At 69.7% G+C, this 57,671-nt stretch carries 42 protein-coding genes and 2 pseudogenes (1 of these 44 running past the window's edge); 18 read left to right on the plus strand and 26 right to left on the minus strand.

The annotated features are described in order from the left end of the window. Positions 1-379 precede the first annotated feature (379 nt). Genes ACFYM6_RS28575 through ACFYM6_RS28590 form a run of 4 tightly spaced genes read left to right on the plus strand, consistent with a single transcriptional unit; the run spans position 380 to position 3,128 of the window. Complete coding sequence (locus ACFYM6_RS28575) at positions 380-709, plus strand: PadR family transcriptional regulator (protein ID WP_387280462.1); 330 nt, start codon at positions 380-382, stop codon at positions 707-709. A 15-nt stretch (positions 710-724) separates the two neighbouring features. Beyond that, the gene (locus ACFYM6_RS28580) at positions 725-1,585 is read left to right on the plus strand and encodes a pentapeptide repeat-containing protein (protein WP_387280464.1); all 861 of its coding nucleotides are present in this window, start codon (positions 725-727) and stop codon (positions 1,583-1,585) included. A 14-nt stretch (positions 1,586-1,599) separates the two neighbouring features. Next, positions 1,600-2,370 (plus strand): ABC transporter ATP-binding protein, encoded by a 771-nt coding sequence (locus ACFYM6_RS28585; protein ID WP_387280466.1) that lies wholly within the window; start codon positions 1,600-1,602, stop codon positions 2,368-2,370. After that, on the plus strand, positions 2,367-3,128 hold the full coding sequence (locus ACFYM6_RS28590; protein WP_387280468.1) for an ABC transporter permease: 762 nt from the start codon (positions 2,367-2,369) through the stop codon (positions 3,126-3,128). Before ACFYM6_RS28585 ends, ACFYM6_RS28590 begins: the two co-directional genes overlap by 4 nt. 414 nt (positions 3,129-3,542) lie before the next feature. Here the strand turns inward: ACFYM6_RS28590 and ACFYM6_RS28595 are convergent, their stop codons facing one another. Further along, entirely contained in the window at positions 3,543-5,675 is a 2,133-nt protein-coding gene (locus ACFYM6_RS28595) for an MMPL family transporter (protein ID WP_387280470.1), read from the minus strand. A gap of 78 nt (positions 5,676-5,753) precedes the next feature. Continuing rightward, entirely contained in the window at positions 5,754-6,158 is a 405-nt protein-coding gene (locus ACFYM6_RS28600) for a hypothetical protein (protein WP_387280472.1), read from the minus strand. Between the two features lie 300 nt (positions 6,159-6,458). Here ACFYM6_RS28600 and ACFYM6_RS28605 point away from each other — a divergent pair, with 300 nt between their 5' ends. Next, entirely contained in the window at positions 6,459-9,716 is a 3,258-nt protein-coding gene (locus ACFYM6_RS28605) for a ThuA domain-containing protein (RefSeq protein ID WP_387280474.1), read from the plus strand. A gap of 181 nt (positions 9,717-9,897) precedes the next feature. Here the strand turns inward: ACFYM6_RS28605 and ACFYM6_RS28610 are convergent, their stop codons facing one another. Beyond that, the gene (locus ACFYM6_RS28610; protein ID WP_387280476.1) at positions 9,898-10,506 is read right to left on the minus strand and encodes a hypothetical protein; all 609 of its coding nucleotides are present in this window, start codon (positions 10,504-10,506) and stop codon (positions 9,898-9,900) included. Positions 10,507-11,136: 630 nt separating this feature from the next. On the opposite strand from ACFYM6_RS28610, the gene ACFYM6_RS28615 reads away from it, so the two are divergent. Next, positions 11,137-11,508: an ArsR/SmtB family transcription factor gene (locus tag ACFYM6_RS28615; RefSeq protein WP_387280478.1), complete on the plus strand. Its 372-nt coding sequence runs from the start codon at positions 11,137-11,139 to the stop codon at positions 11,506-11,508. On the opposite strand, the gene ACFYM6_RS28620 is transcribed toward ACFYM6_RS28615, so the two are convergent. From ACFYM6_RS28620 to ACFYM6_RS28655, 8 genes are all read right to left on the minus strand, one after another. Next, positions 11,447-11,863 (minus strand): PfkB family carbohydrate kinase, encoded by a 417-nt coding sequence (locus tag ACFYM6_RS28620; protein WP_387280480.1) that lies wholly within the window; start codon positions 11,861-11,863, stop codon positions 11,447-11,449. The two genes, ACFYM6_RS28615 and ACFYM6_RS28620, sit on opposite strands and share 62 nt — an antisense overlap. A 26-nt stretch (positions 11,864-11,889) precedes the next feature. Next, positions 11,890-12,675, minus strand: coding sequence for an NAD-dependent epimerase/dehydratase family protein (locus tag ACFYM6_RS28625; RefSeq protein ID WP_387280482.1), 786 nt, complete (start codon positions 12,673-12,675; stop codon positions 11,890-11,892). Positions 12,676-12,680: 5 nt separating this feature from the next. Beyond that, positions 12,681-13,817, minus strand: a complete 1,137-nt coding sequence (locus ACFYM6_RS28630) for a mandelate racemase/muconate lactonizing enzyme family protein (RefSeq protein ID WP_387280484.1) — start codon at positions 13,815-13,817, stop codon at positions 12,681-12,683. Further along, positions 13,804-14,706, minus strand: coding sequence for an SMP-30/gluconolactonase/LRE family protein (locus ACFYM6_RS28635; RefSeq protein ID WP_387280486.1), 903 nt, complete (start codon positions 14,704-14,706; stop codon positions 13,804-13,806). Before ACFYM6_RS28635 ends, ACFYM6_RS28630 begins: the two co-directional genes overlap by 14 nt. After that, positions 14,690-15,508, minus strand: coding sequence for a carbohydrate ABC transporter permease (locus ACFYM6_RS28640; RefSeq protein WP_387280487.1), 819 nt, complete (start codon positions 15,506-15,508; stop codon positions 14,690-14,692). The genes ACFYM6_RS28635 and ACFYM6_RS28640 overlap by 17 nt, the downstream gene beginning before the upstream one ends. Next, the gene (locus ACFYM6_RS28645) at positions 15,508-16,494 is read right to left on the minus strand and encodes a carbohydrate ABC transporter permease (protein WP_387280489.1); all 987 of its coding nucleotides are present in this window, start codon (positions 16,492-16,494) and stop codon (positions 15,508-15,510) included. Before ACFYM6_RS28645 ends, ACFYM6_RS28640 begins: the two co-directional genes overlap by 1 nt. Continuing rightward, positions 16,491-17,969 (minus strand): ABC transporter substrate-binding protein, encoded by a 1,479-nt coding sequence (locus tag ACFYM6_RS28650; RefSeq protein ID WP_387280491.1) that lies wholly within the window; start codon positions 17,967-17,969, stop codon positions 16,491-16,493. Before ACFYM6_RS28650 ends, ACFYM6_RS28645 begins: the two co-directional genes overlap by 4 nt. Positions 17,970-18,163: 194 nt before the next feature. Beyond that, positions 18,164-19,135, minus strand: a complete 972-nt coding sequence (locus ACFYM6_RS28655) for an acetylxylan esterase (protein ID WP_387280493.1) — start codon at positions 19,133-19,135, stop codon at positions 18,164-18,166. Positions 19,136-19,194: 59 nt separating this feature from the next. On the opposite strand from ACFYM6_RS28655, the gene ACFYM6_RS28660 reads away from it, so the two are divergent. Together ACFYM6_RS28660 and ACFYM6_RS28665 are read left to right on the plus strand one after the other, a co-directional pair. Next, positions 19,195-23,886 carry an NEW3 domain-containing protein gene (locus tag ACFYM6_RS28660; protein ID WP_387280495.1) on the plus strand — a complete coding sequence of 1,564 codons (4,692 nt, stop codon included), beginning with the start codon at positions 19,195-19,197 and terminating at the stop codon, positions 23,884-23,886. A 134-nt stretch (positions 23,887-24,020) separates the two neighbouring features. Beyond that, the gene (locus tag ACFYM6_RS28665; protein ID WP_387280496.1) at positions 24,021-24,836 is read left to right on the plus strand and encodes an IclR family transcriptional regulator; all 816 of its coding nucleotides are present in this window, start codon (positions 24,021-24,023) and stop codon (positions 24,834-24,836) included. A 41-nt stretch (positions 24,837-24,877) separates the two neighbouring features. On the opposite strand, the gene ACFYM6_RS28670 is transcribed toward ACFYM6_RS28665, so the two are convergent. From ACFYM6_RS28670 to ACFYM6_RS28695, 6 genes are all read right to left on the minus strand, one after another. Further along, on the minus strand, positions 24,878-25,477 hold the full coding sequence (locus tag ACFYM6_RS28670) for a YesL family protein (protein WP_387280498.1): 600 nt from the start codon (positions 25,475-25,477) through the stop codon (positions 24,878-24,880). Beyond that, positions 25,474-26,256 (minus strand): SDR family NAD(P)-dependent oxidoreductase, encoded by a 783-nt coding sequence (locus ACFYM6_RS28675; protein WP_387280500.1) that lies wholly within the window; start codon positions 26,254-26,256, stop codon positions 25,474-25,476. The genes ACFYM6_RS28670 and ACFYM6_RS28675 overlap by 4 nt, the downstream gene beginning before the upstream one ends. Positions 26,257-26,261: 5 nt before the next feature. Next, positions 26,262-27,401: a mandelate racemase/muconate lactonizing enzyme family protein gene (locus ACFYM6_RS28680; protein WP_387280502.1), complete on the minus strand. Its 1,140-nt coding sequence runs from the start codon at positions 27,399-27,401 to the stop codon at positions 26,262-26,264. 13 nt (positions 27,402-27,414) lie between these two features. After that, on the minus strand, positions 27,415-28,332 hold the full coding sequence (locus ACFYM6_RS28685) for a dihydrodipicolinate synthase family protein (RefSeq protein WP_387280504.1): 918 nt from the start codon (positions 28,330-28,332) through the stop codon (positions 27,415-27,417). Continuing rightward, the gene (locus ACFYM6_RS28690) at positions 28,329-29,507 is read right to left on the minus strand and encodes a mandelate racemase/muconate lactonizing enzyme family protein (protein ID WP_387280506.1); all 1,179 of its coding nucleotides are present in this window, start codon (positions 29,505-29,507) and stop codon (positions 28,329-28,331) included. Before ACFYM6_RS28690 ends, ACFYM6_RS28685 begins: the two co-directional genes overlap by 4 nt. 657 nt (positions 29,508-30,164) lie before the next feature. Further along, complete coding sequence (locus ACFYM6_RS28695; protein ID WP_387280508.1) at positions 30,165-30,323, minus strand: hypothetical protein; 159 nt, start codon at positions 30,321-30,323, stop codon at positions 30,165-30,167. Between the two features lie 806 nt (positions 30,324-31,129). Between ACFYM6_RS28695 and ACFYM6_RS28700 the strand changes: the two genes are divergently transcribed. From ACFYM6_RS28700 to ACFYM6_RS28710, 3 genes are all read left to right on the plus strand, one after another. Then, positions 31,130-31,258, plus strand: a complete 129-nt coding sequence (locus ACFYM6_RS28700; RefSeq protein WP_387280509.1) for a hypothetical protein — start codon at positions 31,130-31,132, stop codon at positions 31,256-31,258. 128 nt (positions 31,259-31,386) lie between these two features. Continuing rightward, complete coding sequence (locus ACFYM6_RS28705) at positions 31,387-33,039, plus strand: ATP-binding protein (RefSeq protein ID WP_387280511.1); 1,653 nt, start codon at positions 31,387-31,389, stop codon at positions 33,037-33,039. 757 nt (positions 33,040-33,796) lie between these two features. Beyond that, the gene (locus ACFYM6_RS28710; protein WP_387280513.1) at positions 33,797-34,672 is read left to right on the plus strand and encodes a sulfotransferase domain-containing protein; all 876 of its coding nucleotides are present in this window, start codon (positions 33,797-33,799) and stop codon (positions 34,670-34,672) included. 43 nt (positions 34,673-34,715) lie between these two features. Here ACFYM6_RS28710 and ACFYM6_RS28715 read toward each other — a convergent pair whose 3' ends face one another. Continuing rightward, positions 34,716-36,146: an NF041680 family putative transposase gene (locus ACFYM6_RS28715; protein ID WP_387280605.1), complete on the minus strand. Its 1,431-nt coding sequence runs from the start codon at positions 36,144-36,146 to the stop codon at positions 34,716-34,718. A gap of 227 nt (positions 36,147-36,373) precedes the next feature. Between ACFYM6_RS28715 and ACFYM6_RS28720 the strand changes: the two genes are divergently transcribed. Together ACFYM6_RS28720 and ACFYM6_RS28725 are read left to right on the plus strand one after the other, a co-directional pair. Next, entirely contained in the window at positions 36,374-36,892 is a 519-nt protein-coding gene (locus tag ACFYM6_RS28720; RefSeq protein WP_387280515.1) for a hypothetical protein, read from the plus strand. Next, entirely contained in the window at positions 36,889-37,557 is a 669-nt protein-coding gene (locus ACFYM6_RS28725) for a 2'-5' RNA ligase family protein (protein WP_387280517.1), read from the plus strand. Before ACFYM6_RS28720 ends, ACFYM6_RS28725 begins: the two co-directional genes overlap by 4 nt. A 361-nt stretch (positions 37,558-37,918) precedes the next feature. On the opposite strand, the gene ACFYM6_RS28730 is transcribed toward ACFYM6_RS28725, so the two are convergent. Further along, positions 37,919-38,950 carry an NADP-dependent oxidoreductase gene (locus ACFYM6_RS28730; protein ID WP_387280519.1) on the minus strand — a complete coding sequence of 344 codons (1,032 nt, stop codon included), beginning with the start codon at positions 38,948-38,950 and terminating at the stop codon, positions 37,919-37,921. Between the two features lie 92 nt (positions 38,951-39,042). On the opposite strand from ACFYM6_RS28730, the gene ACFYM6_RS28735 reads away from it, so the two are divergent. Next, on the plus strand, positions 39,043-39,492 hold the full coding sequence (locus ACFYM6_RS28735; protein WP_387280521.1) for a MarR family winged helix-turn-helix transcriptional regulator: 450 nt from the start codon (positions 39,043-39,045) through the stop codon (positions 39,490-39,492). A gap of 164 nt (positions 39,493-39,656) precedes the next feature. Further along, positions 39,657-40,459, plus strand: a protein-coding gene (locus tag ACFYM6_RS28740) for an IS5 family transposase (RefSeq protein ID WP_387280607.1) whose coding sequence is annotated in 2 segments (ribosomal slippage) — positions 39,657-39,993 and positions 39,993-40,459 — 804 coding nt in all. Because the reading frame shifts where the segments join, the coding sequence is not laid out codon by codon here. A gap of 68 nt (positions 40,460-40,527) precedes the next feature. On the opposite strand, the gene ACFYM6_RS28745 is transcribed toward ACFYM6_RS28740, so the two are convergent. Beyond that, positions 40,528-41,826 carry a hypothetical protein gene (locus tag ACFYM6_RS28745; RefSeq protein ID WP_387280523.1) on the minus strand — a complete coding sequence of 433 codons (1,299 nt, stop codon included), beginning with the start codon at positions 41,824-41,826 and terminating at the stop codon, positions 40,528-40,530. After that, positions 41,823-42,179: a sigma-70 family RNA polymerase sigma factor gene (locus ACFYM6_RS28750; protein ID WP_387280608.1), complete on the minus strand. Its 357-nt coding sequence runs from the start codon at positions 42,177-42,179 to the stop codon at positions 41,823-41,825. Before ACFYM6_RS28750 ends, ACFYM6_RS28745 begins: the two co-directional genes overlap by 4 nt. A 132-nt stretch (positions 42,180-42,311) precedes the next feature. On the opposite strand from ACFYM6_RS28750, the gene ACFYM6_RS28755 reads away from it, so the two are divergent. Next, positions 42,312-43,133, plus strand: coding sequence for a transposase family protein (locus ACFYM6_RS28755; RefSeq protein WP_387280525.1), 822 nt, complete (start codon positions 42,312-42,314; stop codon positions 43,131-43,133). 13 nt (positions 43,134-43,146) lie between these two features. Here the strand turns inward: ACFYM6_RS28755 and ACFYM6_RS28760 are convergent, their stop codons facing one another. Next, the gene (locus ACFYM6_RS28760) at positions 43,147-43,368 is read right to left on the minus strand and encodes a sigma factor (RefSeq protein ID WP_387280527.1); all 222 of its coding nucleotides are present in this window, start codon (positions 43,366-43,368) and stop codon (positions 43,147-43,149) included. 461 nt (positions 43,369-43,829) lie between these two features. Here ACFYM6_RS28760 and ACFYM6_RS28765 point away from each other — a divergent pair. After that, positions 43,830-44,282: pseudogene (locus ACFYM6_RS28765) on the plus strand (transposase); the annotation flags it as partial. A gap of 202 nt (positions 44,283-44,484) precedes the next feature. Here ACFYM6_RS28765 and ACFYM6_RS28770 read toward each other — a convergent pair. The 4 genes and pseudogenes from ACFYM6_RS28770 to ACFYM6_RS28785 all read right to left on the minus strand — a co-directional run. Continuing rightward, positions 44,485-44,898: pseudogene (locus ACFYM6_RS28770) on the minus strand (hypothetical protein); the annotation flags it as partial. 47 nt (positions 44,899-44,945) lie between these two features. Then, the gene (locus tag ACFYM6_RS28775; RefSeq protein ID WP_387280529.1) at positions 44,946-46,433 is read right to left on the minus strand and encodes a hypothetical protein; all 1,488 of its coding nucleotides are present in this window, start codon (positions 46,431-46,433) and stop codon (positions 44,946-44,948) included. A gap of 3 nt (positions 46,434-46,436) precedes the next feature. Next, the gene (locus tag ACFYM6_RS28780; protein ID WP_387280531.1) at positions 46,437-46,880 is read right to left on the minus strand and encodes a hypothetical protein; all 444 of its coding nucleotides are present in this window, start codon (positions 46,878-46,880) and stop codon (positions 46,437-46,439) included. A 56-nt stretch (positions 46,881-46,936) separates the two neighbouring features. Further along, positions 46,937-56,659, minus strand: coding sequence for an RHS repeat-associated core domain-containing protein (locus ACFYM6_RS28785; protein ID WP_387280533.1), 9,723 nt, complete (start codon positions 56,657-56,659; stop codon positions 46,937-46,939). A gap of 449 nt (positions 56,660-57,108) precedes the next feature. On the opposite strand from ACFYM6_RS28785, the gene ACFYM6_RS28790 reads away from it, so the two are divergent. Further along, positions 57,109-57,671, plus strand: the beginning of a protein-coding gene (locus ACFYM6_RS28790) for a S8 family peptidase (RefSeq protein ID WP_357437061.1). Its footprint extends 1,501 nt past the window's final position; the window shows 563 of its 2,064 coding nt (coding positions 1-563); the start codon lies at positions 57,109-57,111; its stop codon lies off the right edge, out of view.

A 57,671-nucleotide genomic window follows, 5' to 3' on the forward strand; every position in this document is an offset into this window, starting at 1 on the left:
CCCGGTGCCCTGCAAGGGGCACGCCGGGTTCGGGAGGCGGCTCGGGGAAACCCACCAACGGAAACGTAGGCAGGGCGCCCCGAGCCGACCTCACCTACACGGCGAACTCGGCCACGTCCCACCCGCCGAACACGAGGCACTACACGCGATGACCCACCCGGTCACCGCACCCCTGAAAACCAGCTAACCAACTCTCCATCAAACCCGGGGCTTGACAGTCGTCATGGCCAAGCGGCTGGTTCATTTCGGTGTCCTCTTCCGCGGCGGTTGCGGCGGAGCTGGCGTCGAGGCAGTGCCTCGGTCGCCGACATACCGCGATCCACCAACTACCTTGACAGTCACAGTACCCCGACCTACGGTGTAACCCGGGAGGTGAGGTATGAGCACCAACAAGATCACATCCGATCTGCTACGCGGGAACACCGACACGATGATCTTGCGGCTGCTGATGGAGTCCGACCGCTACGGCTACGAGATCGTCAAGCTGATCGCCGAACGCTCGCAGGGCGAATACGAACTCAAGGAAGCCACTATGTACTCCAGCGTCCGGCGCTTGGAGGCCGAGGGCGACATCACCTGGTACTGGGGCGACGAGTCTCAGGGCGGACGGCGCAAATACTTCCGGATCACCGACAAGGGCCGCGCGACCTACGCGCACAACAAGACCACCTGGGACTACGCCAAGCGCGTACTGGACACGCTGCTGTAAAGGGGACGAACACCAATGAACGACAGACTCAACGAGTACGTGGACGGCGTCTTCGCCCCTTACGAGGGCACCAAAAGCGTCGGCGAGCTGAAGACGGACCTGCTCGCCGATCTGCAGGAGCGATATCGCGAGCTGCTCGCCGAGGGCAAAGACGAGGCGGCGGCGTTCGAGCTGACCGTCGACAGCATCGGCGACATCGAGGAGACGGTGCGGGAGGTGTCGAATCTCTCGCGGGTTCTCGAGCGGCAGGTGGTCACGCGATTCGACGCGAGCGCCCTGGAGGGCAGCGACTTCGCCGGCGTCGCGGCGCGACAGGGAAGGTTCGGAGCGAGCGCGCTGCGCGGCTCCGACTTCTCCAACGCCGACCTCACCGGCAGCAAGTTCAAGAGCAGCGACATGAGAGACGTCAACTTCGACGGTGCCAACCTGACCGACGCGAACTTCACGACGTCCGACCTGTCGAACGCCAGCTTTCGCCGCGCAATGCTGGTCCGTACCGACTTCAGCATGTCCGGGCTCAACGGCGTCCGGTTCGCCGACGCCGCGCTCACCGACGTCGCGTTCCGCAAGACCGACCTGCGGAAGACCGTCTTCGAACGCTGCACGTTCACCGGCGTGGACTTCTCCGCGTCCGATCTGCGCGGCCTCAACTTCGACGGGGCGGCCTTCACCGGTGTGAAGTTCGACCGGGCAGGGCTTGAGGGCCTGTCGATGCGCGGGGCGATCCTGCGCGACTGCTCCTTCCGCGGCGGCTGGAGCAAGAGGTACTACAAGGCCCTACGCACCGTGAACTTCGACGGGGCGCGCATGGACAAGCTCACCTTCGCCGCGCTCAAGGGCTTCGGCGTCGAACCGGCCAACGTGACCGTCGAATAAGGAGACTTCACCATATGCAAACCCCACCCCTCGCGATCCAGGTTATGGGATTGCACAAGTCCTACGGCAAGCTCGAGGTCCTCAAGGGCGTGGACTTCGCCGTGGCCAGCGGCAGCATCTTCGCACTGCTCGGCTCCAACGGCGCCGGCAAGACCACCGTCGTGCGCATCCTGTCCACGCTACTCAAACCCGACGGCGGCAGCGCAAGCGTCAACGGATTCGACGCCGTTTCCCAGCCCGAAAAGATCCGGGAATCGATCAGCCTGACCGGGCAGTTCGCCGCAGTCGACCAGATCCTCACCGGCCGCGAAAACCTGATCATGGTCGCCAAGTTGCGACAGGTGAAGAACCCCGGCCAGGTCGCCGACGGCCTGCTCGAACGATTCGGCCTCACCGACGCGGGCGGGCGCCGGGTGGCGACCTACTCCGGCGGCATGCGCCGGCGCCTGGACATCGCCATGAGCCTCATCGGCGACCCGCCAGTCATCTTCCTCGACGAGCCGACCACCGGCCTCGACCCGGAAGCCCGCATCGAAGTATGGAAGGAGATCAAGAGCCTTGCCGGCAAGGGCACGACGGTCCTTCTGACCACCCAGTACCTGGAAGAAGCGGAGAAGCTGGCCGACCGGATCGCGATCCTGCACCAAGGCACGATCATCGTGTCGGGCACCCTGGCGGACCTACGCCAGCTGCTGCCGCCCGCGAAAGCGGAACTCGTGGAACGCCAGCCCACCCTGGAGGAGATCTTCCTGTCGATCGTCGGCACCAAGGAGATACAGCGATGAGCTCACATGTCGTCAGCAACACCAACGTCATGCTCGGACGGTCCATCCGCCACGTCACCCGCAGCATGGACACCATCATCACCGTCACGATCATGCCGATCGCGTTCATGCTGCTGTTCCGCTACGTATTCGGCGGCGCCATCCAGGCCGGCACCGACAACTACACCAACTACCTGATGCCCGGCATCCTGCTCATCGCCATCGCCAGCGGCATCTCCTACACCGGCTTCCGGCTGTTCAACGACATGCAGAGCGGCATATTCGAACGGTTCCACTCGATGCCGATCGCACGGTCGTCCGTCCTTTGGGGACACGTGCTGACCTCGATGGTGTCCAACGCCATCTCCGTCGTGGTCATCATCGGGGTCGGGCTCATCATGGGCTTTCGCACCTCGGCCGGTGTGCTGGCCTGGCTCGCCGTCGTCGGAATCCTAGCGCTGTTCACCCTCGCGCTAACGTGGGTCGCGATGATCGCCGGCCTGGCGGCGTCCTCGCCAGACGGAGCGTCCGCCTTCTCCTACCCTCTTGTCTTCCTACCGTTCATCAGCTCGGCGTTCGTCCCCACCGACACCATGCCCGGGCCGGTGAAGGCCTTCGCCGAACACCAACCGGTCACCTCCATCGTCAACACCATCAGGGCGATGTTCGAGCAGCAGCCGGTCGGCAACGACATCTGGATCGCCCTCGGCTGGTGCGCCGGCATCCTCATCGTCGCCTACGCCTTCGCCATGCGGGCCTACCACCGCAAAATCGCCTGACACCACAGGAAAGATGTCGCCCGCGGCGACCGCCAAGCGGCCGCCGCGGGCCCGGCAACGAGGAGGGGAAGCCGACCATCCAGGCATAAGGCACACGGGCCACAACGTCGCCCCCGGCGGGCCGCCAGTTCACCAACTAAAGGTAAGCCGTAGCCGAGGCGCTCGGTCCTGTGTGGATGATTGAACAGAACCTCGAAGGTGTCGGTGATCGTGACAAGGTCGACGAAGCCGTCAGTCGGCGACGTGTTCAAACCCTGGAGCTTCGCGCCCGCGATCCGGGCCGCGTTCGTGCTCGAGCGGTCAACTCCTTGGCCAGCTTGGCTTGCGGGTCGACGTGCACGGGTGTGTGCGCCATGACCGCATTGGGGAACGCCGTGGAGCGAGATGAAGACCGGGAAGCAGCGGCCGGCGACGTCAGCCCGGGGTAGCGGTCTGCCTGGATGGCCACCAGTTTCGCTCGCCGAGCAGCACCGCGAGAGCGGGGACGAGCAGGGCCCGGACGAGGAACGTGTCGGCGAGCAGGCCCAGGGTGATCACGAAGCCGATCTGAAACAGCGCCTCCATCGGAACCGCCATCAAGGTCGCGAAGGTGGCGGCCAGCACGAGGCCAGCGGAGGTGATCACGCCGCCGGTTCGCTCAAGGGCCTCCCTCACTGCGCGGCGGGTTTCGTGCTGCCGACGCTGTTCGCTGATCCGGCTGAGGAGAAACACGTTGTAGTCGACGCCCAGGGCGACGATGAAGATGAACGTGTACAACGGCAGGTTTGGGTCTGAGGCCGGCTGGCCGAGGATGTGGGTGAAGATAAGGGAACTGACGCCGAGGGCGAAGCCGAAGGAGAGGATCACGGTCGCGATCACGTAGAGCGGCATCACCACCGCGCGCAGGAGCAGAGTGAGGACGAGGAGGATCAGGGCAAGGCCGACCGGGACGATCAGCCTGGTGTCACGCCTGAGTGCCTGGCGGGCATCGTAGTTCTCGGCCACGGTCCCGCCGATCAGGACGGTCCGGCCGTCGGCCGCGCGGTCAGCGATCTCGCGCAGCACTGGGACGGCGTCGGTGGCCCGCTCTGAGAACGGATCCATCCGCAGGTCTGCGTCGAAGATGACCAAGTTTGTCGCGGGCCTTCGCTGGCCTTGCGCCGCCGCATCGAGGAGGCCGCTGTCCGCCTCGACCGACCTGGCCACCGCGTGCATGTCGGCGATGGGTGAGTGTGTGCCTTCGGTGAGAGCGCTCTGGACCTTCCCGCTTGCCTCGTCGGCTACGACGATGCGAAGCGGCGCCGCCCGGCCGGGTGTGAAGTGGTTGCGGATCACCTGTTGACCGCGGACCGAGTCCGGCGCCTCGCGGAAGGACGCGGCGAAGTCGAGCGCCGGACGCCCGCCGATGGTGGCCAGGGCGCCCGCGGCGAGGAGAGCGGTGACCGCCGCGGCGATCACTGCGGGGCGTGCGTGAACAAGGCTCGCGACGCGCCCCCATAACGTGACTGCGGGTGCGGCCTCGGGCTCGCGGCGGGGAATCGCGGGCCAGAATGCCCGTCGTCCGAGGGCGGTGAGCATCGCGGGCAGGAGCGTCAGACCGGCACCGACCATGATCGCGACGCCGAGGGCGAGGATCGGGCCCATCTCGCGCGTGGCGTTGAAGTCGGCAAGGGCGAGGACCAGCATCGCGCCGACGACGATCGCTCCGGCGGAGAGAATCGCCGGGCCGGTGCGCTGGGCGGCGGCGACCATCGCCTCCTCAACGTCCCGCGCCCGTCGCAGTTCGTCGCGAAACCGCGCCACGATCAGCAGACAGTAGTCGGTGCCGGCACCGAACATCAGCACGATCAGGATCGCGGTCGTCTGGCCGCTGACCTCGGTGAGGCCGGCGGCGACGAGAGCGTAGGCAAGGCCGGCGGCGACGAGATAGGCGACGGCGACGACGGCCAGCGGTACCAGAGCAATCAGCGGGGAGCGGTAGGTCGCGAGTAGCAGGAGCAGCAGTATGACGACGGTGACCGCCAAGAGGGTCCCGTTGATTCCTTTGAGTGCAGCACTTCGGTCGGCCTCAAAGCCGGCTCGGCCGGTGACGAAGGCCCGCAATCCGCTCTCGTCGCCGGTGGCCGGCGGGACGACCTCGCGGATTGCCGCGACGGCCTGCTCGCTGGCGGGCGTCGAGCCGTCGGTCATCAGGACTGTGCTCAAGATGACGCTGTTGTCGGGTGAGGTGAGTAGCGAGCCGCTCGGGCTCATGTCGAGCGGATCGGTCTTGCCGCATGCGCGCTGGTACGGGGTGGCGACCATCGTCAACTTCGGGATCGCGCCGGACCGGCACAGCGCGCGGGCGTCGGCGTCGGCGCGCTGCCCGTCGTCCGCTGTGATCCCACCCTCGCGGAAGTAGGCGATTACCGCCGCTGTCTCGCTGCCGCGCCGGAACTGCTCGTTGATGATCCGCTTGGCCTCCGCCGACTCGGACCCTCGGACGAGGAATGTCTGGCTCTCGTCGGCGGCCCGTTCGCTGAGCTTGGCGTGTAGCGGCACCGCGAGCATCGCGAGCGCAAGCCACACCGCGATTACGACCCACCGTGACCGCCGACCGGTGGCGACTGCGGAAGCCCTGGTGAGAGTGCGCATCGGGTCGCTGCCCTAGAGTCCGCCACCGACCCCCTCTATGTGGCTGACGGCGCCTTGCGCGATGTAGACATAGATCCTCGTCGGGTCGACCTCTATCGGCACGGGCTGGCTCTTGTCGTCCTCGCGCGCAACGACGATCTCGCAGTCGTGGCGGGCCGCCTTCTCGCGGGCCTCAGCGAGCTGCATCCCGAGCAGCGCTGCCGTGTCGAAGGCATTCTTCGCGGGCCGGTACTGGCTGACGCCGCTGTTCTGTCCCGTCTCCACCATCGGGCATTGAAGCGCTGTCAGGTCGCGCTCCGGCCCCGTCGCCCCCTCGGAATCGTCGCTACATCCCGCTAGAGACAGTGCTCCGACGGCGATCGCAACGGTGGCCGCAGCGACGCTGAGAAGCCGCCTGTTAACCCTCTGCCCACCCATAGCAGGGACGCTAGCGGAGCGAACCGTCTCGTTCAAGACAACTAAGGCCTCCGATCAACAAAAGCAATGTTCTTAGCGAGCAAGCTTTTGCCGCTCACAACCGGAAGTTCTTGACGATCCGCCAAAAGGGGAACATGCTACGTCTTAACCTTCAGGCGGTCGCACCACGTCGCTCCGACCGCGGGGCTGGTAGCCGCCGCATTGGGAGAGGAAGTGAGTGGCATGTGGAACGCCGCGCCGTCTGCGCGGAGTCTGAAGCGTCCTGGAATCGCCCTGATCGCGGTCGCCCTTGGGGCTCAGATGCTCGCCCCGGCGACCGCTGTCCAAGCGAAGAGCACCCGACAGGCTCCGAGTAGCACCCACCCGACGGCTGCTGGCCCATCGACAAGCACCAGGCAAGCTAGCAGCGCCCTCCCTGCGGCTCCTGCCCAGGAGGAGGGCAAGAGGATCCTCATCTACACCGGCACGACCGGGTACCGGCACACCGATGGAATCAACAACGGGCGCCCAGTGGTGCAGGCTGCTCTCACGGCCGCAGGCTACGACGTCGACTGGGAGAACTGCGACAACAACGGTGGCGGCCCGAACAACTGCGACAACCCGGACAAGAACCCCCGGATCTTCACGGACGGGAACCTGGCCCGATACGACGCGATCCTGTTCCTGAACGCGTCGTGGTCGTGGGCCGGCGGCGGGCGGCCCGGACCGCTCCTCGACCATGCCCAGCGCGACGCGTTGATCCGCTTCACCCAGCGCAGCGGCGGGATCGCGGCCGTGCACAACATGACTGACGCCGGCGCCGGCGTGTCCGCGTGGGACTGGTGGGACGGCGGGCCGGACAGCGTCGTCGGCACGACGATGCGCGGCCACTCGAGCGGGTCGGCGACCGGCAACGCCGCAACCGTCCAGGTTGCCGACCACAACCACCTCTCCACCAAAGACCTACCCGACACCTACAAGATCGCCGACGAGCATTACAACTTCGCTCGCAACGTCCGGGGCGACCACCACGTGCTCGCGACCTTCGACGAGCGCACCTACAACACCGGCACCTACTCAATGGGCCAGGACCACCCCACGACGTGGTGCAAGCTCTACGACGGCGGCAGCGTCAAGGACGGCACCGGCACCCCGCGGCCCTACAACGATGGGCGGACCTGGCTGACCTCGCAGGGCCACTTCGGCGTGCGTTACACCGAGAACGGCGGCGACAACCCGCTGATCAAGCAGATCGTCGGAGGGGTGCGCTGGGTCGCCGGCGAGGGGAAGAAGACCGACTGCTCCGGCACCGTGTGGTCGAACTTCACCCGCACGACCCTGGTCGACAATGTGAACGGCCCGATGGCTCTCGACGTGGCGCCGGACGGCAAGGTCTACTGGACCGAGATCGGCCCCAAGCAGGGGTACGAGTCCGAGGGCTACGTGAAGATGCACGACCCGAAGGGCCCACCGAACAACTCGACCACGGTCGCGACGATCCCGACCCGCGCCGACCACGGCAACTCCGAGGACGGCGTGCTGGGAATGAGCCTGCAGCCCGGCTTCGACCTGTCGAAGCCGGACAAGAACAACATCTACGTCTACTATTCCCCGCGCAACCCCGGCGACTGGCCGACCACGGGCAACCAGCAGACGGTCGGCTACAACCTGGTCAGCCGCTTCACGCTGAACAAGACCGGCACCGCCTTCGAGCCGGCACCAGGCGGGCCGAAGCACCTGGACCCGGCACATCCATACATGGAGCGGCAGATCTTGCGCGTGCCCAAGGCGAAGATCTCCGGCAAACCCTCGGGCTTCCCGGGTGGCCCCACCGACAACGGCCCCGGCCATGTCGGCGGCGCGAGCCTGGTGTTCGATTCCGAAGGCAACCTCTACGTCGGCGTCGGCGACGACGTTTCCCCGAACGCGCCCGGCCACAACCGCTACACGCCGATGGACCATCGCGCCTCGGAGCGCTGGGACGCGCGCAAGACGGCGGCCAACACCGCCGACCTGCGCGGCAAGATCCTGCGCATCAAACCGCGCGAGGGCCCGCCGCAGACCCCAGGGCGCGCACCCGATCCCGGCCTGGGCAAGACCTATACGGTCCCGAAGGGCAACATGTTCGCGCCGGGAACCCCGAACACCCGACCGGAGATCTACGGCATGGGCTTCCGGCAGCCGTTCACGGTGCACACCGACCCCGCCAACCCGGGTTCGGTCGTCGTCGGCGAGTTCTGCCACGACAACTCGGTGGACCAGCCCGACCGCGCCCCGGCCGGCGTCTGCGAGTGGAACAAGGTCGACGGGCCCGGTTTCTACGGCTGGCCGTTCTGCGTCGGCGACAACTCGAAGATCAACACCACCTGGCGCTGGAACTACGAGGCCAACTCCTCGACCGGTCAGCAGTACGACTGCTCGCTCGACAAGCTTCCGTCCGACCTGAACTGGGCGCCGCCGGGCGGTACTAATTCGCAACCCACATTCCAAGGCCTCGATGCGATCCCAGGTCCCGCGAAACCAGCGACGGTCTGGCGCAAGTACCCCGGCAACCCGGGAAGCCAGGATCCGAAGGACTTCGGCGACCTGGGCGCAGGGGGGATGCAGCCGGTCACCGGCCCGGTCTACCGATACAAGGACACCCGCGGTCCCGGCGCCTTCCCGGCCTACTACGACGGCTCCTGGCTGATCACTAACCGTGGCACCGACAACGGGTTCTGGAAGGAGGTCCGCCTGCGGCAGGACAACAACCAGATGCTCCGGGTCAACGACTGGCTGCCGGTCAACCACTTCGGCACGCCGAACAACAGCTTCGTGATCCCGACCAGGTTCGGGCCCGACGGCGCACTCTACATGGGGCGCTGGACCTTCGGCTGTTGCCGCAACCAGATCAACCCCGAAATGAAGATGCAGCTGATCAAGATCGAGTTCACGCCCGAGGCCGACCAGTGCAAGGAAACCGATGCACCGACGGTCTCGCACCAGATTCAGGGCCAGGCCGATCCCGACCAGCAGAACACCTATATCGACTCGGCCACGCTGAGCCTCACCGCCAACGATGTCGGCTGTGCCGGCGTGGACAAGGTCGAGTACCGCGTCAACGGCGGCGCGTGGACCGCCTACAACGCGCCGGTACCGTTCAAGGACGCGGGGAAGTACACAGTCGACTATCGAGCCACCGATCGCCTCGGGAACGCCTCCAACCCGCAGAGCACCACCTTCACGGTGCGTGACAGCGGCGGGACGCTCCCCACGACGTGCGACATCAACGCCACGGGCACGCAGTGGAGTCCCGACAACTGCAAGATTGCCCGCGGCGGCACCATCACCTGGCACTTCAACGAGGCGGATGCGCGGTTCCCGCACGACGTCTGGCTCGTGCCGCCCGGCGGCAATCCGGACCCGAACGGCGGCGACATCTTCCAGGTCACCAACGGGCCCGTACCGCCGGGAGGTCCGCCGGTCTCGTACACCTTCGATCGGGAAGGGACCTGGACGGTCATCTGCAGGCTCCACGCCGGCTACAGCAGCGGGCAGTGGTTCGGCATGATCGCGACAGTCACGGTCGGAGGAGGATGAGTTAAGGCTTGATGGCCTGGTGGATCGGGCCCGGACACGCCGTCCAGGCCCGATCACCAGGCCCAGGCGGCCAGCAGCACCCGCCGATGTACGGACGACGTCAGCCCGCTGCCACGAATCATGGGCATTGTGATTCGGATAGATGACCGAGCAAGCTGTGAGCCTTCTTCGGATGGGCATGTCATCCGGCCAGGGCGACCTCGGCCCCTCGAGACCCAGCGGCGGCGGACTGGGCAGCTCGGCGGCGCTGGCGGTAGTGAACGGTCAAGATGCCGAGCAGCGGTCCCCAGGCGGCCAGCGGCAGGTAGGCGATCCAGAACGCGACGCTCTGCCAGCCCTCGGTGATCGGCGTGTCCGGGCTGCCGTTGACCATCCGGCCAGAGGCCATCATGGCCAGCGCGTACGGGAAGATCAGCAGGGCGATCGCACCGAGGCTGGCGGGGATGACGGCGGCAAGGGTCGGTACCCGGCGACCGCGCAGGCCCGGGATCCACCTCGGCCACACCTCGCCCCACTCACACACCAACCCGAGGGCGAGGAATGCCAGCACCTCGCTGACCAGGCTGAGCGTGATGATGTACCAGACCCCTTCGAACAGGACCGAACCATGGCCGAGCGGCGGGGCGTCCATGCGCTTCACGAGCGGAGCCTCGAAGACGAAGGCCGTGATCCGCCAGATGGTGGACGGCAGCGTGGTCAGGGCGGCGGCGTATGCGGCCAGCATGGCCCAGCGGAGCACGCCCACCGCCGTCCGGCCATGCAGCTTCCTCAGGACGGTGCGAGCGGTCATAGGGAAATCTCCTTGTCCAAACGCTGATCGTTGCGGATGGCCATGCGCACCCCCGTGTGCCAGCGGGCGATGCCGAGCGTTGCTGTTTCAAGATCGCAGCCATGCCGAGCCCCACGCATCCCCTCGGGAGGGGACCGGATCACTCGCGCGAGGGAAGATCGACCTGGACCACACGGACGACGGACGGGGCCGAACCACCGTGGACACGAGGCACCGGCATGGCCCGCCTGACGCCAACCGGCTCCCCTGCACAATCGCCTCTCGGAGGATGCGCTCGGCGGGCGAGGCCCAGTCCCGCTGCCCGTGTCCGGCGCCGATCGCCTCGGTCAGCAGGGCCGAGAGCAGATCGCCCACCGGCAGGTGCAGCCCCGTGGTCGCGGCTCGATGTGACCCTTGCGAAACCGGTGCCGCCGCGCCGTCGCCTTGGTGGGCCGTCGCCTGTACGGTTCATGATCGCGCCAGTCACATCCCCGCAACGAGCCAGTGCTGGACGGCGACGGGCTATCGGTACCGCAGGCCAGCATGGCGGCGTGAACCGACCCAGCCCCTGCTTCCCTCGCAGCCGGCCTCGCGACCGCCATCGGAGTACTGGTCCCGTTCGACCGGTTTATCGATGGCGTTGCTGGAACAATGGAAGGCGTGGGAACCACAAAAACTGCTATGCCTGCTATCTCGCCACTTGCTGGCGAGCCGATTAAGCGCGCCGATGCGGAGCGCCTCGCGGGAGTGCTGAAGGCAGTCGCCGATCCTGCCCGACTGCGGCTGCTCAGTCTGATCCAGTCCGCTCCGGAGGGCGAGGCGTCCGTGAGTGACCTCACGGCGCCGCTGAAGCTCTCCCAGCCGACCGTGAGTCATCACCTTCGGACCCTCACCGAGGCCGGCCTGCTCAAGCGCGAGAAGCGCGGCGTCTGGGCATACTACCGCCTCGTGCCGTCCGCGATCACAACGATCGCCGACTTGTTGACGCCACCCCGCAAGCGGGCGACGAAGAGGGCCCGCTGAGCGGCATACGGTCCATCGCCGCGGCAGCCGAGCCGCGTCGGTAGTAGTGCACGTTCGTGCCGTGCGGGCCGGGGTCCTTGAAGAAGACACCAGTCGAGGCCGTCGGGTCCACCTCGACCAGACTCACGTCCACTCCGGCGGCACCGATCCGTGTGGTGACCAGTTCTCCCAGCGGATCCGCGCCGACCCGGCTGCACCAGGCCAGCCGCAGTCCCAATCCGGCCAGATTCATCGCGACGTTCGACTCCGCTCCGGCCACGTCCAGCCGCATGGCGCCGCCCGCGCGCAGTGGGCGGGGTAGATCGGGGGTCAGCAGGGCCATCGACTCGCCGACACAGACCACGTCGTACCCCACCGGTCGCACCGCGCCGGCTGTGCCCGTCATCGGCGATCTCGCATCTGGGGCCGACACATCGTCGACGGGCCGTCCGGCAAGCCGTCGGCGCAGGCGACCGAAGTCTCCGTGGGCGCATAGCCCAGGTCGTTCCGAGCCGCGCTGAGGTCGAACACCTGGCGCGGGTTCGCCGACGTGATGGTGTACGTCCCGAAACGGATGTCGGCCTGTAGCGCGCGTCGCACCGCCTGGCCGAGGTCGGTCACGCCGAGCCAGGTGTCCAGCCAGCCGCGGTGCGGGGGTGCCGGCAGGCAGCCCCCCAGCCGCAGGCAGACCACGGACAGCGGGTACGCGTCGGCGTAGACCCGTGCGGCGGCCTCGGCGAACACCTTCGTCGCGCCGTAGCGGCAGCACGGGTGCGGCGCCTGGTCGTCTTGTACCGGAGGGCCACCAGGTTCGTCGGCGCGCCAGTAGTGGCCGCCCATCGCGTGTACGGAGCTGGCGAGGACGATCCGGGCTACACCGGCCTGGCTGGCGCCATCGAAAATCGTCGTCACGGCATCGACGTTGGGTCCGCGCAGCAGATCCCAGCCGTCGCCTGGTCGGGGGTTGCCGGCCAGGTGCACGATCGCGTCGACGTCGTCGCACAGCCGCGCCGCCACTGCGGGATCGGCGAGGTCACCGAGCAGCACCTCCGCCTCCGCGGTCTCGGTCCCATCGATGGGATAAGGGGGCGGACGGACATCGGTCAGTCGGAGCCGGTGGTGCTCGGCGAGTTGTGGCACCAGCAGCCGGCTGACCCCGCCGGCTGCCCCGGTGATCAGGACGCGCATCCGGGTCACCAATTCGTGAAGGAGCCGTCGGGCCGCTGCAGTTGCGGCAACGGCGCCGGGCCGCGTGGCAGCGCCCGCCGTGCGGCGGCGAGGTCGAGCTCGACGCCGAGTCCGGGTCGCTCGGCCGGGGTGATCCGCCCGGCCGCCAGCCGAGGTAGGGCGGTGAACACCTCCGACGGTGGGAACGCCGGCCGGGGCTGCTCCTGTACGGAGACGTTGGGCAGGGCGAGGTTCAGGTGCGCCGATGCCGCGGCGGTGACCGGGCCGAGCGGGCTGTGGGTGGCCAGGTTGATGTGGTGGACCTCGGCCATGGCCGCGATCTTGCGGGCCTCGGTCAAGCCGGTGTTGGCCACGTCCACCCGGGCGTGGTCGATGAGTTCGCCCTCGATCAGCGGCCGGAACTCCCACTTCGTGCCCAGTTGCTCCCCTGCCGCCAGCGGGACCGTCGTCCGCTGGCGCAGCATCCGGTAGCCGTCGAGGTGCTCGCTGCGCAGCGGGTCCTCGACGAAGTACGGGCGCAGCGGCTCCAGCTCCCGGCACAGGGTGACTGCCTCGGCGGGGTTGAAGCGGGTGTGCACGTCGAGCAGCAACTCCACGTCGTGACCGAGCGCGGACCGCAGCCGCTGCATTACCGCGACGGTGTGGCGCAGCGCGGCTCGCTGGTCGTAATCGCCGTCGGCTCCCGGGCTGTTCGCCGGGACGCGCAGGTACCGCCACCCGGCCTCGACGTGCCGCTCGCACTCCGCCACCATCGCCTCGGGATCGCGGCTCGTCACGTGCACGTAGCACTCGACGTGGTCGCGGGAGGCGCCACCGAGCAGCTGGTACAGCGGGACGCCGAGGGTCTTGCCGCGGAGGTCCCAGAGCGCCACGTCGATGGCGGCCAGCACGGAACACAGGACGCCGGTCGTGGGGAAGAATCCTGAGCGGAACAGCACCTGCCACAGGTGCTCGATCCGGCTCGGGTCCGCGCCGACGAGCAGTTCGGCGAGGTCGTCGACCGCGCCGCGCACGGTGCGCCAGCGAGCCCGCATGCCGACCTCGCCGACGCCGTACTCGCCGGAGTCGGTGCTGACCAGCACGAGGAGCATGACGTTGGCGCCGTCGGGCACGAACAGCGGTTCCACGTTAGTGATCTTCATGGTCTCCGTCCCAGGTGTGTGCCGGGGCCGCGCTGACGCCGACCTCGGCGGCGAAGATCCGGCCGCTGTCCGGCGCCGCCCGCCGGGCCGCATCGTCCAGCCCGATCCAGGCCGAGGTGATGACGAGAACGCCCTCGATCAGGCAGGTGGCGGTGGGTCGCGGCACCGGCAGGTCCACCCGCGCGAGCGGCGTGCCGTCCGGGGCGAAGCGGTGCACGCTCCAGCCGTCCCACATTGCGATCCACAGGCAGCCCTCGGCGTCGACGCACAACCCGTCGGGCGTGGCGTCGGTGAACTCGGCGAGGACACGTTCCTCGGTGGCCGTACCGGCTGCGGGGTCGTACCGGTAGGCGGTAAGCCGCTGGCGACGGCTGTCTACGTGGTACATGGTCTCGCCCGTCGGGTCGAACCCGAGCCCGTTGGCGCAGCCAACGCCGGTGAGCACGGTCGCCACCGAGCCGTCCGGCTCCAGCCGGTAGAGTCCCCCGGTCCACGGCGGGGCGTCGCCCGTGACCTGGCTGCCGGCCAGGAACCTGCCGTACGGGTCGGCGATGCCGTCGTTCATCACCGTGCCGGGCGCCGCGACCCCGTCGGCCAGGGTCCGCACCGCGCCGGCGGCCGAGACGTGCCGGAAGCCCCGCCCGGCTGCCACCACCCAGCCGCCGCCGGACGCCGCGACCGGTGCCGCAGACCCGGCTGCCGCCCCGATGCTGTACGCGGCCAACACCTCGATCCGGTGGCCGGCGAGCCGCCCGCGCAGCAGCTGGCCGGCTCGGATGTCCACCCACAGCAGTTCGCCGGTACGTGGGTCCAGCCGGGGCCCCTCGCCGAGTTCGTAGCGCCCGGTGGAGACCGGTCGGGCGGCGAACGTCTCAGGACTTGACCGCACCGGCGATTCCCTCGACGAAGGTGCGCTGCAGGAACAGGAAGATGGCGATGATCGGCAGCAGGCTGATCGTCGCGGCCGCCGCCAGCCCACCCCAGTCGGTGGCCTCCTGGCCGAAAAAGCTGTACATGCCCACGCCGAGCGTGCGCAGTTCCGGCCGGCCGAGGGTGAACACCAGGGGGATGAAGAATGCGTTCCACGCGGCCATGAAGTTGAACAGCGCGACGGTGCCGACGACCGGCTTGGCCAGGGGCAGCATGATCCGGAAGAAGATGCGAGGGTAGCTCGCGCCGTCGATGCGGGCCGCGTCCTCCAGTTCCTGCGGCATGCCGGCGAAGTATCCCATGAACAGCAGGATCGGCACGACGTGCGCCGGGCCCGCGGTGGCCAGCACCGCACCGAGCAGACCGGTGTTGAGCCCCAGGCCGTCGACCAGCTTGAAGATCGGAATGATCGTGTAGCCGTGCGGGATGAACATCGTGGTGATGAGCAGCCCGACGATGACCTTCTTGCCGGGCAGGTTGCCCCGGCCGAGCGCGTACCCGGCCGTCGCGGAGACCAGTAGGACGATGATCACCGTGGTGACCGAGAAGACCACGGTGTTGGACAGGTACGCTCCGAAGTGGGCGGTGTCCCAGGCCCGGACGAAGTTGTCGAACGTCCACTCGTCGGGCAGCACGGACAGCCCGCCGAGGAAGACCTCCCGCTCGGACTTGAACGCCGTGGAGACCATCCAGACGAACGGGTAGATCCACACTAGACAGAGCGGGACCAGCAGCAGGTGCCATGGGTTCAGGCGGCGCATCAGCGGCTCCCCTTCAGGTACTGCCGGCGCAGCAGCGGCCCCTGCAGCGCCGTCATCACCAGGGTGATGACCCCGAAGACCACCCCGGCCGCACAGGCGAAGCCGTACCGTGGCGCATTGAGGTAGGGATCGAAGGCGTACCGGTAGATGTAGGTGGCGACCACGTCGGTGGCGTGGTTGGGTCCGCCCTCGGTCATCGCTTGCACCAGGTCGAAGGGGTTCATGCTCTTCTGGAAGGTGAGCAGCAGAATCACCACGCCGATCGGGGCGATGACCGGCAGCGTGACATGCCGCAGCGTCTGCCGCCCGTTCGCCCCGTCGATCTTCGCCGCCTCGTACAGGTCATCGGGAACCGTCTGCAGCGCGGCCAGCCAGTAGACCAGCGTGATTCCGAAACCCTTCCACACGTCGACGGCCATCACCGTGGGCAGGGCGTAGGACTCGGAGAGGAAGGTGATCGGCGAGTCGACGAGCCCGACGGAGGTCAGCAGGTCGTTGACGAAACCGCCGGCGGGGTCGAGCATGATCGCGAAGACAATGCCGATCACGGCGGTGGTGGTGACCACGGGCAGGAAGAGCAGGAGCCGGTAGAGGTTGCGCCCGCGCAGCCGCCTGCTGTTGAGCAGGATCGCGGCGAGCAGGGCCAGCGGCATCTCGACGCAGATCGCGACGAGGGAGAACAGGAACGAGTTGCCGAACGCGTGCCAGAACGGCCGGCTCTGCAGCACCTCGGCGAAGTTGCTGAAGCCGACCCAATCTGTCGCCGGCCCCACGCCGTCCCAGTCGAAGAACGAGTACCACCAGCTGGCGACCATCGGCCACAGCGTGAACGCCACGAACAGCAGCAGCATCGGGGCGAGGAATACGTAGTGCCAGGCGTACCGACGCAGCCGTCCCGGCCGTCGCCGCCGAGCGGCCGCGACGCGCCGGGGTGGCGCGGCCGGCTCGGCCGCGCCGCCCGGGACGAGGGTAGGCGTGCTGGTCACTTCTGGCCCGGGGTGTACGGCTCGAGTGGGTTCCAGGTTGGGAAGGTGAGATCGACGCGGGAGGCCGTGATCCCCTTCCCGGACAGCGCCTTGATCTGCTCGTCGATGAACGCGTCGAGCTTGGCGTTGAGCTGCGTGGCCGGCCCGGCGAAGGGCTGGTTGCGCAGGATCGATTGCTGGGCGGTGTCTGCCCACTTGAGGTCCTGCTTGCCGGTGATGGCGTTCCACAGCTCCTTGCCGCCGGCGCTGGCCAGGATCGGGTTGGGCCCGCGGCGGAGGGCCTCGGCGGCCACGTCGATGATCGCCTGCTGGTCCGGGTTGGCGGCGGCCTTGTCCTGCCAGGCGCTCTCCAGGGCGGTGAGCGTGCCGAACTTCTCGTAGTAGGCGAGGTGGAAATCCTTCGACGCTAGGAAGTCCATCACCTTCCACGCCTGGTCGGGGTGTTTCGACTGGGCGGACATGGACCACAGGGGGCTGAAGTTGCTCCGCTGACCGGAGTATCCGGTCCGGCCACTGGCCGGCACCGGGATCGGCACGATCGACATGTCGATCTTCGCGTTCAGCTTGCGGACCTCGTTGACCTGGAACGGAGACGCCGGGTACATGGCGAGTTGCTCCTTGGCGAACGCCGTGTAGATGCGGGCGGTGTCCGTCCAGGTCTCCCAGCCGGGCATCATCACCTTGCCCGCGTGCAGCCGCCGCAGCAGTTCAACTGCCCGGCCGAGCGATGGATCGGTCACGGCCGCCTTGCCGGTGCGCAGGTCCACCCCCAACTCGGCGATCGACCACGCCCCAGCGGTGGGCTGGAACATCTTGATCACGTCGCCCTGGTTCCACATAGCGGCGAACCCGAACACCTTGCCGCCGCCGGCCTGCGTGATCTTTGTGGCGGACTGCTCCAGCTCCTCCCACGTCTTCGGCACGGCGGCTATCCCGTGCTGCTTCAGGATCGCGTTGTTGACCAGCAGCATCCGGACCGACGACCATTTCCCCCACACCAGGGGCAGGGTGTAGAGCTTGCCGTCGCGGTGCAGGCCGGAGGTGGCCGGGTCGAGCGAGCCGGCCGGGAAGCGGGAGGTGAACTCGTCGGTGACGTACTGGTCCAGCGACGCCGTCCACCCGCGCTCGAACATCCGGTCGAAGCCGTTGTCCTGTGCGCGGAACACGTCCGGCGGGTTGCCCTGCTGGAACATCAGCTCGACGGCGTTGAGCTGCTGCAAGGACGGGTTTTCGATGATCTCGATCTTGATGCCCGGGTTCTTCTGCTCGAACAGGTCGAACTGTTGCCGGTAGAACTGCGAGGCGCCGGAGGGGTCCGGGGTGAGGGCGACCTTGATCGTCGCCTTGTCGCCGCTGGATTTCTCGCTGCCGCCGATGAGGTTGCAGGCGGAGGTCAGGCCGCCCACCGCGGTCGCCGCCGCTCCCGCACCCACCAATCGCAGTAGCGACCGACGGGACAAGTCCACGTTGTTCATGCTCTGCTCCTAGTTCGGTCTGCGGCCGGCAACCGGTCGGCCGATGAAGAAGAAGGTCAGGTTTCGGGAATGTCAATGAGTTGTCGAGGACTGTAGCTCCGGCGACCATCTTGTGCAATGGCCATCCGCAATGTGGGTAGCGTACGCACGGCGGCCCGCCGCACGGGCCTCGGCGCGGGGCCCGGACCCCCTCGTCAACCGGCCAGGGCCTTGGCCACGAACCGGATCTGGTCGGCCTTCTGGAGGTCCCCGCCGCCCTCGTGCCCGTTGTACGGCCATACCCGGATGTCCTTGGACCCGGCGTAGTGGTTGTATGCCGCGAACACCGTCGAAGGCGGGCAGGTCGCGTCCATGAGCCCCACGGAGAACAGGGCCGGCGCCGCGGCATGGGCGGCGAAGTTGACCCCGTCGAAGTAGCGCAGCGTCGCGAAGACGTCCTCTACCTTGCTGCGGTGGGTGGCGCAGTAGGTGGTCAGTTCCGCATACGGCGCCGCGCCGGTGATCTCGGTGGCCCGGCGGTAGTGGCAAAGGAAGGGCACGTCGGCGACGACGGCCGCCAACCCGTCGACCAGACCCGCCGCCGCCAGGGCGATACCACCACCCTGGCTGCCGCCGCACACCACCACCCGATCCGGGTCGACACGGGGATGCGCGCGGACCGTCTCGACGGCCCGAACCGCGTCGGTGAACACGCGCCGGTAGAAGTACGTGTCCCGGTCGGTGATGCCGCGGGTCAAGAACCCGGCGGTGGCCGGCCCCCCGGCCGGCGCGGGATCCGGCGTGTCGCCCGCCAACGACCCGTTGCTGCCCTGACCCCGCGTGTCCATGACCAGGTGGGCATAGCCGGCCGCACTCCAGGACAGCCAGTGGTGCGGGAGGCTGCGGCCGCCGCCGTACCCGATGAACTCGACGACGCAGGGCAGCGCGTCCCCGATGCCGCGCGGAGTCAGAAACCAGCCGCGGACCGGATGGCCCCCGAAGCCGGCGAACGTCACGTCGGACACGTCCACCGTGACCAATCCGCTGTCGTACGGCGCGAACCGCGCCGGGAACGCCTGAGCCCGGGCCTCCGCGACCGTTCGGCGCCAGAACTCACGGAAGTCGGCCGGTTCATCCCGGTCGGGCCGATAAGTCCGCAGCCGATCGAGCGGCCAATCGACGAACATGTGTATGCCTCCCATAGATTCACTTGACATCGTCCGGCTTCACATTAACTATCTGCAATATGGATGTGAAGCCCACCACTTCGTGGCAACATCGCCTCAAACTCACCCTCGTCTTGATCCTCGCGGTCGCCCTGCTGCCTGCCCCCGCGACGGCGGCACCGCCCCGGGTCGCGAGCGACCAGGCCCCGTTCGCCGCGCCGCTGCGCACACTCGACAAGCCCGACCTCCGGATCGAGCAGGTCGCGACCATCGAAGGCACCCACCACCGGATGACCTTCCACCACGCCACCTGGACCGGCGGCCAGACCTACCTGCGTGACATCGCCGTCCGTACGCCCGGGGGCTGGTTACCGGTCACCGACCACGAGCGGCGGTTCGACGAGCAGTGGCTGGTGCTCAGCGGCACCGGCGGCACCCCGAGCGACTACTACAGCTCGATGAACCCCGGCTGGGTCGGCTTCACCGGCCTGCGCCGCGTCAACGAGCGCACCGTGGAGTTGAGCACCGCCGCGGCGGGCGGGTACGAGCTGACCGTGCGCTGGTCGGTCGCCGGCGACAACCCTGAGGCGTCGTGGACGCTGACCGCCCGCCGCGCCGACGACTTCGTCGTCGGCTACCAGGCGCTGGACATCACCGCGTTCGACGACGTCGACGAGGTGCTGTGCGGCAGCCGCCAGCACGCCCGGGTCGTCTACGGCGCCGAGTCGCTCGGCGCCTGGGAGCTGATGACACCCGCCTGCCTGCTGGAACGCACCGTCGCCGGGCGGCAGGTCACGGCCGGCGTGTACGCCCCGGCCGAGGTGATCCCGTTCGAGCACCAGCGTGAGGTCGGCCCGGACGGCCAGCCGTTCGGGATGAGCCTGCGCAACGAGGCCGGCAACGTGCAGCCGGTGGTCTTCGCACCACAGGTCGGCCGGAAGTCGCCGCTTGCAGCCGGGCAGCGGCATGCGTTCACCTTCGGCGTCTACGCCCGCCCCGGCACCATGTACGAGGCGTACACGACCCTCACCCGCGACGAGTACGACTACACGGACTACCGGCACAACGTCTACGACACCTCGCTCACCGAGACGGTGCACAACCTGGTCGACCTGACGATGCAGGACTCGACGGCCGACGACAGCGAGACCTACCAGAAATCCTTGTCGGGCTGGTGGGACCGCGCGAAGAGCTTCGTGGACACCGAGAACGACCGGGCGGTACGGACGGCCACCAGCGGCGTGCTGCTCGGTGCCTACTACCTGACCGGCAACCGCGACCTGTATGACAAGCGCGCCCGCCCACTGCTGGAGTACCAGGTGTCGCGCAACGGGATCGGCTGGACCCCGATCAAGGAGAACCCGGTGTACGGCAACACCGACTCCTGGCGCATCGGCAGCGTGTCCGGTGACGCCTCCACCCTGGTGCCGCTCTACCAGCAGACCCGGGGCCAGGTCGCCGGCCTGCACGAGTTGGCCCTCAAGGCGATCGAGGAACGCCCGCGCAAGGACAACCGCACCCCGGTCAGCACCCCCCTGGCCGCCTGGCGGCTAACCGGCAACCCGGCATACCTGGCGGAGGCGAAGGCCGAGGCGGACCGGTACATCACCGCCCAGATCGACCCTCCGTACACCACCAACACCGGCGAGAACGAATTCCAGTTCAACCACTCCAAGGGCTGGTTGGAGTTGCTCGAGCTGTACGAGGAGACCGGCGAGGCGCGCTACCTGAACGCCGCCTACACCGAGGCGAAACGGTTCGTCACCCAGACCATGGTGCGCCCCGTGCCCGACGACGACATCACCGCCAACGCCACGGGCTGGATCGACGCGCAGGTGGACCGCTGGAACGGCGGGGTGACCTACGACTACCCGCTCAAGGACGTACCGGCCCAGACGGTACCGGCCTGGATGGTCTCCACCAACGGCATGACCTTCGAGCAGTTGAGCACCTACAAGGTGCCGGCGGGCCGGACGAAGACGGGCGGCGGTCTGGTGATGAACCCGATCTGGGCGCCGTTCCTGCTGCGGCTGGCCGGGCACACCGGCGACAAGCTGCTCGCCGACATCGCACACAACATGGTGGTCGGCAGGTTCACCAACTACCCCGGCTACTACTACCGCGAGTCCACCGCCTGGCAGATGCGCCCGGACTTCCCACTGACCGGCCCTGCCGGACTGACCTCCATCTACTACCACCACATCCCGGCCCAGCTCGGGCTGGCGATGGACTACCTACTGTCCGAGCAGAACTACCGGTCCGGCGGACGGATCAGCTTCCCGGCCGCCTTCGAGACCAACTACGTCTATTTCAAGTACCACGTCTACGGGCACCAGCCCGGTGCGTTCTACGGCGAGAACGGCGTCTGGCCATACCTACCCAAGGGCATCGTCAAGGTCGCCGACCCGCAGCTGAACTGGGTGACCGGGCACGGCAACAACAGCCTGTACGTAAGCCTGACCAGCGAGGCCGACGGCCCGTCGAACAGCGTGGTGCGATTCGACCCGCAGGTCAGCGGGGTGCGGCCGGACCGGGCGTACCGGGTCGAGGTGATCCGGGACAACGGATCGCGCGAGGTCAGAACGATGCGGGGGGCAGCGCTCCCGGTGACCGTCTCGGGCAAGGGAATCACCGCGCTGGTCGTCCGCGACGTGCAGGTACCGGGCGTCGGGCACCAGGTTGGCGGCCAGCTGGCCGACGCCGGGCCGGACAGCCACCACCTCGACGACGCCAGCCCGATCGGCGTCGCCCGCGGCATGCTGCTCACCCGCCCGGACCGCACCGGATACGACGCCTACATCCAGGCGGCCACCGAGGCGCCGGCGACCCTGCACTGGTCGACCGACGGCGGCGAGACCTGGCACGAACAGGCCGACCGGATCTACCCGAACGAGTGGACGATCCCGGTCGAGGACCTCGACACGCCGTTCACCTACCGGATCAGGACCGACGCCGCGCAGACCGGCGACGCCACGCTGCGCCTGCCGATGACGGTCACCGGCCGCTGCCCAGCCGACCGGGCGGTGTGCGGCGTGGTGGCGCCCGACTCACCGGACACCACATCCGGCGACACAACGGGTCTCACCGTGACCGTGCGCAACGACGGCTCGGCGGCCGTCGCCGATCCGACCGTCGTACTGGGCCTGCCCGATGGCTGGTCGGCCCGGCCGGTGGGGACGGCGCCGTCGGGCGTGCCGGCCGGCGGCACCGCGACCTGGCGGTACGAGGTGACCGTCGGGGCCGACGCCGCCGGCACCGTGCCACTCGGCGCGACGATGCGCTGGAGCGGCGGCGACGCCGCGCTCTCCGCAGGGCGGCTCATCGTGCGCCCACCGACGAAGCTGAGCGCGCTCGTCGCGTCGCCGGCAGAACTCGCCGCCCCGGGTGACGCGGCCACGGTCACCGCGAGCGTGCTCAATACCGGCCCAGCCACCGCGCGGGGCGCGCTGAGCGTGACGCCGCCGGCTGGTTGGACGATCACGCCGTCCAGCGTGCCGTACGAGGTGGCCGGCCGTGCCGAGCGGGCGTACACCTTCACCCTCACCTCGCCGGCCGGGGCGGCGCGCGACCAGACGTACCGCTTCACCGCAGCCCTGGACGGCGCCGCGCCGACCACGGCGACGGTACGGATCGCCAGCGAAGACATCGTCGTCGACATCCACGACTTCCGGCCGCGGTACACCGAGACGGGCGAGTGGTTGCCCAGCACCCTGGCAGGGCTCAACGGCAGCCAGTCGCGCTACAGCGCCGAGGGGAAGCTCGGCGCCACGGCGACCTGGCGACCGAATCTACCGGCTGGGTGGTACGAGGTGGCGGTCTGGTATCCGTCCAACGCGGCCACCACCACAGAGGCCGACTACCTAGTGAAGCACCGCGACGGCGAGTCGACCGTACGGGTCAACCAGCAGCAGGACGCGCGCACCTGGCGAGTGCTCGGCACGTACCCCTTCGCGGCGGGACAGGACGGGTTCGTCCGGCTGGTCGTCGACGACCCGGCCATCCACCGGGTCAACGCCGTCCGGTTCCGGCCGGTCGACCCGGCCACCGTGCGGCCGCGGATCAGCGGGCTGTCGGCGGCGCCGGTGCCCGCACCGGGCGGGAGTACCACCGTCACCGCGACCCTCACCGCGCAGACCGTGGTGGGCGCGACCGGCTGCGCCGCGCTCGGTCTGCCGGCGGGTTGGACTGCCACGCCGGCGAGCGTGCCCGTCAACCTCGCCCCGGGCGCCACGCAGAGCGTGACGTTCACGGTGGCGGCGCCGCCGGACGCTGCGGCCGGCGCCCTGCACGAGGTGGCGCTGCACGCGGTCGGGTCGAGTGACCGGATCGCGGTGCCCGTGGGGACTCCCGACCCGGCCCGGGAGGTGATCATTGACGACGGCCAGGCCGGCTACAGCGAGCAGGGCGGCTGGGCCGGGAGCACGCTCAAGGGTTACGCCGACAGCACCACGCGCTTCGCCAACGGCGGCTCCGGTGCCGAGGCGACCTGGCGGCCGACCCTGGCGGCCGGGCGGTACCGGGTCAGCGTCTGGTATCCGACCAACTCGACCACAACGACGGCGGCCACGTACCTGGTCACGCACAGCGCAGGCATGGACAAGCTGATCGTCGACCAGACAGCGGACGCCGGACGGTGGCGGGTGCTCGGCGTCTGGCAGCTCGACCCGGCCACCGCGGCGGTACGCCTCTCCGCACAGCAGGTCGGCCACCACCGGGCCGACGCCGTGCGGTTCGAACCGGTCGTGGCGGCGACCGCACCGCCCGGGTGCTGAACCACCGGTGGGGGCTGCCGCCGGCGGCCCCCACCGGCGGCAGCCGTCACGTGCGCGCCGCAGACCCCGGGCCGACGCTCGATGTATGATCCGTAATCTGGATTACTCTCCTACGTTTTCGAAGGATGACAACGATGCCACGGTCCACCACCGTTCGCGAGGTCGGCGGCGGCACACAGAGCGTCGAACGCGCGCTGTCGCTGCTACGCGCCTTCACCGAGGAGCACCCCGAGCGGCGGGTCTCCGAGTTGGTCCAGCTCACCGGGCTGGGCCAGTCGACGGTCTCGCGCCTGGTCGGCACGCTGGAGGCGCTGGGCTACGTCACCCATGACGCCCGCAGCGGCCTCTACCGGATCGGCCCGACGGTGGTGGGCCTGGCGGGCATCGCCCTCAACCAGTCACCGATCCACCGCCAGTCCCGGCAGATCGCCCAGGACCTGGCCAGTGAACTCGGCCTCGGCGCCAACGTCGCCGAACGGCACGGCGCCGAGTTGTTCTACCTGTGCAACTTCGAGGGGCGACTCGCTCCCCGCTCCTTCACCCTGGTCGGGCGGAGCGGCCCACTGCACGCCACCGCGATGGGCAAAGCCCTGCTGTCCGACCTGACCGCAGACGAGATCGAGTCGCTGCTCGGCGCCCGGTACCCGGTGTACACCCCGAAGACCATCGCCGACCTCGACGGGTTGCTCGCCGCCCTCGCCGACGGCCGCAGCCGCGGCTACACCACCGAACTGGAGGAACTCGCCTTCGGGCGGGCCTGCCTCGCCGCGCCGGTGCGCGACCGCTCCGGGCGGGTGGTGGCGGCCCTGTCCGTATCCGGCCCGCTGTCCGCGCTGGACCTGCCCCACCGCCAGGACGAACTGGCCCTCAAGGTCATCGAGCACGCCGACCAGATCTCCACCGGACTCGGCTACCACGCCTCCGCAACCCCGCTGTCCGCGACGGTCTGACCGCCGGTGACCGGTCCCGACCGGTCACCGGACCGGACCGGTCAGCGACCCGAAGACCCGCGCGCTACCCGCATGACAACCACCGCTGGCACGCTGGGCAGGAAGAACGGGATGGCCGCCGGCACCACGAACACCATCACCGCGACCGGCACGACTACCCCCACCGCGAGGCCGACGGTCCAGACGGGAGCCCGCCAGGCCGCCAGCACGGCGACCCGCCAGGCGGCCACGGCCGGCAACTCGAAGTGCGCGAGCACCGCCGGCAGATAGCCCAGCACCACGAGATAGGCCACGCCCAGTACGGCCACCGCAGCGACGACCGGTGTACCGCGAGCCGCCAGCAGGTAGAACAGGAACACCCACAGGGTCAACAGCGGCAGCCCCAACCGTACCTGGGACCGGGCGAACTCCGCCCGCCAGCACCGCCAGAAGTCGTGCCACGGTCGCGACGGGCGGCCGAGCAGATAGTCACGCAGCACCGCGAACAGCGCGACAGTCGACGGCGCGATGCCGGCGACCACCCCGCCGGCAAGCACGCCGGCCAGCCAGAGCAGGTTCAACCCGGCCAGCCGGACCGGCCAGTCGAGCAGCCGGTAGAGCCGGCCGAACCGGCCACCGATCTCCACCTGCGGACCGCTCACCCGGCGATGACCTCCCCCAGCTGCCCCGGCGAGCCGGCATCGACCGCCCCCTCGTCGACCGGCGGCCGCAGACCAGCCAAACGGCGTCGCAGGTCGGCGCGAGCAAACGCCGACGGGGAGGCGACCGACAGACCCCCGTCGACCGGCAGCACGACCCCGGTGATCCCGCTGGCCCCGTCGGAGGCGAGAAAGTAGACCGCCTCGGCGACCTCCGCCGGACGCAGCGTACGTCCGATCGGGTAACCCGCGGCCGCGTCCGGCAACGTCTCCCCGCCGACCAGGCCGGGCGCCACCGCGTTGACCCGTACCCCGCGCGCGGCGTAGTCCAGCGAGACCTGGCGCACCAGCGCCTCCACCGCGCCCTTGGCCGCCGCATACGCGGCCACCCACGGCGCCGCCAGGAAGGCGTTCACCGAGGAGAGCGCGACCACCGCTCCCCCGGACGGCAGCAGCGGCAACGCCACGCGCAACGGAAAGAACAGGGTGTCCAGGCAGCCGGCCAGCGCCGCCCGCCACTGCTCGTCGGTGGTGTCATGGGCCGCCGCGATCGGCATCGCCCCAGCCGCCGCGACCAGTACGTCCAGTCCGCCCAGCCGCTGCCGGGCTGTGTCAACCGCCGCACGGGCGCCGTCGGCGGTGCCGCAGTCCCCGGTCAGGTCGGCCACGAGGCTCGGCTCGCCGGCCGGTTCCAGGCCGTAGCCGACGACCCGGTCGCCGGCCGCCGCGAACCGGACGGCGGTCGCCCGGCCGATCGGCGTCGAGGCACCGATCAGCAACACCCGCCTCACCGCTGCCGCCAGGTGCAGTAGCGGTCCACCGCGTCGACGTCCACCGACACCCCGAGCCCCGGCCCCACGGGCAGCGGGATGGCGGTCGGTGTCACCTCGATCGGCACGGTGAGAATGTGGTTCACCGTGTCGAACAGGGTGGGATGCCACTCGAAGGCGACCAGGTTGGCGCAGGCCGCCGCGACGTGCAGCCCGGCGGCGAGCGCCAGCCCGAGCCCGGCCGAGTGGTGCGGCGCGACCCCCAGATGGTGTGTCTCGGCGTACTGTGCGATGGCCAGCCCCTCGGTGATGCCGGTCCGGCCGATGTCCGGTTGCAGCAGGCCCACCGCCCGGGCGGCGACGAACGGCTGGAACTCCCAGCGGTGCCGCAGGCTCTCCCCGAGGGCCACCGGCAGGTCCACCCGCCCAGCCAGATCGGCGTGCCCGGCCACATCCTCGAAGGCCATCGGCATCTCCAGGAACCAGGCGTCGCGTTCGGCCAGGCCGCGGCCCAGCTGCACCGCGTCGGCGAACCCGTAGACACCGTGCACATCCACCGCGATCCGCAGGTCCGGATGCACCTCGCGCAAGGCCGACACGGTGGCCAGGTCGGCGCTCACCCCGTACCCGAGCCCCACCTTGACCTGCCGCACGCCGCGCCCGACCCAGTCCCGGGCCTGGGCGACCCGTTCGCTGTCGGCTCCGCCGGGCAGGCCGGAGACGTAGGTGGGCACCTCGCGGTGGAAGGCGCCACCGAGCAGGTCGACGACTGGCAGGCCGGCGAGTTTGCCGGCGAGGTCCCACAGTGCGATGTCCACCGCGGCGATCGCGTCGGCCTGGTGGCCGCCCAGGTGCCCCCGCTCGCGCATCAGCTCGCCGAGTTGGTGGCGCAGCGGACGGACCCGGCGTGGGTCGGCGCCGAGCAGCACCGGGGCCAACAGGCGGTGGACGATCTCGGCCGGAACCTCCGGGGCCACCGGCGCCAAGGCCTCGCCCCAGCCGGCCGTGCCGTCGTCCGCGGTGAGCCGCACGACGAGCGTCTCCCGATGGTTGCCGTAGATGCTCGGCCAGGGTGGCCTGGTGGTGTAAGCGCGCGGTGCCTGGTCCGGGCTGGGCAGCGCGAGCGGGAAGACGTCCACGCCGACGATCTTCGTCATGACCGTCAGCCTCTCACGTTCGCCAGGACGGCAGCGGAGTCAGACTGAGGATCGAGTCCAGCGCGGCCTGGCTGCCGGCATCCAGCGCGGCGGCTGGGTCCCGCACGAAGGCGCAGTCGATGATGCCCCGGCGGACCAGAACCTCCTTGTGCACGGCCCAGGCCAGGCCCTGCTGCAGCCCGAAGCGCACCAACGGCAGCAGCTGGGTGAATGCCTCGTGTGCGGACCGATGGTGCCCGGCCCGCCAGTCCGCCAGGATCGGCGCGAGCAGGTCGGTGAACTCGCACGCGGGCATGGTGCCGACCGCGCCGCGCGCGTACTCCTCGAGGACGAAGAACGCGTTCTGGCCGCCCAGCACGTCGAACTGGCCGTCGGTCGCGGTCACCACATCACCCACCTTCGGCGCGGTGGGCTGGCTTTCCACCTTCACCGACTCGACGCCGGTGAGCTTGCTCAGCTCGACGATCAACGGGACCGGCATGCTCACGCCGGTGCTTGTGGGCGCGTCCTGCACCATGACGTGCAGACCGCTGCGTTCGGCCACCGTGCCGTAGAAGTCCACCACCTGCCCGCCGGTCGGCTTGACCAGATAGGGCGGCAGGACCATCAACGCATCGGCGCCGCCGTCGCGCGCGGCGAGCGCCTGCTCGATCGAGGTCGAGGTGCTGGTGGCGTTGACTCCGGCTACCAGCGGAACTTCTGGCCCGGCCACCCCGCGGGTCTCGGCCAGGATGGTGGCCCGTTCCGCGGTCGTGAGGGCGAATCCCTCGCTGGCCAGGCCGAAGACGGCCACGCCGTCCGCCCCGGCGGCGAGCTGGAACTCCACGAGCCGACGCAGGCCGGGTACGTCCAGTGCGCCGGTGGCATCGAACGGGGTGGCGAGGATCGGGACCAGCCCGCGTACGCGGAGCTGCGACTCAGGTGTGCTCAACTCTCCTCCGAAAGGGCGCTGACGGTGTGGTCGTCCACTTCGATCCCGAGACCGGGACCGTTCGGCACGGCGAAGCCGTCCGGGCCGCCGGGCAGCGGTGCGGCCAGGATCCGTTGTCCGACCTCGGTCGCCGTGGGTTGGTACTCGAAGACGGTGAACAGCTCGGCGGCCGCGCTGACCTGTAGCCCGGCGGCGAGAGCCACGCCGAGACCGACGGAGTGGTGCGGCGCGATCGGGAGGTGGTACGCCGCGGCGAGCTCGGCCACCGCCATCGCCTCGCTGATGCCGGTACGCGCCACGTCCGGTTGAACCAGGCCGACCGCACGTTCCCGTATCCAGGGCAGGAACTCGTACCGGTGGCGCAGTGCCTCGCCGACCGCCACCGGCAGGTCGATCCGCCTGGCCAGGTCAGCGTGACCGGCCAGGTCCTCCGGAGCCAACGGCGCCTCCAGGAAGAGGACGCCGCGAGCCGCCAGGCCCCGGCCCAGCCTGGTCGCGGCAGACAGGTCGTACCTCCAGTGCGCGTCCACGGCCAGCGCGACGCTCGGGGCGGCTGCCCGCACCGCGTCGACAGTCGCCAGATCCGCGTCGACGCCGTGCCCGAGGTGCAGCTTGATCCGCTCGACGCCCTTCGCCGCCCACTCCGCGGCAAGCACGCCGCGCTCGCCGTCGTCGCGGGACGGCAGGCCGGAGACGTACGTCGGAACGTGCTCGCGGAACGCCCCACCGAGCAGTTCGTGCACCGGCAGACCGGCCAGACGGCCAGCGAGGTCCCACAGTGCGATGTCGACGGCGGCCAGGGCATCCCCCTGGTGCCCGCCGAGGTGCCCCCGCTCGCGCATCAGGTCACGCAACGCGGCGCTCAGCGGCCGCACCCGGGACGGGTCGGCGCCGATGAGCACCGGCGCGAGCAGGCGGCGTACCACCTCGGCGGGGACCTCCGGCGCGACCGGCGCGAGGGCCTCTCCCCAGCCAGTGACCCCCGAGGTGGTGGTCAGCCTGACCAGCAGGGTCTCGAACCGTGGTGAGTAGATGCTGCGCCACGGGTGCCGAACCGCGTATCCCGACGGTGGCGCGGCCGACTCGGTAACACCGTTGGCCGAACCAAGGTACGGCTCGGCGTGCTGAAGCTTCAGGACGAAGCAGTCCACGGCGGCGATCCGTGTCCGGACCATAGCTTGGCGCTCCTCACCCTTGTCACATTATGGAATTAGATTCCACAATACGGGTTAGGTGTTCGTCAAGTGGTCCCGTGACCCGAGACCGTACCCGAATCCACTCCCGGATTCGTCCTGAGCACGACGGTTGAGGGCGTGCCCTCGCGCATAGTCAAGGTTCATGTCGAACGACGACGCCCCAGACAGTTGCCTCAGCCGATTGCTCGACCCTCGGGTTCGTGCGGTCTCGCCGACCCAGTTGAGCGAACTCCCCGCACCGTGGCCGGCAGGTGACACCTGCGGTGCCTGCCGCCGAGCGGCGTCGGCCCGCGACGCCAAAGTTGACGGACCGGGTAACCGCAGAACATCCGCCCGTGGTCACCTACACCCGCCGGGGCGGCGTCGCTGCCCCGCCCCTGTTCCCCGACCTGGTCGATCTCTATGCCACGGTGTCGCGGAACCCCCATACGAGGAGGGGCGGAGCAGGTCAACGGGTTCCGGGAGGGCCTGCCGGAGCAGGCGGCCCGGCGCCGGGGTTCACGCTGGTCGCGGCCGAGGAAGGCGACCGGCAGGTTGGGGCGGCGTCGTAGGCGTGCTTGGTTGGGTCGGTGATCTATCGGCGGACGAGCAGCCAGCCGGTGAATCTGTGGCCGGTGGTGCCGGTGCCAGGCAGGGTCACGACGGCCCAGTCGAATCGGCGGCGCCCTTCGGCGCCGTCGCCGCAGCTGCGCCGCTTCCGGGTCGAAGTAGGGATGGCGCCAGTGCATTGGCGCGGGCGCTGCCGCCGTCGGTCGGATTCTTCTGGTCGCCGGCCATGGCCAGGAAGTAGCTCATGCGGTGGGCGCTGCAGCCACAGCCGGAACTTGGTGTCCTTGGCGTAGACCTCATCGGCGGTCACCCACCGGGCTGGTGATGGTCCCGGCCCGCCCCCAGGACGGAATTGGCTTTGCGATCCGGATCCTCAGGCATGCGCTTTCCACATTGCGAATGGAGACGTCACTGTGCGGGCGGATTCCGGCGGAACTCGTTGGGCGGAGGTCAACGGCCCTATCCCCCATCGGCGGTAGCCGAAGCCGGATGATCAAATGTGGCGGGCCGGGGCCATTACGGTGATCCCGACCCAGGTGCGACGGGCCGGGATCCCTACGGGCGGCCCCGGCCCGCCACGGGCGCGAGTAGGCCAGCAGCAACCGTGGCGGCGGCACCCACCAGCACGCCGCTGGCGCGCGTAAAGGGGGCTGAGCAGTCGCGACGCAGCGCGACGGGAAGGACTCGGCAGTCGCGCGACGGTGGACCACGAAGATCCACACGATCGGTGACGGGTGGGGCCGGAACCTGACCAGCCACCTGCCCCCGGGCCAGGATGCCGATACCCGCCAACTGGTGCGGCTGCTCGACGACGTGGCCGTGGCCTGTCCCGCGGGGTCGGCCGTCCGCATAAGCGGCTGGACTCCCTGTCGGCAGACAAGGCGTAGGGCTCTCGCGGCAACCGCCGTTCGCCGCGGGCCCGGCGCATGCCGCACGGCGTCCCCGAGGAAGACGACCAGAAAGCCAACCGGACGCGGAGAGGATCACCCGGTGGCTGCCCACCCACGTTCCGCCCGCACCGCTACCGGCAGCGCAACACCATCGAACGGCTGATGAACCGACGCAAGCAGTTCCGCGCTGTGGCTACCAGGTACGACAAGCTCGCCTGCCGCTACCGGGCCACCGGGCAGATCGTCGACATCCTCATCTGGCTACGAGCGAAACCAGACCGCCTCCCATGATCAGGGTTTGCCGCAGCCCTGGTCCTGATGGCGCTTTCCTACTGGCTGTTACGCCACTTTTGTGCGCCAATCAATGCCCGCAGGATAAAGAACAGCACGCCGCCGACGACCGCGGACCAGCCGCATGCGTGGCGGCCTGGCGGGTCGGCCTGGCCACCGGCGCGCATCCGGTGCTGGACCTGCGCGCCTGGCCGGACGAGCGGCTCGAACCGGTAGCGGACGAGCTGGACGCGCTGGTCCGCGACATCGGCGGCCGGGCGTGGCTCTGCACGCGCGGCCCGCTCGCGCACCGGCTGCCGCACGTGGAGGCGCGCGTGCCGGGCTTCGCCGAGCGGCGTCGCGCGTGGCAGGACGAGGCCGCGGCCCGGGAGCTGGCGCTGTCCGCGGAGGCAGCCGCGGGCCTGGCCTCGCGGCACCGCCTGGACGTGCCGGCGATCCGTGCGGTGTTCGCCGCGGCGGGGTCGTTGCCGGGTCTCGCGGAGCGGCTGGAGGCGGCGGCCGAACGGCTCCGCCCGGTCGAGGTGCCGCGCAGCCTGCGGATCACCCCCCGCCGCACGTTCGACGACCTGGCGCTGCCGCACACCACCCGCGACGCGCTCGACCGCATCGTGCACTACGTGCGGCGCCGGGACGGGCTGGCCGAGCAGCAGGGGCTGAGCCGGCGCTTCCCGGTCGATCGCGGCCCGCTGGTGCTGTTCGCCGGGCGCTCCGGCACCGGCAAGACGGCCGCGGCCGAGGCGGTGGCCCACGCCCTGCGCCGCCCGCTGCACACGGTGGACATCTCGCAGCTGCTCAGCAAGTACATCGGCGACAGCGAGAAGCACATCGACGAGGTGCTGAGCCATGCCCAGGAGCAGTCCGGCGTCCTGCTGTGCGACGAGGCCGACGCGCTTTTCTCGTCGCGTACCGAACAGTCCCAGAACGCCGGCGAGCACTTCGCCAATGTTCTGGTCGGCTATCTGCTGCAACGCATCGAGCGGCACGACGGCACGGTTATCCTGTCGACGAACCTGCGGCACGCCATCGATGACGCGTTCAGCCGGCGGTTCTCGTTCCGGGTGGAGTTCCCCATGCCGTCGCCGTCCGAGCGGCTACGGATCTGGCAGCTGATGCTCGTGCCGGGCGTGCCACAGGAGGACGGGCTGGACCTCAAACGACTGGCCGAGCGGCACGTGCTCTCCGGCGGCGACATCTCCAACGCGGCACTGCGAGCGATCTTCCTCGCCGACCGCGAGGCCGTACCGCTGAACCAGGACCACCTCGACCGGGCGGTGGCGACCGAGCTGCTGGAGCAGGGCCGGCTGTCCCGCCGCCCTGCGCTCGGCACCCCGGACGGCACCCTCGGCGAGCCGGACCGCGGGCAACTGGTGCGGGCGCTGACCGACCGGCTGGAGGCGGAGCTGACCGGGCAGCTGCGCCGGCGCTTCCTCAAGGAAATCCACCTGGTCCACGGCTCCCCCACCGAGCAGGCGCTGGCCGGGCGCCGCCCGGCGGTGTCGCTGTCGATGTTCCGGCTGGCGGCGCGGCGCGGCACGCACGGCCTGCGGACCGGCTTCATCGCGTCGGCGTGGTCGGTGCTGCCGGAGGAGGAGTACGAGCTCATGGGCGTCATGCACGAGGTGCTCACGACGATGGAGCTGACCGAGCTGGCCGGGCAGGCGGCGACCCTGCGGATGCAGGAGAGCTACGACTTCGACCTGCTGCACAAGTTCTGGAGCAGCCATGATCGTCCGGTACGCCCAAGCGTGGTGTTCGACGTCGAGGTGACGCGCAGCCCGTAGGCGGCGGGAGTTCCGCCGAAGGCGGCTTGATCCGGTCCGAGCCGGCTGATCGGACCGGAGCGTGCCCCTGATCGAGTGGCAGCGGCGGTGGCCACCATCGCTCGGGGCGAGCATCGATGCATTCGATCGCTACAGCGTCAGGCCCGTACCCGCCGACCTCAGCAACCTGCGGCAAGCCCAGGCCAGGTTCCTATTCTCGGCGCGTTGACCGCCAACCCGGCGCGGCTGCTGTTGGTGGTGCCCGGCATCGCCGACAGCAGCGGCGTTGGTCCTCCCTTGGCCGGCGGTCCAACCCGGCACCCCAGATGCTGCGCGGTTGGCTAGCCTTCGTGCATGGTGGACGTAGGCCGGAAGGTAGCCCCGGTAGCACAAGGCGGTCGGCGCATGACTGTCGTCCGTGGATGGCCATCTCTGACCGCTGCATTGAGCGAGAGGAACTCGCCGGCGAGGCGATTCATCCAGGAGCGGTTCGGCCGGTGGCAGGACCTCCAGGCACGGTATCGGGAATCCGTCGGCCCCCTTGCCGTACCCGGCGGTCAGGCGAACCCCGCAACCATCGGCTCCGCGTTCGACTGGATGGTGCGCTTCATGGTGCACCCCCGCCCAGACCTGCGCTTGGCGCTGGCCGGCGTGCGCATCCCCCCTATTCGGCGGGCGGGGTCGCCCGGTTCGATAGGTTAGGTCTACTATAGACGGACGAACCGAAAAGCAGGGAGGACCGTTGCGCCAACCGACGGTTCGGTACCAGAACGAGGTCATGGACAGCGGACGGTGGGAGGGTTTCCCGTTCCGCGAAGGTGACATCGTGGTTTCGACCCCCGCGAAGTGCGGGACGACGTGGACCCAGACGATCTGCGCCTTGTTGATCTTCCAGACACCGGAGCTGCCGGCACGGCTGGACGACCTCACCTACTGGCTCGACATGTTGACTCGCAGCCGGGACGACATCTTCGCGTTCTACGAGGCGCAGCGGCATCGCCGTTTCATCAAGACTCATACGCCCTTCGACGGGCTGCCCATCCATGATGGGGTGACCTACGTCGCGGTCGGTCGGGATCCCCGGGACGTCGCGATCTCCTGGGACGCCCATTTCCAGAACGTCGCCCAAGAGGCCTTCGACGCGATGCTGGCGGCCGGCGGTAGCCCGACCCAGGAGCCCGCCGATACGGCTCCGGCGCCTGCGGAGTCCGCGTACAACCGGTTCTGGGCCTGGCTGGAGGACACCAATGTGCAGGTGGGCCTGCCGTCGATGCTGCACCACCTGTCGGGGTTCTGGGCCGAGCGGGAGCGGCCCAACGTGCTGCTGCTGCACTACGACGATCTGAAGTCAGATCTTGAAGGCCAGATGAGGTTCCTCGCCGGGCGCCTCGGAATCGAGGTGCCGGAGTCGCGGTGGCCGGATCTGGTGCGGGCGGCGACATTCGACTCGATGCGCGGCCGGGCGGAGGCTCTGACCCCGGTCGCGGCGATGTGGCGCGATCCGAAGCGGTTCTTCAACCAGGGTGTCAGCGGCCAGTGGCGGGACCTGCTCGACGAAGATGACCTGCGACGATACGAGGATCGGGTCGCGAAGCTGGCCGAGCCCGACCTTATCGACTGGTTGCACCGCGGCCCCATCGTCCCCGCCCGCTGACCCTACGCCGCCTCCTCCTCGCTATCCCGCCTTAGCTTGATCTTTAACCCTCGCGTTGGTTACGTGCTGCGATGGTCAGGTCACGCTTAATGGTTTTGCCGACGTCGTGGCGGGGTGCGGGCTGACGGTTGCGGGAGCCGGGTGGCCGTCCGGGGCCGGGTGTTGCGGGTTTCGGTGCGCTGGCGGGCAGGGCGCTGGTGGGGCGGATGTTCCGGAACCCGCGGCGGACGCGGGCGGGGGTGAGCCGTCCGGGTGGTGCGGGTTTTTCCCAGGGGCGGCGAAGGTCGGCGGCCAGGGGGCGGGCCAGGCGGAGTTGGGTGTGCGCGGCGATGATCAGCCAGGTCCAGCGGTCGGCGGCTTGCGGGGTGCGGATCTTCGGGCGGGTCCAGCCGAGGGTCTGTTTGAACAGGCGGAAGGTGTGTTCCAGGTCGAAGCGGCGCAGGAAGGCCTGCCACCAGCGGTCGACATCGGTGGCGGTGGCGCCGGTGGCGGAGCACCACAGCCATACCGGCTTGGGGTCACGGTCGCCGGGTAGGTGGTCGACCTGCAGCCTGATCAGGGTGCCTTCGATGACCGGCATGTCCCCGTCGTGGTCGATCCAGCAGGTGCGGCGGGTCAACCTGGGGTGCAGCCGGTCCCACGCGGCTGCTCGCGCGGTGCCGTAGCGCGTGGTCGCAGTGGTGGTGACGTGGTGCGGCGCCGGCCAGGTAGCCGGATCGGCCAGGGCGAACTCGCCGCCGTGTTTGCGGGGACGGCCGATGGTGCCCGCCGCCCTGACCGGCTTGGGCAGCCGTAGGACACGGTCGGAACGGATCCGCCCGACCAGCACCACGGGTAGGTCGGCCAGCACCCAGGCCAGCCGGGCGGTGTCGTAGCCGGTGTCGGCCACGATCAGGATGTCCGGGTCGCCGGGCCGCCAGTGCCCGACGGTGATGAGCCGGTCCACGACATCACGCAGCTGGGCGGCGGTGACCGCGGTGGCGTCATCGGTCGGGCCCAGCCGCACCGCGTCCAGGACCTGCGTCCACGACGTGCGGCCGGACTCCAGCGCGGCCACGAACGAGTACGGCCAGCCCGGGATCAGCTGAGCCTGCCCCTTGCCTCGAGCGTAGACGTGGCAGAACAACCGGTCCGGGCTGGTCGGCGCGTCCGGGCGCAGCCAGTTCGACACGTCCACAGCGAGGACGATCCGCCCGTCCGCCGCCCGGGGCAGCGGCAACCCGGCCAGCCTCGCGCGGAGCCGGGCGATGTCGATCCTGCCCGCGTTCAACCCGTCGTACAGGGCGCCGTGACCCCGACGATGCTCCGCCGTCAACGTGAGATCGACCAGGCTGTGCACCGGCCCGTCGGCGCACAGGACCGCGTCGGTCAGCTCGAACAACGCGTCCGTCCGGCGCACCAAGCACTGGTAAAAGTCCCGGCGGAAGCCCGCCAGCGCCGCGGCTGAATCACTCACGGGCGTGTCGGGTAACACCAGCCCCGCTACGTAGTCCACAATCGTGGCCACGGCCACCGTCCTTGTTCTTCACGTCCTTGCCAGGGAACCGAAGGATCATCAGACGGTGGCCGACTTCCGTCTCCACGACACGCCGAATCCACAAAGGACCATCACGGCCGTCGAGACGTCAGGGTTAAAGAACAAGCTTAGAGCCTGGTAAATAAGGTTTTCAGGTGCTTTGGTGGCGGGCGAGGCGGCGGGCCATGACGATGACCATGGCCCACTGGACCATCGCGGCGTGGTGGGCGGGTAGCCGTTCGCACCAGGCGTTCACCGCGCTATCCGACTGTCCGTCCAGCTCCCAGGTCAGCGCGAGCCTCGCCCTCGGCCCGTACTGCCAAGCGAGGGCAGCAGCCAACGCAGCAACCGCCTACCTGACCCTCGGCTGCGGCACGGACGTCACCGCACACCTGACCACGGCTATCGACGCGTTCGACGTGGCAGCCCTCCGTGGTCCGCAAGCCCTGAGTCGCCTCGACCTGGCCACCGCCTATCTACGCGCCGACCACCCCGAACCCGAGCAGGCCAGCTCGCTGGCGCTGGAAGCTCTCACCCTCACCGCAGATCAGCGCTACGAGTCGGTCAACCAGCGGGCGCGTCAGTTCCTCGCCACCGCGCGGCCGTTCGCCCAGCAGCCGCAACTGCGGCAAGTCGCGGAACTACTCTGCGACCGCACTCAGATCGGCGCTCGGACGCCGCCGGCCCTACCATCTCCGTCATGAGTAGCCGGGAACTGGCCAGCCTTCACCAGCGCTGGACCGCCTATCAGGAGCTGCCTGAACTCACCGAACACTGGTACTGGCGCCCGGGCTGGCGAGCCGACCGCCAGTTCTACACCTGGCATCTCACCTTTGAAGATCAACCTGAACTCCATCAGCTCGTCACCTATCTGCAGAGCCAGTTGGCGCTGCCCGGGCTCGACCTGGTGCCACTCGATGGCCTGCACCTCACCATACAGGGCCTCGGGTTCACCGATGAGGTCAGCGACAAAGACCTCGACGCCATCGTCGCCGAGGCCCGAGAACGCTGCGCCAGCCTGCCACCCCTGGAACTGTCCCTTGGTCCTGTCGACCCCGACGCCGAAGGAATCGGCCTCCTGATCCAACCTTGGGACCAAGTCGAGCGACTCCGCGCGAGCATCAGAGAAGCCATCGGCGCCGTGTGGAAGACCGTGCCGGAAGCCGCGCAGGGATTCCGGCCGCACGTCACCATCGCCTACAGCGGCTCAGCGGCACCGACCGGCCCAATCCGGGACCGGCTCACCGCACTGCGCCACCAGCCCCCCGCCGGCGCAAGGATCAACAAAGTCCCGCTGATCGCGCTACGACGCGACGGCCGCACCTACCGTTGGACAACGGTCGCGACGGTGCCGCTGACGGGACCTTGATCCCGGCCGGGATGTAGAAGCGAACAGCAGCGACCCAGCGGAAGTCGCAGGTCCACCAGGCCCTCGACGATCCACTACGCGCCCGGCAACTCCTGCACAACAACCTCACCGACATCGATCCCGCCACCGCGCCCGCCCACCCGCTATACACCGACGCCGCCACGCTGCTGGCCGAACTGCTCCTCCGGCTCGGCCACCCGTCCGACGCCATCGCCTGGGTGGGCCGCCACGCGTTTTCCGGACAGGCTCCGTGTAGTCGGTTGCGGCGACCCCGGCGTGGACGAGTATCCCGGAGCGGCGTAGCCGGGCAGTCACCTCGCGTCCTGTTTGCCTCGGGCTCCGGTCACCAGCACCGTTCGGGTCATGCCTGCTCCTGGAGCCGGACGAGGGCCTTGCCGATCGTGGGCGCTCCGCTGTGCAGCAGGCCCAGCAGGGCTTCGGGCACCCGCTCGATGCCGTCCAGCACTGTCTGCCGGTGGCAGATCTCACCGGAGCGCACCCAGGAACCTACCTCGGTGCGGAAGGCGGGCATCTGGTCCTGGTGGTCGGTGACCAGGAAGCCGCGCGCGGTCGCCCGCTTGGTGATCAGCTTGTACAGGTTCCGGAGGCCGTGTGGTTCCCGGCCGTCGTACTGGCTGGCCATCCCGCACAGGGCAAGTCGGGCGCCGACCCGGAGATGGTCGATCGCGGCCTCCAGTTGGGCGCCGCCCACGTTGTCGAACACCACGTCGATGCCGTCCGGCGCGGCCTGTGCAAGGTGCTCATCTGCCGCACCGTCGCGATAGTTGAAGGCGGTGTCGAAACCGAGGTCGTCCACCAGATGTCGCACCTTGGCGGAGGACCCCGCGCTGCCAATCACCCGCTTGGCTCCCCGTAGCCTGGCGATCTGACCGGCGATGCTCCCGACCGCCCCGGCCGCTCCCGTGACGAATACCGTGTCGCCGGATCGCACCGACCCCACCTGGGTTATGCCCAGCCATGCGGTCAGGCCCGTCGCACCGAGCACACCGAGATAGATTTCGGCGGGCAGATCGTCGGTATCGATCGGGGCGACCCCGGCCGCATCGATCACGGTGGCCTCGCGCATCCCCAGGAAGTGCTCGACCACCTGGCCCGGCTTGACGCCGTCCGCGCGGGACTCGACGACCACACCGACCGCTCCCCCCTCCAGCGGCGCGTTCAGCGGGAACGGAGGGATGTAGGACGGGCGGTCGTCCATCCGGCCACGCATGTACGGGTCGACCGACAGGTGTGTGTTGCGTACCAGGACCTGGCCGGGCCGCAACTCGGGAATGTGGGCTTCGACCAGCGCGAAGTCGTCGGCTGACGCCTGCGCCGGCGGCCGTCGTGTCAGGTGCCACTCCCGGGCCCATCCCTTGCTGGTGGCCGTCATCGGAACACCCCTTTCATAGATACTTGACCCAATCAAGCATCTAACCTTACATACGTACTTGAGTGCGTCAAGTTCTTGGTAGAGTGATCCCCATGGCCGTACCGGCGGGGCCCGTCACCGCGTCGACCGATGCCGAACGGGCGATGTTCGACTTCGTTGATGCCTACGACCGCGCATACGAAACCGCCGCCCTGGAGCACGGGCTGAGCGTGGCGCAGGCCTGCGTGCTCGGGCGGCTCACCCGGCAGATCGGGATGCGAGAACTGGCCGACGAACTCGGCTGCGACGCGTCCAACATCACCCAGATCATCCGCAGGCTCGAGGCGCGCGATCTCGTCCGCCGTCGCCCCCACCCCGACGACCGCCGCTCCCGGCAGATCGTCCGGACCCCCAACGGAACCATCCTCTACGCCGCCTTCGAGGAGTCCTTCGAGTTCGCCCGATCCGCCATCGCCAATCTGAGCGCCCGCGAACAGGACCAGCTGGCCACCCTGCTCCGCAAGGCCCTCAACGGAACACGAGAACCGAACAAAGCGTGCTGAAGCAGCCCTAACGTGTCACCGATCCAGCCCCAGGAGAGAGCCTCGACGCTTCCTTGCGCTCTAAGAACTCCTAACAGAATGATCTAGGCAGACGCGTAGAGTTGTCCTTCGTGGACGATCAACGACCATAATCGGCCGTGAGGCGAGGTGAGCAGCCACCGTGGATCGTCTCGGACGACCTGTGGGCCGAGATCGAGCCGTTGCTACCGATCCGACCGCCTCGCCGGCGGCGCTATCCCGGTCGCAAGCCGCTTGATGACCGGAAGGTGTTGTGCGGGATCTTGTTCGTGCTCTACACCGGGATCCCGTGGGAGTTCCTGCCTCAGGAGCTCGGGTTTGGGTCAGGCATGACCTGCTGGCGCCGGCTACGGGACTGGAACGACGCGGGCGTGTGGCAACGACTGCACGAGGTCCTGCTGGGCAAGCTGCGGGCCGCCGGTCAACTGGACATGTCCCGGGCGGTGATCGACGGCTCCCACGTCCGGGCGCTCACAGGCGGCCCAAAACCGGCCCGAGCCCGGTCGACCGCCGCCGCCCGGGCTCGAAACACCACGTCATCACCGACGCGGGAGGCATCCCCCTCGCCGCCAGCCTGACCGGCGGCAACCGTCACGACCTCACCCAACTGCTGCCCCTGGTCGACAAGGTTCCCCGGATCAAGGCCATCCGCGGTCGACCAAGGCAGCGACCCGGTCGGATCTACGCCGACCGGGGTTACGACTACGACATCTACCGCCGCCGCCAGCTCCGCGACAGGGGCATCACCCCGGTCATCGCCCGACGCGGCACCGAACACGGCTCCGGCCTCGGCACCCGACGATGGGTAGTCGAACAGACCATCGCCCTGCTGCATTGGTTCCGCCGGCTACGCATCCGCTGGGAGATCCGTGACGACATCCACGAAGCCTTCCTCACCCTCGCCTGCGCCATCATCTGCTGGCGACGACTCCAACGCTCAAGGAGTTAGGAGTTCTTATTCAGGCGGTAAGCCGGCAGGCGCATCGCAGTCGATGCGTGAGGTGGACGCCGAGCTGGTTAGGACGTGACTGGGACGGTGGTGACGGTTCCGCTGGCGTCGATGACGCGCACGTCGGTGGCATTGGCGGGTAGAAGTGCCGCGTTCCGACCGGCGTCCTGCCATTTGCCATCGCCGCTTCTGTAGCTCAGCGCTGACCCCTCAGCGGCCACAAGAATGCCCTGGTTGTCAGGCAGTCGCAGTCGTACGGGCAAAGGTGATTTCCAGTCTGCAAAGGTGCTGGCTACCGCCTTGAAGGGGAGTTGCTTGGGGGCGAGCAGCGCGATGACGCGGGCAGGGTCGTCGTCGTACTGGATGGTTTCGACGAGGAGTAGCCGGCCGTCGGGGGTTGCCCCGTAGACCCACAGGAGGGGGGATCCGTCGCTCGTGTGCACGCCTGCGGAGTCGATGTATTCGGCGAGAGCGTCGGCTGGCGCGCTCACTTCCTTCGCGCTGGGGTCACCTACCCATACCTTTTCCGCGCCGGGCAGCGTGTGGCGGACCTGCAGTGGCCTCGGTCGACCTTTGCCGTCGGGAAAGAGGATCGGCCCGTCATTGATGATGTGAACCACATTCTCCCGGCTGACCGGGGTCTTGGAGAGCGCGACGGTGATCTTCGTGCGCTGCGGCGGCACCGCTAGCACGGCCGCACCGTCTCGGAACGCTACCCGCTGGAAGCTGCGTTTGACTTTGCCGTCGGGCATGTACCGCAGTTCCGGTGAGAACTCCACCGGTTGCCCGGAGTCGAGTACGAGGAGCACGTCGCGCTGCGGTCCGAGCAGCGCTGCCTGTGAGATGCCATCCGTGCCGGCATCGGTGACCTGTTCCCGCGTCGTGACGCGTGGCCCGTCAGCAGTGGGTTCGACGAACGCCGCCATCGCGATCACCCGGTCGCCGTCGGGGCTAGCGATCGGGTTATGGACGGTGCGGTGGGCGATGTAGGCGGCAGGGCCAGCGGGCGTCCTTCCGGCCCAGACAACGTGCGGCTCGCCGCGCATCTGATCTCCGTCCTGCTCCAGTCGGCGCTGCCACACTTCGCGGACCTGCCGAAGATACCCTTCGTCACCAGCCAGATCACCGCGAGTGGGCTCGTCAAGCAGCGGCGAAGCTACCTGTACCTCTCCTCCGTCGCTTGCCAGATGAAGCCCACCCACGGGCACCGCCACCACGGCCGCGCAGACGACCGCCAACACGGCCCGGCGACGCACCACCCGCCGGCGCCCACCCCGGCGCACCTCATCAAGCAGACCCGGCGGGCCGACCAGATGATCCGTCGCGCGATGCAAAACGTCGCGCACGTTACTGTCGTTCAAAGTCATCGCGAACTCCCAGAATCAGTGATGGGCATGACGAGACTCGATTCGGCCAGTACCTCTCGCAGGCGAGCCAACCCACGCGCGGCGTGACTTTTTACCGCGCCCTCAGAACAGCCCATCGCCGCTGCAACGTCAGCGATCGGCAGATCCTCCAGATAACGGAACACGACCGCGGCCCGCTGCCGAGCCGGTAACGCCCGCAGCGCCCCAACGACCACCTCCCGAAGAGCCACGCCGTCGGCGTGGTCCCGGGCAACCCTGTCGTGGTCACCCAGCGCCTGCTCCGGCCGCCGGGCACGCCAGCGCCAGCGGTTAATTGACCGATTGAGCCATTCCGCGCAAGCGGGTGGTAGCAGTCAGTAGCTGCTGCCTGGAATGCCGGGAAGGCGTGAGACCCGCCAGATCAGGTCCGGTACGAAGAGAAGACGCAGAACCTCGATACGAAGTGGTCCTTCCACAGATCAACTTCATAGAGGTCCTGCGTCGACATGAGTGTCACATACACCGCTGTGCTGCCGGTACGCGAGGAGACGGTGAACCGTCTGGCCGGGTTGCTGGACGCCGAACGCACCCGCCGCGGCACCCGCGCCCGAACCCGGTCGCTGACCTGCCGTGACCAGGCGATCCTGGCCCTGCGCTGGTTCTGCGACGGCACCCGGATCAAACAACTTGCCGCCGACAACAAGATCAGCGTGTCCACCGGCTACGACTACCTGCACGAGGCCATCGATGTGCTCGCCGCACAGGCACCCAGCCTGCACGGCGCCCTCCTCGCTGCCAAGGCCGCCGGCTACTCCCATGTCAACATCGACGGCACACTGATCGAAACCGACCGGTGCCGCACCCCCGGACCGACACCGGGCGTGGATCTCTGGTGGTCTGCCAAGCACGACAACCATGGCGGCAACGTCCAGGTGATCACCGTCGGCGACGGCTGGCCCATCTGGACCTCGCCCGTGCGTCCCGGCCGCGAGCATGACACCACCGCCCTGCGCACCCACCCCGAACTCCTGCCCTGCCTGCGCGAGGCTGGCGCCGACCTACGACCCCTCGGCGACCTGGGCTACGAAGGCGAGTCCCGCACCATCACGGTGGCGTTCAAGAAACCGAAGAACAGCCGCCTCACCGCGATCCAGCAGCAGTTCAACAAGGCCCACAACAGCCTCCGAGCCATCGGCGAACGCGGAAACTCTCTGCTCAAGACCACCTTCAAGGCGCTACGCAACATCAGCCTCGGCCCATGGCGCATCGGCAAGATCGTGGCCGCCGCACTCATCCTGCTCCACACCGAACACGACCGCACCACATGATCACCTTCGGTGATCAGAATGTTGCGCGGAATGGCTCATTGACCAACGCACGCCGCGCGTACGCCTCCGGGCTGCTGCGCACTCGACGCCAACGCACATACACCTGCTCCAACACCTCCTGAAGCAGGTCCTCCGCCGCATGCCGATCCCCGGTCAGCAGGAAAGCAACCCGTAACAGCACTATCGACCGTGTGCGAACGAAGTCGTCGAACTCCGCCCCACGCGAATCCCTCATCTGACCTCCCGGCCTCGTCACCCAGCAAGACACCGGATCGGCCCGCGAGGTTTACCGGTCCTGCAACTTGCTCGACGACACCATCCAGCCGCCACAGCTACGCTCCACAACATCGATGTGCATTCCATCCGAGCCCGGCCGCCCGGCCCCTGCTCGCCCCGGGCGACCATCGCGGCCGGCGTGCTGCTCACCCCACTGATCATCGCCATGCTGTCGCTCAGAGCCCTGGGCGCCTGGGGTCAGCCCGAGGTTCTCAGCGCCACCTGGTTCTGGACACTTGTCATCGGGGCCATCACCCTGCTAACCGCCGGCGCCCTCGGCCTCCACCGCCAGGCCCGCGCCGGTCGGCAAAGCCGTGGCGGTGGCGAACACGTCACCGGCGAACAAGACGCTCCGCCGGTGCCCGTGCCGGTGGTGGTTCGGGCGCGTGCGTCGTCTGGTGGGCCCCACACGCGGGGCTGGTGTTACCCGACACGCCCGTGAGTGATCCCGCGGCGGCGCTGGCGGGCTTCCGCCGGGACTTTTACCAGTGCTTGGTGCGCCGCGCGGACGCGTTGTTCGAGCTGACCGACGCGGTCCTGTGCGCCGACGGGCCGGTGCACAGCCTGGTCGATCTCACGTTGACGGCGGAGCATCGTCGGGGTCACGGCGCCCTGTACGACGGGTTGAACGCGGGCAGGATCGACATCGCCCGGCTCCGCGCGAGGCTGGCCGGGTTGCCGCTGCCCCGGGCGGCGGACGGGCGGATCGTCCTCGCTGTGGACGTGTCGAACTGGCTGCGCCCGGACGCGCCGACCAGCCCGGACCGGTTGTTCTGCCACGTCTACGCTCGAGGCAAGGGGCAGGCTCAGCTGATCCCGGGCTGGCCGTACTCGTTCGTGGCCGCGCTGGAGTCCAGCCGCACGTCGGGGACGCAGGTCGGGGCTTGACCCCTGATCTTGGACACGGGTTCATGCCGCTGAAGGCGGCGTAGTTGATGTTGTTCGGGCGGCTTCGAAAGCGATCGGGGATTGGTGTCTGAGCTGGGAGTGGCGGCGGACGGTGTTGTAGCGATGCAGTGCTCGGCGCGATCCGGTAGCCCAGGCCAGCCAGCTCGCCTTGAATGCGCCGGCACCCCCAGGTCGGGTTGTCCCGGGCCAGTCGCAGCACCAACTGGCGCACCTCGGCCGTGACCGGTGGGCGACCCCGCCGCCGCGCCGGGTAGGTCCCCGCCGCGCGATCAGGTTGCGATGCCAGCGCAACAAGGTGGCCGGGGTGACGAAGAACGCCGACCACCGCGCCCGTGGAAGCAGCCTCGACAACCCGGCCAACACGGCACCGTCTACCGATTCCAGATCCAGCCGGCGCACCTGCCGACGGAGCACCGCGACCTGGCGCCGCAGCACGAGCACCTCGACCGCGTTGGCGTGCCCACTGCGCGCGAACAGAATGATCAGCTGCAGTGCCTGACGAAGAATCAGGTAGCAGAACGACAGGATCATGACTGGCAGCATGCCGCCATTCATCGATCCCACAGGGACAAAGTCGCACGTCAGCGCCTGCGGCCGAGTTTCCGAACGGTACAGGCCCGGTCGGGCTCAGTCGGCGACCTCGACCAGCGGGAAGGCTCGGTGGCGCCGGGGCGGGACCAGGAAGTTCTGGCGGCGGGTGCAGGTCAGGAAGCGTTCCAGGCCGTTGTCCTGCTCGGCCACCCGGTGCTTGCGGGCCAGGTCCACGGCCGCCTGGTTGCGCCGCATCCGGGTGAAGAACTCCGCGGTCGGCACGAAAATGCTGAAGTGCAGCTTCGGCTGGCTGCTGCCGTCCCGCACGTCCAGGGGGTCGAAGCCGGGGCCGTCGATGCGGACGTGCATCGGGGTGCCGTCGGACGCGCGGGAGCTGCGCTGGAGGGTGGACAGGTGCCCCATCCGGCGCTCGCCCGCGGGCAGGCCGATCCCCCTGGCGGTCCGCTCGGCGTAGTCCGGGCCGCGGTTCTCGGCGGGCAGGAACGACGGCCCGCCGCCGTCGCTCAGCTGGTCGGGGTTGCCGGGATGCACCGCCGGGGCGTGGAACATGTACTGCACCCGCTTGGTGAAGTTGCCGTTCTCGCTCGGCGGGGTGTCCGGCGCGGCCATGTCGTAGAACTGGAGCATGTCGAGGATGACGTGCGACAGGTGCTGGATGCTGCCGTTGTCCAGATAGTCGCCCGCGCGGGCGGTGGTCAGCCGGGCCGCGGGGTGGCCGGCGAAGGTGCAGATCGCCGGCGGCCCGGAGGCGTTGGACTGCTGGTCGGAGAAGCCCATCCACATCGGGGAGTCGGGCTGGATGAACCGGGCGTAGGGCAGCCGGTTCTGCTCGGCGACCGAGCGGGGCAGGCCGACCTGGGTGAACATGTGCCGGCTGGAGGTCACGGTGAGCAGCCCGGCGAGGGCCGGCGAGGGTGTCGCCTGTCCGGCCAGCGTGCCGCTGCCGTCGAACCAGGCCAGCACGTCCTGGATGACGGTGGCCCGATCGCTGCGGAACGTGAACAGCAGGTCGTGCTGCTCGATCCGCACCGGGACGGTGAAGCGCTGCTTGGTGACTCCCGGGTTGTCCGGGTGGACATCGGTCGGCGCGGGCGTCGCCTCCTCTAGCACGGACCGGGACGGGTCCGCGAGCAGCCGGGGCAGGTGCGCGCCGACGAGATCGCCGGTCAGGCCGCCCGGCAGCCGCCGGAAGTACGGCAGCCCGTAGGAGACGAAGGTCATCAGGCCGGCCGCGCCGAACGGGTACCGCGACTCCAGGGTGGCGAGCAGCCGGGCCAGCTCCCGCTGGTCGTCCCGCCCGGGGGTGCGGGCCAGCGTGGCGGTGAGGTAGACAGTGTGCACCGGCGGCATGACGAACGGCCCGCCGGTGGGCGAGGTCTGCTCGGGCGCGCTGAACCGGGCGACGTCGAACTGGATGTCGGGCAGGCCCGCGGCCGGGTCGGGCGCCGCGGGACGGTGCGGGGTGCGGGCGTCGGCGGAGCAGGCGGCGAGGGCGGCGGCGGCCATCGCCAGCGCGCCGCCGGCCAGCACCGTCCGGCGATGGAGCCGGGACTCGTCGGCCATGGGTCAGCGGGACCGGTCGAGCGCGGCGCGCAGGGCCGCGCCCAGCTCCGCGTCGCCCGGATCGGTCAGCCGCACCGCGTGCTCGGCGAGCCCGACGAAGCCCTCCCGGGCGCCGCCGTTGCGGGTCGGGCTCACCAGCACCGCGTCGGCGTCCTGCTCGACGTCCACGTGCCGGGTGCCCTTGGCGTAGCTGGTCCAGGACCGCAGGCCGAGCGCGTCGAGGACGGGCGCGAACGGGGACGGGCCGCCCCGCAGGTCGGGGCTGGGGATGCCGGTGCGCGAGGCGGCGAGCATCCGGCGTACGGCGGCGCCCAGGTCGCGGGCGTCGACCGACTCGTCGAGGACATCGAAGACGCCGTTGGCGATCCACATGCCGTCGGTGGTGAGCGAGGAGGAGTGCGCGACGTACCGACCTCTGCGCAGGTCGAGTGCGGCGAGTCTGGTCATGGATGTCCTCGGTGGGGAGGGGACGCCCCAGGATACCCGTGGGGCGTCCCGCCGGCCTATCTCATGGTGATGACGCGGACGGTGACCCCCTTGCCGGCGCCATACTGGACGATCTGGTTGAGGACGCTCTGTTGGGCGGCGGTGGCCGTCCCACGGGGGACGACGATCTCCAGTTCCCGGGCGGCGACCTGACCGGGCCGGATGGTGACGCCGTCCCAGGTGACCGGGTTGTTCTTGGCGAACCCGGCGGCCTTGTCCACATAGCCCTGGAGCCGGCTGGTGAGCTGGCTGGCGCTCTGGTATGTCTTCGCGGAGAGGTCGACGCTCTTGATGCTGGTCGCGGTGCCGTTGGCGAACCGGTCGATGGTCGGGAAGCTGCGTGGCAGGTTGCCGCCGAGCTTCGCCTCGATGGCCAGGCCGCGTTGGAACTGGTTGAGCTTCCAGACCGAGCTGCCGGCCTTGAGGGCCGCCCCGAGGCCACCGCTGAGGGCGCCCAGCGCGCCGCCGATCGCGAAGTCCCTGAGGGCGTCGCCCATCGTGTACTTGCGACCGGTCAGCGCCGCGATGCCGGCGCCGATGCCGACCGAGGAGGCACCGCCGATCAGCGCCCCGACCAGGATCGGAATGCAGATGGGACAGTCGCCGTTGGGGTCGGAGAGGTTGACCGGGTCGTTGAGGGCGTAGCTGTAGAGGTTGGTGCTGCCGCCGCCGAAGCCGGCCGGGTCCTGGCTGAGGAAGCGGCCCGTGTCCGGGCTGTACCAGCGGGCCCGGTGGTAGGACAGCCCGGTGTCGGGGTCGCGCTCACGGCCGGTGAACTGCTGCGTGTTGCCGCTGGCCGCGCCGCTGGCGGTGGCGGCGCCGAACGGGTCGTACTGGTACTGCGTGGTCAGCGTGCCGGCGGCGTCGGCCAGGCCCAGGACGCTGCCGAGAGCGTCGGTGACCGGCACCCGGGCGCCGGCGGAGTCGGTGCGGACCAGCGTCTGGTCGAGCCCGGCGGTGAGCCGGTCGACGGCGGTCGCGCCGGTGAGCTCCCGGATCAGGTTGGGGCCGTCGTAGAGGTGGGTGGTGGTGGTCCCGCCGGCGGTCCGGCCGGCCAGCCGCCCGGCCGCGTCGTAGCCGTACGAGACGGCCAGGCCGGGGCCGGTGACGCCGGCCAGCTCGCCCCGAGCGTTCCAGGTGTAGCCGAGCACCCCGTCGCCGGTCAGGTTGCCCTCGTCGTCGTAGCTGAACGTCCGGTCGCCGCGGCTGGTCAGCCGGTTCGCGGCGTCGTAGCTGGCGGGTGGACCGGTGCTGGGGATGGTGACGGTGGCGAGGCTGCCGGTGAGGCCGAGCACCCGGCCAGCGCCGTCGTATGAGTAGCCGAGGTTGCCGATCGGCACCCCGCCGGTGGTCTGGTACGACATCCCGGTGAGCTGCGACGCCGCGTCGTACGCGTACCGGGTGACCACACCGGCCTGCTCGACCCGGTCGGTGCGGCCGGCGGCGTCCCGGTGCCAACTGGCGGTGGTGCCGCCCTGGGTGATCTGCTCGATCAGCCCGGTCGGGTCGTACTGGTAGGAGATCGCCGGCTGCCCGGGCACGGTCATCCCGGAGCGGCGGCCGGCGGCGTCGTAGGAGTAGCCGACGGTGCCGGCCGGGCCGGTCACGCTGACCACCTGGTCGAGGTCGTTCCAGCCGAGGGTGAGCAGCCCGCCGGCCGAGTCGTCGATGGTGGTGAGCCGGTCCAGGCCGTCGTAGCCGAACCGTTTGGTGCTCTCGTAGCCGCCGCCGGTGGACGCGCCGTACCCGATGAAGGTAGTGCGGCCCAGCGTGTCGTACTCGGTGACGGTGGTGATGCCACGCCGGTCGGTGGCGGAGACCGCCCGGCCGAGTACGTCGTACGTCTGCCGGGCCTGCTTGCCGAGCGGGTCGGTGACGGTGACGGGCCGGTCGGACTGGTTGTACGCGACGGTGGTGCGGTTGCCCCGGGCGTCGGTGACCGTCGTCAGGTTGCCGTTGCCGTCGTACTCGTAGCTGGTGGCCCGGCCGAGGCCGTCGGTGCTGGTGACGATCTGGTTGTCGGGGTCATAGCGGACGTACTCCTGGACGCCGGTCGGGTCGGTGACCGCGACCGGGCGGCCGACGGCGTCGACGAAGCTGCGCGTGGTGCGACCCAGCGGGTCGGTCACCGCTACGAGGTCACCGTTCTCGTAGGTGTAGTGGGTGGTGTTGCCCAGCGGGTCGGTGAATGAGGTGACCTGGCCGGCGGCGTTGTAGGCATAGCGGCGGGTGCGGCCGGCGGCGTCGGTGGCGGCGGTGAGGTTACCGCGGTCGTCGTACGTCATCCGGGTGGTGCGGCCCTGGTCGTCGCTGACCGAGGTGAGTTGCCGGTAGGGCCCGCCGGAGGTGACCGTGGCGGCCTGGGCGGCGGCGGTGCCGGCGAGCGCGGTGAGCGAGGTGAGCTGCCCGTTCGCGTCATAGCCGAGGGCGGTCCGCCGCCCGTACGGGTCGACCAGCGCGGTGGGCAGGTGGGTGACCGGGTCGCGCTCGGTGGTGGCGGTCCGGGCCTGGGCGGTGCCGGCCGCCGTGGTCTCGGTGACCACTCGGCCGTTCGTGTCGAAGCTGGTCTCCCGGACCTGGCCGTCCGGCTCGGTGACCGCCGTCTTCACCACCTTGCCGCCCGCGTCGGTGATGTACGCGAACCGGTAGGTGACGCCGTCGGGCAGGGTCTGGGTTGCCACCCGGCCGGCGGTGTCGTAGGTGTTGGTGAGGTAGGTGACGCCCCGGGCGTCGGTGACGGTCGTCATCCGGTTGGCGGTGTCGTACGTGTACGTGGTGGTGCGCCCGCCCGGCGAGGTGACCGTGGTCAGCCGGCCGGAGCTGTCGTAGCCGTACTGCACCACCCGGCCCGCGTTGTCCTGGGCCCGGGTGACCCGGCCGCTGGTGTAGGCGAGCTTGATCCAGCGGCCGTTGGGCGAGGTGATCTGGGTGATGTCGCCGGACTGTCCGCCGCTGGACCGGGTGAGGGTGATCTGGTTGCCGTGCCGGTCCCGGATGGACTGCAACGGCGCATTCTCGCCGAAGACGTAGGTCATCCCGTCGGTGCGGACGAGGTCCCAGCCGTTGCCGTTCCAGGTCATCACGGCGTCCCGGAACGGCCCGGTGGTGTCGACGGCCTTGAACACGGCATCGGTCCAGCCCGTCCCGGGGCTGATCCGGTCCATGTGGACCTTGCCGCTGTCCGGGAAGACCAGGTCGGCCTCGATGTACTGCCGCTCGGAGTAGATGAAGATGCCGTAGGTGAAGTTGGCGCCGATGCCGAACTCGCGGTTCTGGGTGTCGTTCTGCCGGTAGGTGCGGGTGATCGCGATCGGCAGGACGTCGTTGACCACGAGGTCGGTGTGCTCGTCGACGAAGAGGCCGCTGGCCAGGTCGACGGGGTCGCCGCCGGAGTCGCCGTCCTCGCCGGGGCCGCTCCCGGCAGGCCGCTTGCCGCTGCCGTTGAACATCGCGCCGGTGAACTCCCAGACCCGCACGTCGGGGTCGGGCACGATCTGCTTGCCGTCGGGGGTGACGGTGCCGTGGCCGTAGATGTACCAGCCGGCCTCCGCGCCGGTCACCGCGCAGACCGCGGGTGCCTTGCCCGCCTTGCCCGGCTTCTTCGGGTACGACTTGACGGGCGTCTTGGTGCACGGCACCCGGCCCGGGTCGTAGTCCCAGAAGTCGAGCCGGCTGCCGGGCGCGAGGCCCTGGGTGTTCGGGTAGATGATCTGCGCGCCCTCGGGCAGGATCACCGAGGCGCCGGGCTGGACGGTGAAGTAGACCGGGGTGCGCACGCCGGCCGGGAGCGGGAACGGCGGCTGGTCCACCGGCAGGGCGGTGATGGACAGCTCGGTGACCCGCTTGCCGGCCCGGTCGCGGATCACCGTGCCCTTGGGCAGCCGCACCTCGAAGCCGGGGATCGCCGGGGTGGTGAGGACGGTCTGTTTCTGGGTGGGCGACGGGAAGCGGACGCTGTGGGCGGTGTCGAGGCGGGTCATCCAGATGGGGTAGGACAGCTCGACCGTCTCCCCGGCCCGCAGGTCCACGCCGGTCTCGAAGCGGCCGAAGGCGCGGCCCGGGCTGCTCGCGGTCGCGCCATCGATGACCAGGACGTGGTGTCCGGCGGTGAGCCCGGTGAGCAGGAAGCGGCCGGTGGCGTCGGTGCGGGTGCTGCGCCGGCCGACCGAGAGGGTGACGTCGGCCAGCGGCTTGCCGTTGAGCAGCAGGGCCTGCCCAGCGAGCGCGGTCGCCCCCACCGGGGCACGCAGCGCCGGCTGGAGGTGGCCGTACGCGCCGGTGCGGTGGCTGGCCCAGTCCTCGCCGGCGAGGTTGAACCGGTCCGGCGTCCAGGTCTCGGTCACGTCGGCGACGGTCCGGGCGGCCGGCGGGGCCGGCGTGGTCTTCGCGGCGGCCCCGGCGGGCAGCCGGACCTCGCCGGTCAGCGTCCCGATGGTGGTGGACGACGGGTCGACGAAGACGGTGTACGTACCGGTGGCCGGCAGGGTGACCGAGGTGAAGGTGCAGGTGTCGCCGCAGTACGCGCTGCTGCCGAGGTTCGACCCGTCCGGCTTGCGGATGATCGCCGAGGCGTTATAACGGCCGAAGGTGCCGGCGGTCATGACGACGGTGACCACCTGACCGGCGGTGCCGGGGAAGGTGAGCGCCGCGTTCTGGCCGGGCACGGTGGTGGTCAGGGTGACCGCCGGACCGCCCGGGGTGGCGGCGGCGGTCGCGTCGGCCGGCACCTCGTACACCTGGAGGGTGACGGAGCCGGTGTACATGCCGTCCGGGTTCAGCAGGATGGTGTACGTCCCGGTCACCGGCAGGGTGGTGACGTCGAAGAAGCAGGATGCGCCGCAGTAGGCGCTGCCGGTCAGGTTCGACCCGTCCGGCTTGCGCACGATCGCCGACGCGTTGTATGTCCCGTACGTGCCACCGCTGCCCTGGACCGAGATCCGCTGGCCGGCGCTGCCGGCGAAGGACAGCACCGCGTTCTGGCCGGGGCCGGTGGTGGTGAGGGTGACCGGGCTGCCGCCGACGACGGCGGTCGCGGTGGCGTCGGCCGGCACGTCGTACACCTGGAGGGTGACGGAGCCGGTGTACATGCCGTCCGGGTTCAGCAGGATGGTGTACGTCCCGGTCACCGGCAGGGTGGTGACGTCGAAGAAGCAGGATGCGCCGCAGTAGGCGCTGCCGGTCAGGTTCGACCCGTCCGGCTTGCGCACGATCGCCGACGCGTTGTATGTCCCGTACGTGCCACCGGTCCCCTGCACCACGATCCGCTGGCCGGCCGTGCCGGCGAACGACAGCACCGCGTTCTGGCCGGGTGCCGTGGTGGTGACCGGGACGGCCGGACCGCCGATGGTCGCGGTCGCCGCGGCGTCGGCGGGCACGTCGTAGACCCGCAGCGTGACCGCGCCGGTGTAGGCCGCGTCGGGGTTCAGCAGGATGGTGTACGTCCCGGTGACCGGCAGGGTGGTGATGTCGAAGAAGCAGGATGCGCCGCAGTAGGCGCTGCTGGTCAGGTTCGACCCGTCCGGCTTGCGCACGATCGCCGACGCGTTGTATGTCCCGTACGTGCCACCGGTCCCCTGCACCACGATCCGCTGGCCAGCCGTGCCGGCGAACGACAGCACCGCGTTCTGGCCGACAGTGGTGGTGAGGGTGACGGCGGCACCGCCCGGGGTGGTGCTGGCGGTGGCGTCGGCCGGCACGTCGTAGACCCGGACGGTGAGCGCGCCGGTGTAGGTGCCGGACGGGTCGAGCAGCAGACTGTAGGTGCCGGTGACCGGCAGCACCACGGTGTCGAACAGGCACGAGGTGCCGCAGTACGCGCTGCCGGTCAGGTTCGACCCGTCCGGCTTGCGCACGATCCCGGTGGCGTTGTAGGTGCCGTAGGTGCCGCCGGTGCCCTGGACCAGGATCCGCTGGCCGGCGGTGCCGGGGAACGACACCATGCCGTTCTGCCCCGGCACGGTGGTGGTGACGGTGACCGGGTCGCCGCCCGGGGTGGTGCTCACGGTGGCGTCCGGTGGCACGTCGAACACCTGGACGGTCAGGCTGCCGACGGCCGCCGCGGCCGGGTCGACCAGCACGGTGTAGGTGCCGGCGGCGGCGAGCGTCAGGGAGCTGAACGAGCAGCTCGTGGCGCAGGACGAGGTGCTGGCGACGGTGCTGCCGTTGGGGGCGCGCAGGGACACCGCCGCGTTGCCGCCGCCGAAGGCGCCGGCGGAGAGGTTGATGGTGACGACCTGCCCGGCGGTCGCCGGGAACGACACCACGGCGTTCTGCCCCGGGACGGTGGTGGTCACGGTGACCGCGGCCCCGCCGGGGGTCGTCGCGGCGGTGCGATCGGCCGGCACGTCGTACACCCGGACGGTGAGTGCGCCGATGGCGGTCGTCCGGCCGTCGACCAGGACGGTGTAGGTGCCGTCCGCCGGGAGGGTGGTGGTGTCGAGGAAGCACGATGTCCCGCAGGACGTGTTCGACAGGATCGACGTGCCGTCCGGCCGGCGCAGCGTCACCGTCGCCTCCGACGACCCGAACGTGCCGCCGGAGAGCTGCACCGCGACCCGCTGACCCGACACGCCCGGGAACGACACCACCCCGTTCTGGCCGGGGACCGTGGTCGTCACCGTCACGGCCGCGCCACCCGGGGTGGCGGTGGTCGCGGCGTCGGCCGGCACGTCGTGCACCTTGACCGTGATGCTGCCGACGACCGTGCCCCTCGGGTCGACCAGCACCGTGTACGTGCCGTTCGCCGGGAGGGTGGTGGTGTCGAGGAAGCACGATGTCCCGCAGGACGTGTTCGACAGGATCGACGTGCCGTCCGGCCGGCGCAGCGTCACCGTCGCCTCCGACGACCCGAACGTGCCGCCGGAGAGCTGCACCGCGACCCGCTGACCCGACACGCCCGGGAACGACACCACCGCGTTCTGGCCGGGGACGGTGGTCGTCACCGTCACGGCCGCACCGCCCGCGGTGGTGTTGGCGACGGCGTCGTTGGGCAGGTCGTACACCCGGGCGGTGATCGCGCCGAGCGTGGTGCCGGTCGGGTTGACGAACACCGTGTAGGTGCCGGTGCTCGGGAGGGTGACGGCGTTGAACGAGCAGCTCGTGCCGCAGTAGCCCTCACTGACGACGGTGGTGCCGTCCGGGGCGCGCAGCGTGACGGCGGCGTTGTAGGTGCCGAAGGTGCCGTTGGCCAGGGTGACCGAGACGCTCTGTCCGGCGGTGCCCGGGAACGAGACGACGGCGTTCTGGCCCGGCACCGTGGTGGCCACGGTGACCGCGGCGCCGCCCGGGCTGGTGGTCGCCGAGGCGTCGGCGGGGACGTCGTGGACCTGCGCGGTGGCCTCGCCGACGTAGGTGGTGTCGGGGTTGAGGTAGACGGTGTACGTGCCGTCGACCGGCAGCACGATGGTGTCGAAGAAGCAGGACGCGCCGCAGTAGGCGCTGCCGGTCAGGTTGGACCCGTCCGGCTTACGGATCACCGCCGACGCGTTGTACGTCCCGTAGGTGCCGGCGCTGAACTGCACCGAGACCCGCTGCCCGGCGGTGCCGGCGAAGGAGATCGCGGCGTTCTGGCCGGGCACGGTGGTGGTCACGGTGACGGCGGCGCCGCCCGGGCTGGCGGTGGCCGTGGCATCCGGCGGCACCACGTGGACCTGCGCGGTGACCTGGCCCCGGTAGACGCCGTCCGGGTTGAGCACGATCGTGTACGTGCCGTCGACGGGCAGCGTCACCGTGTCGAAGAAACACGACGCGCCGCAGTAGCCGCTGCCGAGCAGGTTGGATCCGTCCGGCTTACGGATCACCGCCGACGCGTTGTACGTCCCGTAGGTGCCCGCGCTGAACTGCACCGAGACCCGCTGCCCGGCGGTGCCGGGGAACGAGATCAGCCCGTTCTGCCCGACCGTGGTGGCCACGGTCACCGGCCCGCCGCCGGGCGTGGCGTCCACGGTCGCGTCCGCCGGCACGTCGTACACCTGCGCGGTGACCGCCCCGGTGTAGCTGGTGTCGGGGTTGACCAGGATGGTGTACGTGCCGTCGACCGGCAGCACGGTGGTGTCGAAGATGCAGGAGCTGCCGCAGTAGGCGCTGCCGGTCAGGTTCGACCCGTCCGGCCTGCGCACGATCGCCGAGGCGTTGTAGGTGCCGTAGGTGCCGCCGGTCAGGTGGACGAGGACCCGCTGGCCGGCCGTGCCGGGAAACGAGACGACGCTGTTCTGGCCCGGCACCGTCGTGGCGACGCTGACCGGCGCTCCGCCGGGGCTCGCGGTCGCCGTGGCGTCGGCGGGCACGTCGTACACCTGGACGGTAATGGTCCCGGTCGAGGTGGACTGCGGGTCCACGACGAGGGTGTAGGTGCCGTCGGTGGGCAGCACCGTGGTGTCGAGGAAGCAGGCGCTGCCGCAGGAGCCGTTGGACACGACGGTGCCGCCGCCCGGCTTGCGCAGCGTCACCGCGGCGTTGTAGGTGCCGTACGTGCCGCCGCTCAGCTTGACTGAGACCCGCTGGCCGGTGCTGCCGGGAAAGGTGACGGCGGCGTTCTGGCCGGGCACGGTGGTGGCGACGGTGACTGCGTCTCCGCCCGGGGTGGTGGGCGCCGTGGCGTCGGCCGGCACCTCCCGCACGGTCGCGGCGATCGAGCCGGTGGCCGAGCTCGACGCGGCCAGCAGCAGCGTGTAGGTGCCGGCGGTGCGGGCTGTCACCGTGTCGATGAAGCCGGCGGCGCCGACGCAGCCGGACGAGGCCGCGGTACGCCCGAACGGGTCGAGGACCTTCGCGGTGGATATGCCGCAGGAGCCGAAGGTGCCGTTTGCGAGCTGGACGCTGGCCTGCTGCCCCTCGGTCAGGTCGAACACGACCAGCGCGATGTCGCCGGCGCTGGGGATCGACACCGCGCTGGTGCCGCCGAGCGCGACCCGGGAGGTGTGCACCACGTCGGCGACCGTGTACGGGGCGGGCGCGACGAAGACGTCGGCGGCCCCGTCACCGCTGCCGTGGCGGGTGCGTACCCCGATCCGGCCGGAACCGGCGCCGGCGGGCACCTGGACGGTCAGGCTGCCCGCGCCGACGGCCGAGGTGAAGGCCCGGGTGCGGTTCAGGGTGACGGCGTTGTCGGCGGCGTCGGCGGCGAAGCCGGTGCCGGTGACGGTGACCGTCCCGCCGGGCACCACCACGGTCGGGGCGACGCCGGTGACGGTGGGCGCGGACTCGTCCGGGCCAGCGACCACGAAGGACTGCGGGCTGGTCGCGGTGGCCCCGCCGACGGAGACGGTGATCAGGCCCGTGGTCGCCCCGGCGGGGACCCGGGCGACCAGGCGCCGGCCGCTGGCCGAGGTGACCGTGGCCGGGACGCCGTTGAACTCGACGGTGTTCTCGCTCGCCACGTCGGAGAAGCAGCCGCCCTGCAGGGTCACCTCGGCGCCGACCGCCGCCCGGGGCGGCACGACGGAAAACAGGGCGAGGGCCGGGCTGCCGTCGTTGCTGAGGAAGGTGATGTTGCCGGTGGGGTCGTACCGGTAGTGGGCGGTGCGGCCGGCCTGGTCCTGCACGCCGGCCAACTGGCCGGCGGCGTCGTAGGCGTAGCCGACCGAGTCGCAGGAGACCGAGGCCGGGACGATGTCCGGCAGGTCCGCCCGGACGCCGAAGGCCAGCAGCAGGGTCAGCGCACCGACGGTCGCGGTAAACCGCAGCCGGGCCCCGGCCCAGACCCTCGATCGGATGCTGCGGCGGCCGAGTGGTCCTGACATGGTGCCTCCCCCAAGACGCAACCTCTGCCGTGGAAGGTAGGCGAGCGCCATCGGCAGGAATAGATACCTGCGAGAACGGGGCGCGGGCGGCCCTGGTGACCGACCGTGACAGGACCTGCTACCGGCCGAAACAGGCGGACCGCCGGTGATCGTGTCGACTATCGGACAGTCAGTTGTGTTGCCCGAACCTGGCCGAAAAGGGCAGGTCAGAAGGGATCCGCCGAACCGGGCGCGAAGTTGACTAATTGAATCCGAATCGGTGGATGAATTCATGGTCCGCCTTTGCCGCCACATCGCTCGATTTGCCGAGGTTTCCGCTTCAACGACCGGAGTGCAAGGAGTCAAAACCCACAATGGATATCGACCAGATTCATTGTTATATTCCTGACCCCCGGCCCCGGTGACCGTGGGATCCCCCTCCTATCCATGTCCCGGAAAGGACGTGACAGGTGACGAGACGTCTCTGGAAATGGCGTGCCGGCAGCGCGGCTGCCCTCATGGTGCTGGCCGGCCTCGCGGTCCCCGGCCCAGCCTCGGCCGCCTCGTCGGTGCGGACCGGGATGACCTGGACGGTCCTCGGCCAGCAGGGTGGCTCGGTCCACGTCGGCTCGGACGCGCAGACCAACCCGTACGCCGGCGACACCGCCGTCGACCAGCCCCGGGCCATCCTCTGCCTGCTCGTCGACGGCCGACCCAAGCCGCCGGACGTGGTGACCGATGCCTACAGCGGCTGGGCCGCCGGCGCGGTGCAGGTCACCCCGCAGATCCCCGGGCTGGTGCTGACCTCGCAGGCCCAGGGCGACACGATCTGCGCGGAGACGTTCGGCGCGGGCTGGCGGCTGGCGGAGTTCCACGACGGCGGCGGCTGGACCTTCTGGGCCAGCGGCGCGATCCCGGCCGGCACCCGGTTCTGGACCGCGATCAACGACCAGCCGGCCAACCCGTGGAACTCCGCGGGCGACCTGCCGACCAGCGTTCCGCAGCCGAAGTTCCTCACCTCCGAGGCACCCGT

The organism is Micromonospora sp. NPDC006431, assembly GCF_042870725.1.
In the GTDB taxonomy this organism is placed as follows: domain Bacteria; phylum Actinomycetota; class Actinomycetes; order Mycobacteriales; family Micromonosporaceae; genus Micromonospora.

Coding starts and splice junctions, on each gene's coding strand:
- ACFYM6_RS28745 (WP_387280523.1), bottom strand. CDS start 41,826: ATGACTTTGAACGACAGTAACGTGCGCGACGTTTTGCATCGCGCGACG.
- ACFYM6_RS28725 (WP_387280517.1), top strand. CDS start 36,889: ATGAGTAGCCGGGAACTGGCCAGCCTTCACCAGCGCTGGACCGCCTAT.
- ACFYM6_RS28590 (WP_387280468.1), top strand. CDS start 2,367: ATGAGCTCACATGTCGTCAGCAACACCAACGTCATGCTCGGACGGTCC.
- ACFYM6_RS28680 (WP_387280502.1), bottom strand. CDS start 27,401: ATGACGAAGATCGTCGGCGTGGACGTCTTCCCGCTCGCGCTGCCCAGC.
- ACFYM6_RS28585 (WP_387280466.1), top strand. CDS start 1,600: ATGCAAACCCCACCCCTCGCGATCCAGGTTATGGGATTGCACAAGTCC.
- ACFYM6_RS28730 (WP_387280519.1), bottom strand. CDS start 38,950: ATGACGGCCACCAGCAAGGGATGGGCCCGGGAGTGGCACCTGACACGA.
- ACFYM6_RS28615 (WP_387280478.1), top strand. CDS start 11,137: ATGGAAGGCGTGGGAACCACAAAAACTGCTATGCCTGCTATCTCGCCA.
- ACFYM6_RS28735 (WP_387280521.1), top strand. CDS start 39,043: ATGGCCGTACCGGCGGGGCCCGTCACCGCGTCGACCGATGCCGAACGG.
- ACFYM6_RS28640 (WP_387280487.1), bottom strand. CDS start 15,508: ATGCGCCGCCTGAACCCATGGCACCTGCTGCTGGTCCCGCTCTGTCTA.
- ACFYM6_RS28630 (WP_387280484.1), bottom strand. CDS start 13,817: ATGAAGATCACTAACGTGGAACCGCTGTTCGTGCCCGACGGCGCCAAC.
- ACFYM6_RS28690 (WP_387280506.1), bottom strand. CDS start 29,507: ATGGTCCGGACACGGATCGCCGCCGTGGACTGCTTCGTCCTGAAGCTT.
- ACFYM6_RS28760 (WP_387280527.1), bottom strand. CDS start 43,368: ATGAGGGATTCGCGTGGGGCGGAGTTCGACGACTTCGTTCGCACACGG.
- ACFYM6_RS28660 (WP_387280495.1), top strand. CDS start 19,195: ATGGATGTGAAGCCCACCACTTCGTGGCAACATCGCCTCAAACTCACC.
- ACFYM6_RS28755 (WP_387280525.1), top strand. CDS start 42,312: ATGAGTGTCACATACACCGCTGTGCTGCCGGTACGCGAGGAGACGGTG.
- ACFYM6_RS28720 (WP_387280515.1), top strand. CDS start 36,374: ATGACGATGACCATGGCCCACTGGACCATCGCGGCGTGGTGGGCGGGT.
- ACFYM6_RS28580 (WP_387280464.1), top strand. CDS start 725: ATGAACGACAGACTCAACGAGTACGTGGACGGCGTCTTCGCCCCTTAC.
- ACFYM6_RS28625 (WP_387280482.1), bottom strand. CDS start 12,675: ATGCGCGTCCTGATCACCGGGGCAGCCGGCGGGGTCAGCCGGCTGCTG.
- ACFYM6_RS28710 (WP_387280513.1), top strand. CDS start 33,797: ATGGACAGCGGACGGTGGGAGGGTTTCCCGTTCCGCGAAGGTGACATC.
- ACFYM6_RS28700 (WP_387280509.1), top strand. CDS start 31,130: ATGAACCGACGCAAGCAGTTCCGCGCTGTGGCTACCAGGTACGACAAG.
- ACFYM6_RS28655 (WP_387280493.1), bottom strand. CDS start 19,135: ATGTTCGTCGATTGGCCGCTCGATCGGCTGCGGACTTATCGGCCCGAC.
- ACFYM6_RS28610 (WP_387280476.1), bottom strand. CDS start 10,506: ATGACCGCTCGCACCGTCCTGAGGAAGCTGCATGGCCGGACGGCGGTG.
- ACFYM6_RS28650 (WP_387280491.1), bottom strand. CDS start 17,969: ATGAACAACGTGGACTTGTCCCGTCGGTCGCTACTGCGATTGGTGGGT.
- ACFYM6_RS28695 (WP_387280508.1), bottom strand. CDS start 30,323: ATGAGCTACTTCCTGGCCATGGCCGGCGACCAGAAGAATCCGACCGAC.
- ACFYM6_RS28665 (WP_387280496.1), top strand. CDS start 24,021: ATGCCACGGTCCACCACCGTTCGCGAGGTCGGCGGCGGCACACAGAGC.
- ACFYM6_RS28605 (WP_387280474.1), top strand. CDS start 6,459: ATGCTCGCCCCGGCGACCGCTGTCCAAGCGAAGAGCACCCGACAGGCT.
- ACFYM6_RS28600 (WP_387280472.1), bottom strand. CDS start 6,158: ATGGGTGGGCAGAGGGTTAACAGGCGGCTTCTCAGCGTCGCTGCGGCC.
- ACFYM6_RS28785 (WP_387280533.1), bottom strand. CDS start 56,659: ATGTCAGGACCACTCGGCCGCCGCAGCATCCGATCGAGGGTCTGGGCC.
- ACFYM6_RS28780 (WP_387280531.1), bottom strand. CDS start 46,880: ATGACCAGACTCGCCGCACTCGACCTGCGCAGAGGTCGGTACGTCGCG.
- ACFYM6_RS28775 (WP_387280529.1), bottom strand. CDS start 46,433: ATGGCCGACGAGTCCCGGCTCCATCGCCGGACGGTGCTGGCCGGCGGC.
- ACFYM6_RS28575 (WP_387280462.1), top strand. CDS start 380: ATGAGCACCAACAAGATCACATCCGATCTGCTACGCGGGAACACCGAC.